This window comes from Bacillus sp. LH1 (genome assembly GCF_057924895.1).
In genome coordinates, this window is sequence record NZ_CM175007.1 from 1,782,718 (window position 1) to 1,840,388 (window position 57,671).

The window sequence follows — 57,671 nt, forward strand, 5'->3', positions numbered from 1 at the left end:
CATAATGAAGAAGCTGAGTATAACTTTTTATATCACGTCGTGCCAACATTAAAAGGTTTAGTTGATATTTATGCGACGACAGCAATCAAATTGCGAATTAGTAAAGGGGATGCAGTTCCTCTTATTAGAGTGAGAAGAAAAGAAAGAATTGATTGGTTGTCATTTCGTTTTGATATAAAAGGAATACCAGAAGCAGAAATTAAAGGTGTATTAGCGGCCCTTGAAGAGAAACGTAAATATTATCGATTGGCGAACGGTTCGTTTTTGTCGCTAGAGAGTAAAGAGTTTAATGAAATTAATCAGTTTATAAAAGAATCAGGTATTCGGAAAGAATTTTTACATGGAGAAGAGGTAAATGTTCCGCTTATTCGGAGTGTAAAATGGATGAACGGACTTCACGAAGGCAATGTTTTAAGTTTGGATGATTCTGTTCAAGAGTTAGTAGAAAACATTCAAAACCCGAAAAAATTAAAGTTTGCTGTGCCAAATACTTTAAATGCAGAAATGAGAAAGTATCAAGTATATGGGTTCGAATGGATGAAAACACTTGCTCATTACCGTTTTGGCGGTATTTTAGCAGATGATATGGGACTTGGAAAAACGTTGCAAAGCATTGCTTTTATAGATTCTGTTTTGACTGAGATTCGAGAAAAGAAACTGCCAATATTAGTCGTTTCACCATCATCTCTTGTTTATAATTGGTTTAGTGAATTGAAAAAATTCGCCCCGCATATTAGAGCAGTTATTGCAGATGGAATTCAAGCAGAGCGCCGGAAAATTTTGAAAGATATAACGGAATTTGATGTTGTAATTACGTCATATCCATTACTGAGAAGAGATATAAGATTGTATGCAAGACCATTTCATACACTATTCCTTGATGAAGCGCAGGCGTTTAAAAACCCTACAACGCAAACGGCAAGAGCTGTGAAAACAATTCAAGCTGAATACCGTTTTGGGCTAACGGGTACACCTGTAGAAAATTCATTAGAAGAGCTATGGTCTATCTTCCATGTCGTCTTCCCAGAATTGTTACCAGGAAGAAAAGAGTTCGGTGATTTAAGGCGTGAAGATATAGCGAAGCGAGTGAAACCATTCGTATTAAGACGATTAAAAGGGGACGTATTAAATGAGTTGCCAGAGAAAATAGAGCACTTACAATCATCGGAGTTATTACCCGATCAAAAGAGTCTTTATGCTGCTTATTTAGCGAAGCTAAGGGAAGAAACGTTAAAGCATTTAGACAAAGATACGTTACGTAAAAATAAAATTAGAATTTTAGCTGGTTTAACGAGATTGCGACAAATTTGTTGCCATCCTGCTTTATTTGTTGATGATTACAAAGGAAGTTCAGCTAAATTTGAACAACTGTTAGAGATTTTAGAGGAATGTAGAAGTACAGGGAAGAGAATATTAATTTTTTCTCAATTTACGAAGATGCTTTCCATTATTGGTCGTGAGTTAAATCGACAAGCAATTCCATACTTTTATTTAGACGGGAGTACACCAGCGCAGGATCGTGTAGAGCTGTGCGATCGGTTTAACGAAGGAGAAGGGGATCTATTTCTCATTTCTTTAAAAGCTGGTGGTACCGGACTTAATTTAACTGGTGCAGATACAGTAATATTATACGATTTATGGTGGAATCCAGCTGTTGAACAACAAGCGGCTGATAGAGCGTATCGAATGGGGCAAAAAAATACAGTACAAGTTATAAAGCTAGTAGCCCACGGAACAATTGAGGAGAAAATGCATGAACTGCAAGAAAGTAAGAAAAATTTAATTGCTGAAGTGATTGAGCCAGGAGAAGAAAAATTAGCATCCATTACGGAGGAAGAAATAAGAGATATTTTAATGATTTAATATGAAAAAGCTATGCTTTCACATGTGAAAGCATAGCTTTTTGTTGTAATAATTATATTTTGTTTTGTGCAAAGTAAAGAAATCAAATGTTATTTAAATTACTTCTTTGTACCTTTACTTTTGTAGGGTTTGGCAGCTGCCTTTTTCTTTGCACTTGATTGCCAACGGTTCCATCCTTTACTTCCTGTACCTTGTCCTACACCTTTTTTCGGTTTTGCTTTCGTTTTACTCATATGATCACTCCGTTATATAAAAATCTTATTTGATAATAGTCAATGATTTAGAAAATACTCTTTATAAATGACTATGATTGCTTTAAGTAAAAATAAACTGCTTGAATGCTATAGTATAACATGAATTTGCAAGTAAACTGAAAGGAATTATAAAGAAAATGAAAATAATAAGAAATACTGCAGATTCTATATTCCGAACGATCACATTAATTGTTGTGTATACGTTAGTTTCGGTCAGTGAAACATTTTTGGGATTGACGAGGCAGAAAAAGTAAAGATGTTAAATTAACAACAATCAATAAAGCCGTAAAATAAAGAATTGAAAAACATTTTAAAACTTTTTGTTGACTTTCTTTATTTTTTGTATAGAATAATCATTAATAAAATGTTTCAGAGATGTGACAACAAAACGACTATGAAAGGACGAGTAGTAGTAGGACGTAGTTTAAGCGAGTCAGGGGTGGTGTGAGCCTGATACGAAGCCTATTATGAAGAACCTCCTGGAGTTGCTAACCGAAATCCTTTATAGGAAAGTAGACTTAGCCGGGAACTTCGCCGTTACAAGAAGAACAGTATCGAGATATTTCATCTCCGTATTGTATAAGTGAGCAACCTCTGTTGCTAATTTGGGTGGTACCGCGGAACCAAAGCCTTTCGTCCCAGTTTTTTGGGAAAGAAGGGCTTTTTTTGTTGGCTTCTTTTCACAACATCCAAACATTTTAGGAGGAAACCACCATGTATCAATCATTAATGACAGTAAGAGAGACTCAAATCGCAATTAAGGAAGTTAAAACATTTTTCGAGGACCAATTAGCAAAACGCCTTGAACTATTCCGCGTATCTGCACCATTATTCGTAACGAAAAAATCAGGATTAAACGATCACCTAAACGGTGTAGAACGTCCAATTGAATTTGATATGTTACATTCAGGAGAAGAATTAGAAATTGTTCATTCACTAGCGAAATGGAAACGATTTGCATTACATGAATACGGATATGAAGCTGGTGAAGGTTTATATACAAACATGAACGCGATTCGTCGTGATGAAGAACTTGATGCAACGCATTCCATTTATGTTGACCAATGGGATTGGGAAAAAATCGTTCAAAAAGAATGGCGTACTGTTGAATACTTACAAAAAACAGTACAAACAATTTATGGAATATTCAAAGATTTAGAAGATCACTTATTTGAAAAATATCCGTTCCTTGGAAAGTATTTACCTGAAGAAATTGTTTTCGTTACTTCTCAAGAATTAGAAGATAAATATCCAGAATTAACACCGAAAGATCGTGAACATGCAATTGCAAAAGAACACGGTGCAGTCTTCATTATCGGAATTGGTGATGCACTTCGTTCAGGTGAAAAGCATGACGGACGCGCAGCTGATTATGACGATTGGAAATTAAACGGTGACATTTTATTCTGGCACCCAGTACTACAATCTTCATTTGAGTTATCATCAATGGGAATTCGTGTTGATAGTAAATCACTTGATGAGCAGTTAACGAAAACTGGTGAAGACTTCAAACGTGAGTATGATTTCCATAAAGGTATACTAGAAGACGTACTACCATTAACAATCGGCGGTGGCATTGGACAATCAAGAATGTGCATGTACTTCTTACGTAAAGCACATATCGGTGAAGTTCAATCTTCTGTATGGCCTGACGATTTACGTGAAGCTTGCAAGAAAGAAAACATTCATCTGTTTTAATAGAAGTAAGGGAATAGCTTAAATATATAGCTATTCCCTCTTTTTTATAAAACTTCACTTGCTTATTTATTACCGAGTTCTTCCGCCAAACCGATTAAAATTCCTTCGACTCCACGAATGTAGCAGAGACGATACGAGTTCTCGTACTGAACTACTTCGCCAACGAGCTCTGCACCATGCTTAGTGAGTTTGGATACCATTTCGTCAATATCCTCGACAGTGAACATGACGCGTAGATAACCGAGGGCGTTTACAGGAGCTGTTCGGTGATCTGCTATAGTAGGAGGGGTGAGAAATCGCGAAAGTTCAATTCGGCTGTGGCCATCTGGAGTGACCATCATAGCGATTTCTACGCACTGAGAACCGAGTCCAGTTACGCGACCAGCCCATTCACCTTCGACATTTGCTCGACCTTCGAGATTCAAGCCAATCTCCTCAAAGAAAGAGATTGCGTTATCAAGGGATTCTACAACGATGCTGACATTGTCCATTCGTAGTAATTTGTTTTTTGCCATAGTCTTATCTCCTTATGTATAAAAGTTTATTATTTAATTATCCTCATAATTATACTACTAAGTAGTTACAAATTCCTTTCAGTCAAAAACACCTTGTCACAGTATAGGAAAATGTGACAAGGTGTTTTTTAATATATCATATAGCATCTTGTTAACGAATAGCTTTTTATTTAATAGGAAGGAAGTAGATTAATATGTTTTTTTTATAAGCGTTACTAAACATATCAAATTAGCTCATTTGCACGAAAGGCTCAATTTTCGCCATAAATGATTGATGCAGCGCCTCAACGCCTGTTACTAAATGAAGGCGGTCAATAACGACAGACACTTTAATTTCTGATGTACTTACCATTTTAATATGAATATCTTCTTCTTTTAAAGTAGTGAACATATTTGCAGCGACACCTGGGTTAGATACCATGCCAGATCCTACGATTGATACTTTTGCTAAGTGATTTTCATGTTCTACAGATTCATAGTGAAGAGTTTCTTGATTTTGTTCCAAAACTTCTAAAGTTTCTCTTAAATCATTCGAGTGAATGGAGAAGGAGAGATGTACAGTTCCTTCATTTGTAATACTTTGAATGATGATATCTACATTAATGTGTGCTGCTGCTAATGTAGAGAAAACTGTTGAAAGCGAGCCTTGTTCTAGTCCTTTAATTGTGACACGTGTAATATTATCCTCAAATGCAATACCTTTAACGATTGATTGTTGTTCCATGTTACATTCTCCTTTTACAATTGTTCCGTTTTCTTGTTCCATACTTGAGCGAACTTCTAAAACTACGTTATGATTTTTAGCAAACTCAACGGCGCGCGGGTGTAATACGCCAGCACCGAGATTAGCAAGCTCTAACATTTCGTCATAAGAAATTTCGTCTAATTTGTAAGCATCTTTTACAACTCGTGGATCCGTCGTATATACGCCTGTAACATCCGTATAAATATCACATTTTTTTGCTTTAAGTGCAGCGGCTAATGCGACAGCAGTTGTATCAGAACCGCCTCGTCCAAGCGTTGTAATTTCAAAATCTTCACTGACTCCTTGGAAACCAGCTACAATAACAATCGTACCTTCAGCAAGATAAGATTGAATACGATCTGTATGAATGTCAGTAATCCGTGCACTACTATGTACAGATTCTGTCGTGATACCTGCTTGCCACCCTGTTAATGAAATTGCATGATAGCCTTTTGCTTGCAGTGCCATTGTTAATAATGAAATAGTTACTTGTTCTCCTGTAGATAGAAGCATATCCATTTCACGTTTACTTGGATTTTCTGTGATAGCGTTAGCGAGTGCGACAAGTTCATCTGTGCTTTTTCCCATTGCTGAAACGACAGAGACAATGCTATGACCTCGTTCATATTCTTCAATAATTAAATTTGCTACATGTTGAATGCGTTCGACGCTTCCGACAGAAGTGCCACCAAATTTTTGAACAATTGTTTCCATTACAAATTCCTTCTTTCGTCTATTTTTAAGAATAGATTAGGAAATATATCAATCCCAATACTCCTGTAGTTACCAGAAAGACAAACAAAAAACACCATCTCAAATAAGTGAGGATGGTGCTGTTACAGGAAAAGGGAAACAGAAAACGGAGCTAATAAAAAAACCGCCAAAAAAGGAATATCATAAAAAATGATATCTCTTTTTTGTAGATAGCTCTTCATACGTACACGTCTGTACATATGACAGTTCTGTTTCTATTCGAAAACAGCCCCAATTGATAAATGCAGAGAAATTTATCAATTTCGGCAATACTTCCTTTCATCTAAGTTCATAGACATCTCTGTGTCTCCATTAGAATACTCATAAGTATCGCAACCTCTATCTCACGTTTTAGGCGAGAGTGTTTGATTTATGAAGTTGTTGGTAACATTTGTTTTATAATAATTTAAATTTTTCGGGGAATCAAGTGTTTTATATATATTTTAAAAATTCTTTCTTTTTTCTGAGGAAGTTTGTGAAAAATGTAGCAAAATAAATTCATTGCATGTACATTAAACTTATAGTGCATAGGAGGTGGGGAGAATGAAAAGGAAACAGCCTATTTATGTTGCGACAAAAATGAACACGACGATGGAAAAATTATGGGAATATACGCAAGAACCACATATACATACAGTGTGGGATGCTCGCTTTACTGAAATTTCGTATTTAGAGAAAAAAGAAGGAGAACCACAGAAGTTTTTGTATAAAACAAAGATTGGATTTGGGCTTGAAATAGCTGGAGAAGGGGAATCAATAGGTGAAATAAGAAAAGAAACTGGTGAAAGAATTTCTTCTTTAAAATTTTGGACGGATAATACATTATCTCTTATTCAAATAGGACGTGGTTATTGGAAGTATACGCCAAATAAAGAATACATCCATTTTGAGACACAATATGATTATGATACAAGATTTGGTCGTGTAGGGAATGTAATAGATTGCTATATATTTCGGCCGTTATTAGGTTGGGCGGCTGCTTGGAGTTTTGATGCTTTAAAATTATGGTTAGAAAAGGGGCTTCATCCTAGGTTACTAATTAGAAGAACAATGACGTATTGGCTCGTATGTTTTTTATTTGCTTTTGTATGGATATATCAAGGGATAGTGCCAAAACTACTGTTTACTCATTTAGAAGAAGTAAAGATGCTTTCTGTATTAATCGGTTCAAATGAAAGTAGTATATGTATACTTAAAATAATTGGGATGTTAGAAATAATTTTCGGCGTCGTATGGCTGTTGCCAATAATAAAACGAAAATTATTTATACTGCATATTATTGTATTACTAGTTTTAACGTTAGCAGCAGGATTTACGAATATTGCAAGCTTTACAGGGCCGTTTAATCCGATTACATTAAATGTTCTTCTAATGGGGTTATCAATTGTCGGTTATATAAATAGTTTCGATTTACCAAGCGCGAAAAATTGCAAGAGGGCGAGAAAGGGATAAGTGTATGGCTAATATGTATGAACGATTATTAGGGGATACCTATAAAAATCTTCATCCTGAATTGCAGAAGCGTTATGCGATTACAGAAGAGAATAGTTTTACAGGGGAAGGAAAAATGGATGAAATTTACGGTGGCTCTTTTTTCGTGAAATTTATATTGAAAATTACATCGAAGTTTCGAATGTTTTTCTCGGAACGAGGAGAGGAAATTCCATTTACGATACAAAACATAGCTGAGCGAGATGAATATGGACAAGAATTAGTAAGGTGGAACCGTACTTTTTATTTCCATAATAAGAAAAGATATTTTAATGCAGTTATGCAGTTTGATGAAAACAAAAATGAAATTGTAGATTATTTTGGCGAACCACATTTACTCGTTTCTACACTGCATTTTCATATCGATGAGTTAGGGGCAATGCATATTTCTTCAAAGAAACAATGGTTTTATATGTTTGGAAGAAAAATGCAGTTACCAAAATTTTTGTATGGTGAAGCAAAAATTGTTGAAAGTTATGATGCAACACTACAGTGTTTTCGAATTCATGTACAAGTACGAAACCCGTTAATTGGCTCGCTTTTTTCATATAAGGGAACATTTGTGGAAAGGAAATAAACGATATGAAAAATATAATATTTGGGCTTGCTTGTTATGTTGTTTTTCTAATATATGAGTGGTCGAATATAAATCCTGTTGAAGCAATTATATTATTGTCTGTTTTATTATTTATACCAATGTCACTTTGTATTATTGATAAAAGAAAAAGAGATGGATCGTATTTATTATTTTATAAATTCGTATCGTTTTTATATCCAATCGCAGCAATTTGTGCAATGCTAGCTTTCGTCACAAATTACAATGTATTTGCGCTAGTTTGGTTTGTATATACAGGAATTGTTGCGTTATTTGGTGTAAGTAGATTGCTAGAAAGAGGATGGAAGCCGTTAGAAGAAATCGCCATAGATAGTGCGTTTATTTATTTGTTTTTAGGTGGTTTTTGGTTTTTTGCTTCAGTAGCAAAACTTTCAATTATGCATTTTAGCTCTGACATTGTTTTACTCACAGCAGCGCATTTTCATTATTCGGCGTTTCTATTGCCATTATCAGCTGGTTTAATAGGGAGAAAAAGAGAAAAGAGAAGTAAAGTATATGATGCTATTATGTTTATCATCATGATTTCACCTATGACAGTTGCAATAGGAATTACATACTCGAGAATATTTGAATTTTTTGCAGTGCTCCTATATTTATGTGCCATTTATGGATATGGATTTTACGTTTGGAGAGCAAAATTTAATGCTATCAGTGCAAAGATTCTTTTAATCGTTTCGTCTAGTACACTCATGGTTACAATTATGTTCTCACTTATATATTCATACGGAAATTTGAAGCATGTAATGACGATTACAATTGCTCAAATGGTTTGGATTCACGGTGTTGTCAACGGAATTGGAGTAGCGTTACCGGCATTTGTCGGCTGGATGATCGAAAAGAGTGTTCCGAATTATAAATACTATGGGAAACCAATGAGTAAATTAAGAGGAAGTGTGGCAATTGGTGAGGCTTTTTTATATAGTGGCAATTTAGTAGGCAGTAAGGAATACAACGGTTTAGTTGATCAAATAACTGATTTTCATAGTGAGTCATTTGACGTGACGAAGGTACCTTTAAGTATTATTCGTTTTTATGAAAATACAACAGAGTATGAGTTGCAATCAAATATTAAATGGGCTCGTTGGTTCCGCCTATTTGCATTTTGTTATGAGAAAATGAGCAAGCATGTAGGACAAATACATTTAGGGATGGGCGGCAATTGGGAAACGATGCATGGCTCTATCATTAGTGTAATAGATGAGAAAGATGGAAGAGAGAATGTAAGGGCTTGGATAAGGAAAAATGAAGCAGGTGAATCTATTTTTGTAGCTCTTTATTCAAAGCATACAAATAAGAATGAGACATATATGAATATCGCCTTACCTTTACCTTATTCGAATATGACTGGTATTTTGAAACTATATAATGATAATCATGATTTAATCATTACTAGTAAGTTAAGAGAAAATGGCCAGGGAGATGAGGGGATTTATTTACATACTCGGTTCTTAACAATCCGTTTACCGTTAGCAGAGACTTTCATCATTACAGAGGGTAAGGATAAAATGTTAACAGCTCATCATAGCATGTGGCTATTTGGACTTGAATTTTTACATATTCATTATAAGATTGAAAAAATTGCACAGAAGTAAGAAAGGCTTGGATGGGTTTCCAAGCTTTTTTATGTATGGGTAATTGTCATAGAAATTTGTTTATCTAGCTCATCATCCCAAACACGTTGAATTTCAAAAGTGCCTTTTTTAAAAAATAATGAGAATCTTTCTTTAAACCAAGTTTGCATAGGAAGCTTTAGTGCGGTATTGATTGCTATCCATAATAATTTGCCCTCAGGTGGGTTTAAAAGAAGTTCACCTTCAAATGAGTCTGTCCAGTAGTTGAATACCATGTACCGAACATTCCCTTTCGGATTTACATATTCATCTAATCCCTTAAAATTTAAATCCGAAACAAGTAATCCGGTTTCTTCTTTTACTTCCCTTATAGCGGCTTGAACGATACTTTCGGGGAAATCTACTTTGCCGCCAGGAGCGATGTAGCCGGGGAAACCTCGATGGTTGGGGCGTTTTATGAGTAAAATTTCATTGTTACGTTGGATCATACACATTGTATAGATCTGGTGTTCGATGTTATGTGGATTTGGAGGCATAATGATGTATTCTCCTTTATATTTTTTGATAATTTTACCATAACATAATTGTTTCTTATATAATTAGAAATATAATATTATAAATTTTCAGTCATATATTATGTATTCTATAGTCATTTGAAAAGAGGGGAGAGACATGCAAGGGGAAATACAAAAGGAGAAAAGTTTAGGTTATATTGGAAAATTATTATTACCAGTTAAAGTATCAACGCACTTTAAGTTTTTATGGATTGGACAATTACTCTCGACCTTAGGTAGTTCGATAACTATGGTCATACTTCCAGTTGTTGTGTATTCATTAACTGGTTCAACAGTTGTAATGGGGATGACGATGGCAATGTACATGCTACCTAATATTCTTGCTTTACCGTTTGCGGGTTTAATTGTAGACCGAATTGATCGGGTTAGGTTAATGTTATTTACGGATATAATCCGCTGTATATTAATGCTATTACTTGCATCGCTTATATTTATGGATTTATTAACAATTACGATTTTATATATTCTCGTTGCCATATACGGACTTATGGAAGGGATATTCCAACCAGCATATTCTGCTGTAAGGGCGAAAGTATTCGTCCCTGAAATTCGTAATGCAGCTAACGCACTCACTCAAATGAGTAATCAAGGTATACGATTAATTGGGCCAGCACTTGGTGGGTTAATCGTATCGGTTGCATCTGCAGGGATAGGTTTCGGACTAGATGCAGCAACGTACTTATTATCATTTTTATGTTTATTATTTTTAAAAGAAATTAAGTTTAAAAAAGTAAAACCCATTGAAAAGAGTAAGCTTAATTACAAACAAGAGTTTATGGAAGGTGTTTTCGTTTTAAAAAGTCATCCGTGGCTGTGGATTACAATTTTAGTTTTTTCTTTTATAAATATTTGTTATGCCGGTATTATCGTCGTATTAATTCCATGGTTATTTAATGTTCATCATCATTTTGAAGCTTACGTGTATGGACTTGGCATGGCCTTTTCTGGTGGTGGGGCTGTAATTGCCGCATTAATATTTGGTGGGAAAGAGCTGTGGCATAAGAGAGGATTACTGGCTTATGGAGGTGTTTTAATGAGTGGCATTGCTTTATTAATTATGCCATTCATTTCTTGGGCACCCGCTTTAATATTCTTAATGGCAATTGAAGGATTTGGCATGATGATATTTGGACTCATTTGGGAAACGAGTTTACAGGAGCTTGTACCAGAAGAAGCATTCGGAAGAGTGGCAAGCCTTGATATGTTGGGTTCTTTTGCTTTATTGCCATTAGGATACGTAGTTGTAGGCTGGTTAGCTACTGTCATAGGTGGCGAGATAACTATTATAACACTAGCTAGTTTAGTAATTTTAACAATTGGAATCGCATTGTCTGTACCGAGTATTCGTCGATTTAATTGATTATATGGGAAAAGAGGGCTAGACCTATATAGAAAATAACTTAGCATATAATCAACTAGTATTAATAAAACATCTTTGTAATGAAAAGCCTTCCATACACATTTGGCACAAAAAAATTAGTATGGAAGCAACAAAAATAGAAATCACAAAAGAAGTGACGGAAGCGATACAAGTAGGTTTCAAAAAAGAAGAATAAGCCCTAAAGAAATTAGGACTTATTCTTCATTAAATACAAATGTTTGTTTCATTTTTTTACCTTCATTTACCGGATGGCCGTTATAAGAGAAATTCTTTTCTTCCCAAGTGATCACAACTTTAAAATTATGACTATTAAAGTCTAATGGGAATACCATGTAGTCAAAGCTTGTATGACTTTTAGAAATGTTTTCATTAGGTGTAGAAGGTTTAAAGGTAGCTTTAGAGGTAGGATTGTTATCAAGTATTTCCACAGATACATTTGATACATCATGACCGATGTTTTTTACGAGTAAACTATACGTATCAAATACACCTTGTTTTGGCTGGATTGCTTGCTTGTTTGGATTATGGGATTTATCAATTTCGACATACCATTGTTTAGACTTTGACGCAATCGGCAGTGACTGAAATGTGTAAGCACTAGCTTGCATTGGTAGTGCTAAACATATAAGCGTAAAGAGAGTTAATATTTTTCGTTTCATTTTTTAAGAGCTCCCATTCTTTAATGGATTTACTTGTTATTATCTTCTTTTTACGAGTTAATATACCATATAATGTAAAGTGGTTATTGTGAGTAGTGAATTAATATATTATTCACTACTCTTATAGCTGGCATAATTACGTATGTAGTAAGAAAGAATAAATTTGTTTTTTCTATACTTAGATTACTGCCCCTTTTAAAAGGGCTATTTTTACGTTTTAATAAAAAAAATATACTAAGAATTCCGTATAAATTATTTATTTTAATGTAGTTAAATGTGCTTGTATATGTGAAATTAGAGAGGGAAGCTGTGTAGAGATGTTTCTACACAGCTATTTAGGATATGAAAAAATTACCAAAAATATGTTAAAATAACATTGTCATACAACAAGGGGGATTTGTTTTATGGAAAATGGACATCTTGCTAAAGTAGACTTAACGAAAAAAATTGAATCAAAATCTAAGTACAATAAGAAATTAGAAAAATATCAAAGGCGCTTATTAGCATTACAACAAATTTTGAAAGAAGAAAAAATCGCGGTTATGCTTGTTATGGAAGGATGGGATGCGGCTGGTAAAGGTGGGGCAATTAAGCGGGTGACGGAACATCTTGACCCACGTGGGTTCCAAGTAGATCCAATTGGAGCGCCTGCACCTCATGAAAAACGTTACCATTATTTGCAACGTTTCTGGCGCAAAATTCCACAGTACGGGCAAATTACCATTTTTGATCGCTCATGGTACGGTCGTGTGTTAGTTGAGCGTGTTGAAGGTTTTGCTACAAAGGAAGAGTGGATGAGAGCATATGATGAGATTAATGATTTTGAAAAACTACTAACAGATGACCATTACATAATGGGGAAGTTCTTCTACCATATAAGTAAAGAGGAACAGTTAAAGAGATTTAAAGATAGAGAGAAAAATCCTTTGAAAAGATGGAAAATTACAGACGAAGATTGGCGTAATCGTGAAAAATGGGATGAATATGTTGAAGCGATGGAAGACATGTTTGAAAAAACAAGTAAGCCAAATGCGAAGTGGCATATTATTGAAAGTAACGATAAATTGTATGCTCGTGTGAAAACGTTAAAAATTATTATTTCATTCATTGAGGATTATTTCTTAGAACATGGTATAGAATTGCCTTCTTATTATTATGAAATGAAAGAGGATATTGAAGTTTTGCAAGATGTAGGTGTGAAAGAGTAAAAAAGAAAATGGCCCTGTGAATTGGTGAAACCAAATTCTGGGGCTTTTTTATTTAGAAACATTTTACAATTAACAGAATAAGGTATATAATCAATAATCATATTAACATTGTTAATATGATTATTGATTATATAATGTGTGGGGGTTTTACTTTGAAGGGAAGAGATGTTGTTTTAGGTTTATTAATGGAAAAGGAATTGTCTGGTTACGATATTAAAATTGTGTTTGAAGACGTATTTACTCATTTTTTTGATGGAAGTTTTGGAATGATTTATCCAACGTTACGACAATTGGAGAATGAAGGGAAAATAAAAAAAGAGGTTGTCATGCAAGAGGGGAAACCGAATAAGAAAATGTACTTTATTACAGATGAAGGACGTGAAGAGTTTTATCAATACATGCAGACGCCTGTAGAGAAGGATGTTTTACGTTCGGATTTTTTAATGAGAATGTATTTTGGTAACTATAGTGATGATGTAACAATAAAAAAATGGATTAAAGATGAAATTGAAAGAAAAGAAGCGTACATTGCAGATCTTCGATTGAAATATGAAAAGTGGAGAGTAGGTATTACTTTCGTCGAAGAAATTTCACTAGATGTAGGTATTGCATCGTATAGTGCACAAGTGGAGACTTTGAAGAAAAAATTAGAAGAGTTAGAGGCGAAAGAAAACAATAAAACAGAAGAATGAAAAACGCGTTCACAATAAATAAAGGGGTATATAAAGATGGAGCAATCAAAGGGTATTAAGATTGTCTTTTTAATGTGTCTAGGTATCTTTCTTTGTATGATTGATACGACAATTATGAATATAGCTTTACCGGCAATACAATCGAGTGTAAATACTTCGTTAGAAAAGATGTCTTGGGTATTAAATGTTTATACAATGACGATTGCAGTACTTGCCATTCCGTTAGGGCGGATAGCTGATATCTTTGGAAAAGCAAAGATGTATATTCTGGGTCTGGTGATTTTTGGTGGTGGATCGGTACTTTGCGCTTTTGCTAATACAGGTGATTTTCTTATTTTTTCTCGTTTTATACAAAGTATTGGGGCAGCGATTTTATTTCCAACAAGTATGGTAATTGGTGTATCAGCTATGCCATTAGCTAAGAGGCATGTTGCGCTTGCGATTTTAGGAGTAACACAAGGATTGTCAGCTGCTATGGGACCAGTAATAGGTGGAATTATTACGCAAAATTTAGGATGGAGATGGGTGTTCTTCGTTAATGTTCCGGTTTGTATAATAGGAATCGTGTTATGTTGCATCATGCTACAAATAAAAAATGAAGAACGTATTATCTCAAAAATAGATTGGATAGGACTACTATTAAGTAGCACAGCAATTTTTTCATTTACTCTCATATTAGTAAAAGGTAATACATGGGGATGGCAAAGTAATATTGCTTTGTCTTGTTATGCAATTAGCACTATTTCTCTTATTCTATTTATTTTAGTAGAACGAAAGATTCATAACCCAATGGTGAATTTAAAGTTATTTCAAGATCGAATGTTTGTCGGAGCGTCGATCGTTGTTATATTGAGTAATTTATTTTTAATTGGAGTTACTGTATTGCTTCCAACATTCTTGACGAAACTACAGGGTCGAACGGAAATTGAAGCGGCTTTTTTAGTGACACCTATTTCAGCAATGATATTTTTTGTCTCACCAGTTGCAGCAACTTTAATTAAAAAACTCGGAAAAGTAACTATTATTTTGTCAGGATTTCTTGTTATGGGGCTTTCCTACTATTGGTTGCAAATGATTGATGTTCATTCAACAAATATAGAAATTATTATTCCATGTATGATATTAGGTGTTGGATATGGTTTAGTAGTGGGGCCAATTACAGTTTTAAGTGCGTCTTCGTTTGAAGGAGAATTGTTAACTGCTTCTCAAAGTGTTGTATCAATGTTACGACAAGTTGGAATTGTATTGGCAGTCGCAATATTTGTCTCTAACTTAACTCACAATTTAACTGTAAATAAAGAAAAAGTATATCGTTATGCAGAAGAAAAGGTGTGTACTATTCATGTGAATAGTACTGAGCAAACTGAAATTTTACAAATGACTAAAGAGAAAATAGAGAATCAAAGTTTAGAGTCGAATATAAATAAGAAACAAAATGCAATGACAATGGGATTAAGTAAAGAGAAAAAGGAAGAATTGATTCGCGACAAGACGGATGAAATATTAAGAAAAGTTCCAGTAGAATATAGAGATGTAAAAAGAGAAGAAGTTATGAGGAAAGTGACAAAAGAAGTTGAAAAACAAGAGGAAAGTATAAAGAAAGAGGTACTCACATTTTCAAATGATGTGAATCATTATGCCAAGAATCAGATGGCTATGAGTTTTACAGATTTATATAAAGCAAGTGTGCCAATTATTTTAATTTGTGCTTTCGTAAGTTTGTTGTTTTGGGAAGGGAAAGCTTTGAGTAAAAAGAGAAGGGGAAGATTAGTAGAAGAAGCGTAAAGAAAAACAGGCTATAGCAGCCTGTTTTTTTTCATTGTTTTCTCCTTGCATATTGTGAATGGTAGTATTTTTAATATAGCATGGGATAAGTCGAGTATGATTAGAAAGTTTTTTAGAATGAAAGGAAGGAATGGAAAATGCCATTGAATATGTAACGTTATACATAGTACATTAACAAGAGGGATTAATTTTAAAAGGAGGATGGGGAATTGCTAGATAAGGCAGGGGCTTTAATAGATAATCATGTGTACACAGAAGAAGAGCAACAAAAACTATACAAACGAACGTTAATAATCGTCAGCATTTCACAAATGTTTGGCGGTGCAGGACTAGCTGCTGGTATTACAGTGGGAGCACTTCTTGCGCAGCAAATGCTTGGAACAGATGCGTTTGCAGGATTACCAACTGCTATGTTTACATTAGGATCGGCATTAGCAGCTTTCATAGTAGGGAAGCTTTCGCAACGATATGGACGCCGGATAGGTCTTGCAACAGGGTTTATAGTGGGTGGATTTGGAGCGATTGGTGTTGTAATGGCAGCTTTAACGAACAGCATTATTCTTTTACTTATTTCTTTACTCATATATGGTGCCGGTACAGCCACGAATCTACAAGCTCGTTATGCAGGTACAGATTTAGCAGATAAGAAGCAGAGAGCAACGGCTGTTAGTATTACGATGGTAATGACGACTTTCGGTGCAGTTGCAGGACCAAATTTAGTAGGGGTAATGGGAAGTTTTGCTCATTCAATTGGAGTTCCTAAACTTGCAGGTCCGTTCATACTATCGGCAGCAGCATTTATACTGGCGGGTCTAGTTCTTTTTGTTATGCTTCGTCCAGATCCTTTGATTATTGCTAACATAATAGAAAGATATAAACAGGAACATACATATAAAGGACAACCAATAATAGAAGAAGCGAAAGAAAATAAACGAGGTATTACAGTTGGAGCAATCGTAATGATACTTACGCAAATCGTGATGGTTGCGATTATGACGATGACGCCAGTTCATATGGGACACCACGGTCACGGTTTAAGTGCAGTAGGACTTGTGATAGGTTTTCATGTAGGTGCAATGTATCTTCCATCTCTCGTTACAGGAATGTTAATTGATAAAATTGGCCGAACTACAATGAGCATAGCTGGTGGAGTGATTTTACTTGCAGCGGGTGTCATAGCTGCGATAGCGCCAAGTGATTCTTTATTATTATTAATCGTTGCTCTGTCTTTACTTGGGCTAGGATGGAACCTCGGATTGATAAGTGGTACAGCACAAATCGTTGATTCCACAACACCGTCTACACGTGCTAAAACACAAGGGAAAATAGATGTTTTTATTGCGCTAGCTGGAGCTTCTGGTGGGGCAATGTCAGGTATGGTAGTAGCGAATTCAAGTTATGCGGCATTGTCATTGGCTGGAGGCGTGTTAGCGTTATTACTTATTCCTGTTGTGATATGGTCTCGAAAAGGGGCAAGAAATTAAATGAAAAAGAGGTTCTAGTTACTGACTAGAGCCTCTTTTTATACACTTAAATTAAATTCCACTCTACAATAAGCCCTAAATGCGTAAGTCCGCCACCAAATCCGTATAGTAAAAGTGTGTCTCCGTTATTTAATTTCCCTTCTTTTATAGCTAAATTTAAAGCGAGTGGAATGGTGACTGAAGAGGTATTCCCCATATATTCCACGCTCGTTAATGTTTTTTGTATTGGAATTTGAGATTTTTCGCAAATAGATTCGATCATTCGTAAGTTAGCGCTGTGGGGTATGAACCAGTCTATATCATCTACTTGCATATTTACGGTATGTAATAAATTTTTTATGCCTTTTGGTACTGTGCGTGTTGCCCATTTATATACTTCTCTTCCATTTTGAACGATTTTTTCATTTGTTTGCAGTGGTGTGCCATTCATAGTAGTAGATAAGTTTGTTCTATATAGATGAATGCCGCCATCACCGTTTGTTCCCATGTGAGCAGCGATAAAGCTTGGGGTGTTTTCATCTCTTTCTAATAAAATAGCTCCAGCACCATCACCGAATAAAATACAGGTCGTTCTATCGGTATAATCAGTAACTTTAGATAATGTCTCTGTCGCTACGACAAGTACTTTTTCATGTGATCCAGAAGTGATTAAGCTATTACCGACGTGTAGTCCATATGTAAAACCAGCACAAGTTGCATTTAAATCAAAAGCTAGTGTATGAGGTATGTTGAAGTATTGTTGTATTTGGCAAGCAACACTAGGGAAAACGTAATCAGCAGTAGTAGTAGCGACAATGATACAGTCGATATCTTCTAAGTTTTTCTTATATGTTGTACATAAATTTTCAATTGCTTTAATGGCTAAGTTTGAAGAGTATTCTTCGCCGCTAGCGATTCTTCTTTCCTTCATTCCTGTTCTTTGTACAATCCATTCATCATTCGTATGGACCATCTTTTCTAAATCGTTATTAGACAATATTTGATCTGGAACATAAGTACCAATTGCAGTAATACGAGATTTAGAATGCATAGGAACATCTCCTAACTTTTATTTTTATAACCTGATACTAATATCAGGTTATAAAAATGTCAATAAAGATTTTTGTTGTATTAAAATGATAATACTTAACTTACTATGAAGGAATTTGGCGAGTGCTGTAAAAATAATATACGAGAAGTTTCTAAAATTGATAATGAAGGGAGTTGAGCTCCTTGAAAAGGATTTTACACATGTTTCCTGTCGTTATCATTTATAGCTTTATTCTTATTATTTTTCCAGAGAAATCTTATGCTTGTGATTGTATTAAAGTATCAACAGAAGATGCATTTCAAAAAAACGATGTAGTGTTTGAGGGAAAAGTAATTGAGGTTGGAAGGAAAGCAGGGGTTGGAACTGAAGTGTTATTTGAAGTGAAGAAAATTTGGAAAGGGACAACTTCTTCGCAAATTATCGTATATACAAAGGGTGGTGATTGTATGTTTCGCTTTGTAGAAGGAGGAGAGTACTGAGTATTTTCTACTCAAAGAGGATCAGAAAAACAATTACACACAAATAGTTGTAGTGGAACGAAGAGATTGGATGAGGCAGGGGCGGACAAAGCGGCTTTAAGTCAAATTGCAAAAGAGTCTGTTCCGACGAAGAAAGTGGATTTAAAAGGTGAGATGGTGAGCGGTTTAAATTGGCGGCAAGTTGCTATTATTTCCATTGGTTTGTTATTGATGATTGTTTTTGTTATTTTTATTGTGAGAAAAACTCGCAAAAAATGACGATTAAAGTAAAAATATAAAGATTTTCTTTCGTGTGATATAGGTTGTTAAACCTTGTGAAAGCGAATTACTTATGCTACACTTTATGTAACTTAAAATGAACGGAGGGGCTTCCTTTGATCTTAATCAGATTACGTCTCAATACTTTGTGCCAATAATTGAATAGCGCTCAAAGGCTCTGTCTGTGTACAGAGTGAACGGGATTGGTCTGCCTATTTTAAAGGAACCCTTTATTAAGCTTATATGTGAAAAAGAGGGAGGGACGAATACGCCCTCTTTTTGTTTTGCCTTTATAAATAGAATGGGGTTGTATAAGTGAACACTTACTGTGGATACGTATACAATCTTGGGACTTTTTGACTATAAAATAGGATGAAAGCATAGCTTTCTTCTATTTCTTTGGTGAACCCTTATCCGTTTACGAAAACACAGGCAGCGACCTGTGTTTTTTATTTTACGTAATCGAAATGGAGGAATAAATATATGGAAGAAGTATTACAAAGAGCAGTTTTAGTTGGAGTAAATGTAGGTAATGAAGATGATTTTGCATATTCGATGGAAGAGTTAACAAATCTTGCGGAAGCTTGTGATGTAGAGGTAATTGGGCAAGTAACGCAAAATTTACAACGAGTAAATCCATCGCATTATATCGGAAAAGGAAAGATTGAAGAAGTTGCAGCGTATGTACAAGAAATAGATGCGAATATGGTTATCTTTAATGATGAATTATCTCCTTCACAAATTCGAAATTTAGAAGAGGATTTAGATTGTAAGGTAATTGATCGTACCATTTTAATTTTAGATATTTTTGCGCAACGTGCGAAAACGAAAGAAGCACAGCTACAAGTAGAAGTAGCACACCTTCAGTATATGATGCCTCGTTTAATCGGTCTTCGTGAATCGTTAGGGAGACAGAGCGGCGGCGTTGGTACGAAAAATAAAGGTGTCGGTGAAAAGAAGTTAGAGTTAGACCGTCGTAAAATTGAAGAACAAATTTCAGTTTTGAATAAAGATTTAGAAGCGCTCGTTGCCCAGCGTCAAACGCAGCGAAAGCAGCGTAAGAAAAATGAAATACCTGTTGTAGCATTAGTAGGTTATACGAATGCAGGAAAGTCAACGACGATGAATGCAATGCTTGAAATTTATAATGGTACAGAAGAAAAACAAGTATTTGAAAAAGATATGTTATTCGCGACGTTAGAAACATCTGTACGAAATATTGATTTGCCAGATAATAAATCATTTTTATTAACAGATACAGTTGGATTTGTAAGTAAATTACCACATCATCTTGTGAAGGCGTTCCGTTCAACGTTAGAAGAAGTAGCGGAAGCAGACCTACTTATTCACGTTGTAGATTACGCAAATCCAAATTATGAACAATTAATTGATATTACAAATGAAACGTTAAAGAAAATTGGAGTAGAAAATATTCCAACGATCTATGCTTATAATAAATCAGATATGGTAGATGTTGAAATTCCGAAAGTGCAAGAAGATCGCGTTTATTTATCAGCGAAGAAACATGTTGGAATTGAAGAACTTGTAGAAATGATTCGCTCACACATCTATAAAGAATATACGAAGTGTGAAATGTTAATTCCATATGATCAAGGACAGGTAGTTTCGTATTTCAATAATCATGCACACGTTTTATCTACGAGTTACGAAAACGAAGGTACCAAATTACAAATAGAATGTAAGACGAGTGATTACGAGAAGTATAAGCATTTTGCAATTTAATGTAAGAGGCAACCCAGTATGTGATTGGGTTGTCTTTTTTTTTTGTACTGTTTTACCGCTGAAAGTTACAAGGATGCAAGCCAATGACGGGAGTTAAGTTATATTTCTGGAAAAAGAAATGAAAGCAGTATAGAATAGAAATGTTTCAAAAGTCAGAATTTATTACACCTACTGTAATAAATATATTTTTTGTACAGAAAGGAGCGATTCACATATGCAGGCAGTTTCGCAAAAAAACACAGTAGAAACACCGACAATATATCGAATATTATTTGCGATTAGCTTTGGACATTTTTTAAATGATTCGATGCAAGCAGTTGTGCCGGCGTTGTTTCCTATTTTGGAAAAAACGATGAATTTATCCTATATGCAAGTAGGGTGGATTGCGTTTGCGTTAAATATGACGTCATCGATTATGCAACCGGTGTTTGGTATGTATTCAGATAAGAAGCCGTCACCATTTTTATTACCACTCGGCATGTTTTCAAGTATGCTTGGAATGATTGGACTCGCGTTTGCACCAAACTTTATTATTGTTATTATTTCTGTTTTATTTATTGGTTTAGGTTCCGCAGTCTTTCATCCAGAAGGCGCTCGTGTTGCGTATATGGCGGCAGGTGCAAAACGAGGGTTAGCGCAAGCGATTTATCAAGTTGGGGGAAACACGGGGAATTCTTTAGCTCCTATTTTTACAGCGCTAATTTTCGTTCCACTCGGTCAAATTGGTTCATTAGGTTTTACAGCATTTGCAGCAGTAGGAATTGCATTATTAATTTTCGTATCGAATTGGTACAAAAATGAATTAGCAACCGGTGCTGTAAGAAGGAAGAAGAGGGCTGCACTTGAGGCGGAAAATGCAATTGTAAGTACACACATTAAATTCGTTATTATACTTCTTGTTTTTCTTACTTTTGTACGCTCTTGGTACGGTGCTGGTATCGGGAATTTCTATCAATTTTACTTAATAGAGCATTACGGTTTATCTATAAAAAATGCCCAGTATTTCGTATTCGCATTTATGATTGCTGGTGTGTTAGGCACTTTCTTCGGAGGACCGTTAGCAGATCGATTTGGTAAGAAAAATATCATCGTATTTTCAATGTTAGGTTCAGCGCCACTTGCACTGTTATTACCACATGTCTCACTTGTGTGGGTCGTACCGTTATTTTTATGTATCGGTTTTATTAGTTCAAGTAGTTTTAGTGTAATTGTTGTATATGCACAAGAGCTTGTGCCTGGAAAAGTGGGAATGGTGTCAGGATTAATCGTAGGTCTTGCATTTGGACTTGGAGCATTAGGTGCTGTAGTTCTTGGGAAATTAGCAGATATATATAGCCTGCAATTTATTATGCTATTATGTAGTTGTCTACCATTAATTGGACTCACTTCATGGTTACTGCCAAGTGATAAGAAAACGATAGAATAGGGGATGCGCTATGAAATTGTGTGAAAACGTTACGGAATTAATAGGAGATACACCTGTCGTCCGATTATCTAAATTTATTCCGGAAGACGCAGCAGATGTGTATGTGAAACTAGAAATGTTTAATCCATCGCGCAGTGTGAAAGACCGTGCTGCTTATAATTTACTTCACGTTGCAGAAGAAAATGGTCTCATCAAACCAGGAGATACAATTATTGAACCGACAAGCGGGAATACAGGGATTGGTTTAGCGATGAATGCAGCAGCTAAAGGGTATAAAGCGATTTTAATTATGCCAGATAATATGTCAAAAGAGCGTATTAATTTATTGAAAGCATACGGAGCAGAAGTAGTTTTAACACCAGCAGAACAAAGAATGCCAGGAGCAATTGCGAAGGCGTTAGAACTGCAAAAACAAATACCGAATAGTTTTATCCCGCAACAATTTGAAAATCCAGCTAATCCGAATATTCACCGTTATACGACTGCACTTGAAATTTACGAACAAATGGATGGAGAGCTTGATGCTTTTGTTGCAACGGCAGGAACAGGCGGAACGATTACAGGGACTGGTGAAACGTTAAAAGAGAAATTGCCAAACTTATATATTGCAGTAGTGGAACCGAAAGGATCTCCCGTTTTATCCGGTGGTGTACCAGGTCCTCATAAACTAGTAGGAACAAGCCCAGGATTTATTCCGAAAAACTTAAATACAGAAGTGTATAACGAAATTATTCAAATTGCAGATGAAGAGGCTTTAACGACAATGAGAAACTTAGCTAGACAAGAAGGATTATTAGTTGGGCCATCTTCTGGAGCATCTGTTTACGCTGCAATCATGATAGCGAAACGCCTAGGCGTTGGTAAAAAAGTTTTATGTATTGCGCCTGATACAGGTGAACGTTATTTAAGCATGGGGTTATTTGAATAAAAAGGATAGAAACACCTTAATAGTGAGTAGCTGCTATTAAGGTGTTTGTTTTATGGAATGAAGAGGGGGAGAAGAACAATGAAACTATTAAAACCAATCCATGAATATAGTGAGCATATTACGGCGTATAGACAAGCGTTTTTACACTCAGGGGAACAACCACATGGAAGTAGTTCTTTACAAAACTTTGATTCTCTTGATGAATGGTTTGAAAAAGTGAGTAAACAAGAACTAGGAGAAAATTTACTAGCTAATCGAGTGCCGTCTAGTCAGTTTTTAAGTTTTGAAAAAGGGGAACTTATAGGTTTTGTGAATATTAGACATAGATTAAATCCAGAATTATTACGGGAAAGCGGTCATATTGGATATAGTGTCCATCCGAATAAACGTCGCCACGGTTACGCTACGAAACAACTACAACTTGCATTAGCTGAAGCGCAAAAATTAGGATTGCAGAAAGTATTAATAACTTGCGATAAATCCAATATCGGTTCTGCTAAAACGATTCAAAAGGTTGGAGGTGTGTTAGAAAATGAAGTAGTTTCTTCTCGTACTGGTGAAGTTATTCAGCGCTATTGGATACAAATATGATTAAGTAGGAATTTGAAAAGGTAATGCAAGCTGTAATATCGAAATAGATAAATGAAATATAGGGGATTACTGCAATTTTAGGGGGAAATGAAATGGGATTAAAAGAGAAAGCGATAGAGATGTCAGAGATTTATAGGAAAAATCCGAAAGTAGAAGCTATTATTTTAGCGGGTTCAGTAGCTAGAAAGCTTGAAGATGAACATTCAGATATAGAATTACATATTTTATGGTCAACACCGCCAGAAGATGAGGATCGTAGGGCCCCTATTCATCATATTGATGGGACAATATTATCGTATCATCCGTATGAGGAAGAAGAATGGTCGGAAACGTATTTAACGAAAGAGGGAATTAAATTAGAGATTAGTAACTTTTTAACAGAGACAGTAGAGAAAGTGATTTCGGATGTGGTGGATCAATATGATATAAGTTATGAAAAACAATGTATTGTATCATCCATTCATGATGGTGTTAGTTTGTATGGAGAAGGGAAAGTGAATGAATTAAAAGAAAAAGTAGCGGCATATTCAGATGAACTAGCAAAACGGATGATTTCAGAAAATCTATGGTTAAGTAATCGTTGGCACAATCGAAAGGCGCTTTTAAAACGGAAAGATTGGCTTATGCTTTATGACGTTATTTGCGAAGTACAAAGGAACATATTCGGTGTTTTATTTGGTTTGAATAAAATGTACGTACATCATCCAGCGTTTAAATGGATGCCTAATAATGTGGAACGAATGACTATTAAACCTGAAAAATTATATGAACGTATGGCGGACACATTAATAGGGAATCCAGAAAAAAGTGTGCAGGAGTTAGAGTTGCTAATAGAAGAAGTGTTGCAACAAGTTCATACATACGCACCAGGAGTAAATGTGGATGAGCAAGAAAAATCTATTTTTTATTTTGTGAAATAGAAAATAGTAATAAGGGGGAAGTTATGGGGTTTTTTAATAGGTTTTTTAAAAAAGTTGAAAAAGTAAATGAGCAAGAAGCTACTCTTCATGAATTAAGTGAAGAATTGTATGTTGAATCACCGGTAGAGGAAGCGACTAGTTACTGGGTATCAATGGCACAAAATATAATTGTTAATGCTGTAAAAGCGGCTGACAATGATGTGGAACGTGCCTTCGTGTTATTGAATTTGAAGAAAGGTGAGGCTTCATTTGATATTTTTTATCAAATAAATGGGCAATTGTATTTCTGGGATCAGCTAGAAAATGAGACGATAAGAAATAGAATTCAGAACGAGTTGTTACCGCAAGCTCCAGAAGTTTCAAATGCAGTAAATGAGCAATTTCGTGGAGCTGATCACCCTATAATTTCGTTCGCACAATTGCAGTTTGAATGGGAAACGAAAGCCTGGTTCTCACATATAATTTGGGAAGATAGCCTTGCTGCTCAATTGCCCAAAAATCAAATTCTAAATGAATGGTTTCGTGTAATTAAAGAAGAAACGAAAAATAGACCACTGGATAGTGATGCGAAATTTTCTTGGTATCCATCAAACTCTTAAAAAATGAATACAGAGAGACAGGTTATGTTTCTAGATGATTTGTATTATTGAATAAGTATCAATAATACGTAATTCTTTTTCTATTGCCTGTTAGAATTCGTTATGTACTAAGCTACTTGTTTTCTAAACTAAAACTTATATTTCGAATTTTTAAATAGATTGTAATACATAAAAATTCGAAATATAAGTTGACACTATTTTTAATGTGTGATAAAAATGATAGTAATCAATTCGGAAAATAATATTTGGGCAATGAAAGGGTATAGTAGTGAATATCTCCCTATTTCAGAGAGCTGATGGTTGGTGTGAATCAGTATATAGATTATTCATGAAGTTCGTCCTGGAGCATCTTTCATAAATCTCATATTTTGAGGAAATGAAAGACGGTAGTTTATACCGTTATCAAATAAAGTGGTGAAGATTTTTTCACAACTAGGGTGGTACCGCGATATTTATCGTCCCTACGTATTTACGTAGGGACGTTTTTTATTTAGGTCCTAACTTTGGTGTGGCTTCATAACTAGGGTGGTACCGCGATATTTTATCGTCCCTACGTTTTTGCGTAGGGGCGTTTTTATTTAGGTGGTTTCTTAGTGTTCTTCACAACTAGGGTGGTACCGCGATAATTTTGTCGTCCCTACGTATTTACGTAGGGGCGTTTTTTTATTATTAGGGAGGAAGTGAACGTATTAGAAAAGAGTATTGATAGAACAATATAAATACCGAATTGTAACAAAGAAAAAGAGATAGAGAGGAGATTAACAAATGAATTCACAGCAATGGACATCGAAATTAGGTTTCGTATTAGCTGCAGCAGGTTCGGCAATTGGTCTTGGGGCGATTTGGAAATTCCCATATATGGCCGGCATTGGAGGAGGCGGAGCGTTCTTCCTAATTTTCATCGGTTTCACATTATTAATTGGTTTACCGCTATTATTAGCTGAATTTGTTATTGGAAGAAGTACACAAAAAGAGGCTGTCGATGCATATAGAGAGATTGCTCCTAAAACGTTATGGCCTTGGTTAGGTAAATTAGGAATTGTAACATGTTTCATATTACTTTCTTTCTACAGTGTTGTAGGAGGCTGGATTTTATTATATTTATGGAATGCAATTACAGGTAGACTATGGGAAGGAAATGGAGCATACGAAGCTACGTTTGGTGAAATCATTTCCAATCCATATTTAGCAGTTGGATCACAGCTATTATTCATCCTTATTACTATTTTCATCGTAAGTAAAGGTGTACAAAATGGTGTTGAAAAAGTAAATAAATATTTCATGCCAGCACTATTCGTTTTATTCTTTGTATTAATCGTTCGTGCACTTACGTTAGATGGTGCTGGAGAAGGCGTTCGTTTCTTCTTACAACCTGATTTCTCACATGTAACATCAGAAGTTATTTTATACGCAATGGGGCAATCGTTCTTCTCATTATCTGTTGGGGTAGCCGTTATGGTAACGTATAGCTCATACTTACCGAAAGAAGAAAGCTTACCACGTTCAGCATTTTCTATCGTAGCCTTAACTCTTGTTATTACATTACTTGCAGGACTTGCAATTTTCCCAGTTGTGTTCGCATTTGGGATGGAACCATCTCAAGGACCAGGACTATTATTTATCGTATTGCCAGCTATTTTCAGTAAAATGGCATTCGGAAAATTATTCTTCATCGTTTTCTTATTACTATTCTTCTTCGCTACGATTACATCAGCAATTTCGATGTTAGAAATTAGTGTTGCATCGTTAACATCAAAAGGTAAAGGGAAACGTGAAAAAATGGCCTTAATCGTAGGGTTATTAATCTTCGTTGTTGGGGTACCATCAGCATTATCATTCGGTATATTAAGTGATCTGAAGATTTTCGGGAAGACAGTCTTTGATTTAGCGGACTATGCAGTAAGTAACGTATTAATGCCACTTGGTGTATTATTAGTTTCTATCTTTGTTCCTTTAAAAATGAAGAAAGATGTATTAATGAAAGAGCTAGGTGTAAGTAAAAATAAAGGTTATAAACTATTCGTATTATGGTTATTCTTACTTCGTTATATCGCACCAATTGCGATTATTATCGTATTCTTAAATGTACTTGGCATTATATAAAAAGAAAGGTAGCGTATCATACAAAGATACGCTACCTTTTTATTTTGCTCTTTTTTGCAATTCATTTACTGTTACGAACTGATAGCCCTTCTTAGATAAAGAATCTAAAATAACTTCAATCGTTTGTAAATTTTCATTTGACTCATCATACATAGAGTGCAGTAAAATGATAGAACCTGGTTTTACATTTTTATTAACGTATTTAATTTTATCAGCCGCAGATTTATAAAAAGTATCGGGCTCAAGATCCCATGTGATTGTTTCGATATTGTTTTTATTTAAATAATATGGCAGCCCTATTAACTTCTTACCGTTAGGGGGCCTAAAATCAATTTCGTCTGTAAATCCTGTTTGGCGGATTAATGAATTCGTTTTTTCTATTTCATCTTTAATAAAAGAAGGTGTTTTGAAAACCATTCTATTATGAGAATATGTATGGTTTCCGAGTTGGTGCCCAGATTGCGCGATAGCTTCTCCTAACGATAAATTTTGCTCTAATTCATTTCCAATTAAAAAGAAAGTAGCTTTAGCGTTGTATTTATCTAGTAGCGGTAATATTTGTTTTACATTGTTAGTAGGGCCATCATCAAAAGTTAAAGCAATCACTTTTTCATTTGTTTCTACGCGTTGTGTTAAATCTCCAAATAATTGAAAGCTTCTTGCGTTCATAAATTTGTATGTTCCGAATAATGCCGTGATAATAAAGAATAGTGTAACGATTGTAATGATAATTTTTTTCTTCATAATGTAACCTCACAATGATTTTTAATTCAGTTAAAAAGTATTATATCAAACTAAGTAATTTCGTGCTTTAAGAAGGGTGTGGATGCAAGGAGAAGGAATTTATCATATAATAAAATGCAAAAGGTATATTAGGAGGTGTTTATATGGCGATTATAATTCAATTGCCAGACACTGCAACGTCTCATGCAAAGCCAAGTATGGAAATGGCGATACTTTGCGTGAGGTAGACAAGTAATATACAATCGCCTATATGAGCTCGTATCATTTTTTATATTTGGCTTTGCACCTTATTGAAATGAACCATAAAAAATAAGGGGCGAGCAGAAATGAAATACGTAAAAGCTAATGCTGTTTTACCAGAGAGTTTAATTACTGAAATTCAAAAGTATATACAAGGTGAAACAATTTACATTCCGAAACAAGAAACGAAACATTATAAATGGGGTACACGATCTGGCGGAAGAAAACAACTAGATGAAAGAAATAAAGCAATTAAAGAAGCGTTTAAAAGTGGGATTGCTATTCATCAACTTGCAGAAGAATATTTTCTTTCTGGGGAAACGATTAAAAAGATTGTGTATTCTAAATAAGAGGAAAAGAGTCTGATTCATATATTACTTTGAATCAGACTCTTTTTGTTTTATGTGTATTGGATATATGAGGTGTGAACGGGCATGATAATAGAAAAAATGTGCCGTTTTTTTATTAAATGGTATACAGAGCACTTGAAAAGTAGAAAGGTGAACATATATGAATCATATTGGACAAATAACGATAGAGCTTTTAGTTGGTTTTTTTGTTCTATTAATTGCTACAAAAATATTAGGGAAAACACAAATATCTCAGCTAACGCCATTTGATTTTATTTCTGCAATCGTCCTAGGTGAGCTCGTTGGAAATTCAATATATGATCCTAAAATTAAAGTATGGTCTATTTTATATTCAGTATTTGTTTGGGTAATTTTAATTTATACTATAGAAGTGATAACACAAAAAGTAAGAGGAACAAGAAGGTTTTTTGAAGGGTATCCTTCAATTATTATTCGTAACGGAAAGATTGATCGTGAACAATTAAGCGTAAATCATTTGGATATAAACCAATTACAACAAATGCTTAGGCAACAAAAAGATATATTTTCAATCCGAGAAGTTGAATATATGATATTGGAACCGAACGGAAACATAAGCGTTCTGAAAAAAAGTAAATACGAATCTCCTACTATAAATGATTTAAGTTTAAAACATAAGCCTGTATACTTACCAATTTCATTAATTAGTGATGGAAAAGTAGTTAAGGATAATTTGAGGGAAGCGGGATTTGATGAAGGATGGCTTTATAAACAAATAAAGCAAAAAGGAATTACTAAATTTGAAGACGTATTATATGCGGAATGGAAAACAGATGATGGCTTCTTTTGTCAGGAAATGCAGCGGTAGAGAATAAGTGATATATGTAATGTTTGTTTCTAAGTTATCTTTTACATATCAAAAAATGTAATCATTGTATACAATAAAACTAGATCAACAATTTGTATGGAGTGATAAAGATGGAAGCGTTTATTAGAAGTGATCAATATAATTTTATAAAATCACAAGCTTATATTTTAGCAAACGGGCATGCAACGGCAAATGATAGAGGTGTAATTCAAGCGTTAAAATCGCTTGCGATTGAAAAGATAATACATGTATTTGAGAATTTAACGGATGAACAGAAAGAGTTAATTGATACGGTATTAACAGTTCAAAATAGAGAAGATGCAGAATCATTTTTAATGAAAATAAATCCGTATGTAATTCCGTTTCAAGAAGTTACAGCACAAACATTAAAAAAATTATTTCCTAAAGCGAAAAAGTTAAAACTTCCTGATATGGAAGAAATGGATATGAAAGAAATATCTTATTTAAGCTGGATTGATAAGGGGTCAAGCAGGAAATTTATTATAGCGAAAAATGATAAAAATAAATTTGTTGGTCTGCAAGGAACGTTCCAAAGTTTAAATAAAAAAAGCATTTGTTCGTTATGTCATGGACATGAAGAAGTAGGAATGTTTTTAGTTGAAATTAAAGGCGATGTACCAGGAACTTTCGTTAAAAAGGGAAACTACATTTGCAAAGATGGTGTAGCTTGCAATCAGAATATGAAGTCACTTGATAAATTACATGATTTTATTGAGCGATTGAAGAAATAACGAGAAAACCTCTAGTATTTAAACTGGAGGTTTTTATTTTTTGAAGAAGTAAAATAAGCTTTCTTTGTAAATGTAGATTTATAATGAAATTTGATAAAAATATCTATTATGATACAGTTGCTTATATGCAAGGAGGTAAAACATGGATTACCTTTTATCGAAAGAAAAAGTGAAGCGATGGCCCAAAGATATGATAGCGGCGGGGCGTTGTCATACAGTTGGCCTGAAATCGGATGGCACGGTAGTAGCGGTGGGCCGGAATAAAGAAGGGGAATGTAATGTAAGTGGCTGGCGAGATATTGAAGCAGTCGCAGTGGGCAATGTTCATATGGCAACGAACACGGGTAATGCTCATACAATCGGTCTTACATGTGACAGTACTGCGGTAGCACTGGGTTGGAATAAGCATGAACAATGTGATGTAAACGATTGGCATAATATTGTAGCGGTTGCGGCAGGGTGGCGTCGTACTATTGGCCTGAAATCGGATGGCACGGTAGTAGCGGTGGGCCGAAATAAAGAAGGAGAATGCAATGTAAGCAGTTGGCAAGGTATTGTGGCAGTCACAGCGGGTGACTGGCATACAGTCGGTCTTAAATTGGACGGCACATTGACGACTGTGGGGAATAATCGATATGGTCAATGCAATGTAAGTAGCTGGCGAGGTATTGTAGCGGTCAAGGCTGGGTATCTTCATACTGTTGGTCTTAAACGAGACGGTACGATGACAGCAGTGGGGAATGATAAACATAACCAGTGTGATGTAAGTGGCTGGCGAGATATTGTAGCAATAGCGGCTGGTACGAATCATACAATCGGACTTAAATCAAACGGTACCGTGGTCGCAGTGGGTTGGAATGAGTATGGTCAATGTAACGTAAGTGATTGGAGAGATATTGTAGCGATAGCGGCTGGTTGTGCACATACAGTCGGACTAAAATCAGACGGTACGGTGATCGCGGTAGGTAATAATGAATTTGGCCAATGCGATGTAGGTAGCTGGCGCGACATTCGGTTACCTGGCAAATAGTCAATTTACAATAAATCATTAGTAATATTATTCTATTTTAGGAGTAATTATGGAATAGGATATGTAGAAAATAATTAAACTTAAATCTGCTGAATAAGAATCTCTTTTGAAAAGGGATTCTTATTATTTTTCATAAAATGAGGGTGTAAATGGAGTTTTTGAACAAATTTTATTTCAAAATTACAGTAGAAGATATAAATTAAAAAGTATAGAGGAGATAAAGGAATGCTTAAAAGGTTTTTACTTTCTTTACCGGATGTTTTACTTATATGTATCGTTCTCTACATAATGTACACAAATTCTTTTAGTTTTGGACAGATGCTAGTAATTTCCATTGCAATCGGAATTATTGGTGGTCTTGCTATTAGAATTTGTAAGGATGTATTCACGTATATAAGATGGACAATTAAACAAAGAAAAAATTGAATATGTTTAATAGTTATTAGGAGGGAATGAAATGACTAAGAAAAAGAATAGAGTGAAAAACGAGATAGTACTTTGGTCACTAACAGCAATTGTTCTGTTAATTGTATGGTACTTTTATCAAAAATAAAAACGCAACGTACTAAAAAGCACGATGCGTTTTTATTATTTTTTTTGCCAATTTTCTTTTATAAAGTCTTCACGCCCAGATTCTTTTTGCTCAGTAGCATATTTCTCTGGATTCTTTTTATAGAAATGTTGGTGGTATTCCTCTGCTTCGTAAAAAGGTGCAGCAGGACGAATTTCAGTCACGATTGGATCTTTAAACATACCGCTTTCTGCAAGAGCTTGTTTTGATTTTTCAGCAAGCCCTTTTTGTGTTTCGTTATGATAAAAAATAGCGGTACGATAAGATGGACCACGGTCAAAAAATTGTCCGCCATCATCAGTTGGATCGATTTGTGGCCAATATAAGTCTAGTAATTTCTGATAAGGAAAAATAGAAGGATCGAATGTAATTTGAACAACTTCTAAATGTCCAGATGTTCCAGCTTTTACTTGTTCATATGTTGGGTTTTCTACATGACCTCCTGCATAGCCAGAAAGTACTTTATGAATACCAGGAAGTTCATCAAATGGTTTTACCATGCACCAAAAGCAACCGCCTGCGAAGGTTGCGAGTTCGTATGTTTTTTCGGACATTGCTGTAATCCTCCTAAATGTATATGTTTTATATAGTATTATATAAATTGTTTTATTGCGCAATAAAAAAGATTTGAAAATATATGTTTTTTACAAACAAGATCCTCCGCTCACATCAATTAATTGTCCAGTAACCCAGCGGCTGTCTGGAGAAGCAAGGAATGCAGCAGTATCGGCAATGTCTTCTACTTCACCTAAGCGATTGAAAGCGGAAATAGTAGTAGCGTACTGCTTCATCATCGGGTCGCTCAAGAGTTCTGCATTCATATCTGTTTTAATAAATCCTGGAAGTATTGCATTCACCGTTATTCCTCGTGCTCCAAGCTGTTTTGCTAGCGTAAAAGTCATTGTATTAATAGCGCCTTTCGTCATACTATATGCAACAAAATCAGGTAAAGAAATGCGGGTGGCAGCGGATGAAATATTAATAATTCGGCTATTGTCACGTAAACGTGGTAGTGCTAGTTGAATGATAAAGAATGGAGCTTTTGCATTTACTGAAACCATTCTATCAAAAAACTGTTCAGTCGTTTCTTCAATAAAAGCACCAGGACCAATGCCAGCATTGTTTATTAAAATATCAAATTGTGTTTCACCAGTGCGCTTTTGTAATTCAGTATCTAAAGCGTTATAAAGGTTTTCTACACCGTGTAAGGATTCTAGATTTGCGCCGATAGAAAAAGCTTGGCCACCATCTGATCGAATTTCATGAACAGTTTCTTCAGCGTCATCTTTTCGACTACCGTAATGAACAGCAACCAATGCACCGTCATTTGCTAAACGTTTAGCGATCGCTCGTCCAATTCCTCGGCTTGCTCCTGTAACTAACGCTACTTTCCCTTTTAACATAGTTTCCTCATCTCCTCATAAACTTTATAAGTTTTTCTTTATGTAGTAATGCAAACATACTTAAGTAATATATGAGTGTATGTAAGTAATGCATTCCAATTTTGATTTGAGAAAAAATAAATAGAATGAATTTTGATTTTTTTGAAAAAAACATATTGACAACGAAAAGAACAACGTCCTATAATACGTGTAACAAATAAAAGTTAATTAAGAATTTTCTAACTTTATATGTTGTATATGCAAAGAAGAGGAAAGTAGATGATTATGATCGTTTCAGAGAGCTACTCCAAGGCTGTGAGGGTAGTAACAATCGAATCATTGAAGATCACCTCGGAGCATCGCTTGCGAAAGGGAAACTGAGTAGAGGGCGGCGGCATCGTCTCCGGTAAAAGGACGGAGGTCTGATTGGACCTACAAAGCTTATATTTCGTGAGAAGTATAAGGAAGCTGAGTGGTAACGCGAAACTCTCGCCTCAGCAATCAAAGCTACTAAATTGTAGTAGTTGATTGCTGAGGCGAGAGTTTTTATTTTTAAAAATAGAAGAAGAGAATGCGTAGAAGAGGAGAGTAAATGATAAAGATTGTTTCAGAGAGCTGCCCCGAGGCTGTGAGGGTGGTAACAATTCACTCATTGAAAATCACCTTGGAGCACTACTTTTGAAAACTAGTAAAAAGTAGCGGGGTTGTTCCCGATAGAAAAACAAAAGTCTAATTGGACTTGCAGAGCTTATATTTCGTGAGAAGTATAAGGAAGCTGAGTGGTACCACGATTCCCTCGTCTCAGCAATGGATTGCTACAAGTATGTAAGTAATCGATTGTTGAGACGAGTATATTTTTAAGGTTTATATACTGAATATTCTGTTAAAAATACTCATCTCAGCAATCGATGTAGAAATAGATTGCAAAAAATAGAGAAAAAAAGAGGAGCGATGTGAGATGGGAAACCAGTACATTTACATGAATGGGGAATTTGTAGAAAAAGAAAAGGCAGTTGTTTCAGTATATGATCACGGTTTTTTATACGGAGACGGTGTATTTGAAGGGATTCGTAGTTACGGAGGAAATGTATTTTGTTTAAAAGAACATGTGAAACGATTGTATGAATCAGCGAAATCTATTTTACTAACAATTCCAATGACGGTAGAAGAAATGGAAGAAGCAGTTTTACATACACTCCAAAAAAACGAATATACTGATGCTTACATTCGCTTAATTGTCTCAAGAGGAAAAGGTGACTTAGGGCTCGATCCGAGAAGTTGTGTGAAGCCGAGCGTAATTATCATTGCAGAACAATTAAAGTTATTCCCACAAGAATTTTATGATAATGGGCTAAGCGTTGTATCTGTTGCATCAAGACGTAATACGCCAGATGCGTTAGATCCACGTATTAAGTCAATGAATTATTTAAATAACGTACTTGTAAAAATTGAAGCAGCACAAGCAGGAGTGTTAGAGGCTCTTATGTTAAATCAACAAGGATATGTTTGTGAAGGTTCTGGTGATAATGTTTTCGTTGTGAAAGATGGAAAAGTATTAACCCCGCCATCCTATTTAGGAGCATTAGAAGGTATTACGAGAAATAGTGTTATCGAGCTATGTGAGCGACTGAGTATTCCGTGTGAGGAAAGACCGTTCACTCGCCATGATGTATATGTAGCGGATGAAGTATTTTTAACAGGAACAGCAGCGGAGTTAATTCCAGTTGTAAAAGTTGATTCCAGAGAAATTGGAGATGGGAAACCAGGAAGTGTAACGAAACAATTGACCGTGGAATTTAAAAAATTAACGAGAGAAAGAGGAGTACGTGTTCCCAGGCTGACGGAAAGCTTAGCATAAATAAGGAGAGGAGTTAATGGAAATGAAGCAGCAGTATACAGCGTATGAGAAGTTACAGTATGAAGAAATGACAGGCGCTGGGCACGTGATTCAATGTTTGAAGAAATTGGGTGTAACGACCGTTTTCGGCTATCCAGGCGGAGCGATTTTACCAGTATACGATGCGTTATACGAAAGTGGTTTGAAACATGTTTTAACTCGTCATGAGCAAGCTGCCATTCATGCGGCTGAAGGATATGCGAGGGCTTCTGGAAAGGTCGGGGTAGTCTTTGCTACCTCTGGCCCAGGGGCGACAAATTTAGTTACGGGCTTAGCAGACGCTTATATGGATTCGATTCCTTTAGTTGTCATTACCGGGCAAGTTGCAACGCCTTTAATTGGTAAAGATGGATTTCAAGAAGCGGATGTTGTCGGAATTACAGTACCTGTTACGAAGCATAATTACCAGGTTCGTGATGTGAATCATGTATCACGAATTGTGCAAGAAGCTTTTTACATCGCCAAAAGCGGGCGCCCGGGACCAGTATTAATTGATATTCCAAAAGATGTTCAAAATGCAAAAGTCACCAGTTTCTTTAATGAAGAAGTTGATATTCCGGGGTATAAACCAGAATTTGTACCAGACAGCATGAAACTTAGAGAGGTGGCTAAAGCAATTTCAAAATCTAAGCGTCCACTTCTTTATATTGGAGGAGGTGTCATTCATTCAGGTGGATCCGATGAACTCTTCGAATTCGCAAGGGAGAACCGTATTCCAGTCGTTTCAACTTTAATGGGAATTGGTGCATATCCACCGGATGATTCATTGTTTCTAGGGATGCTTGGTATGCATGGGACATACGCTGCTAATATGGCGGTAACAGAATGTGATTTACTACTTGCATTAGGTGTTCGCTTCGATGATCGTGTAACAGGAAAATTAGAACTTTTTTCTCCAAACTCGAAAAAAGTACATATTGATATTGATTCTTCTGAGTTTCATAAAAATGTAACTGTAGAACATCCGATTGTTGGTGATGTAAAAAAAGCGTTACACATGCTGTTACATATGTCTATTTATACACAAACAGACGAATGGCTTCAGAAAGTAAAGACATGGAAAGAAGAATATCCACTTTCTTATAAGCAAAAAGAATCTGAGTTAAAACCACAGCATGTGATCAACTTAGTAAGTGAATTAACGAATGGTGAAGCGATTGTCACAACAGAAGTAGGTCAGCATCAAATGTGGGCTGCTCACTTCTATAAAGCAAGAAAACCTCGGACGTTCCTTACCTCTGGAGGATTAGGAACGATGGGGTTTGGTTTTCCAGCAGCAATTGGTGCTCAGCTAGCTAAAAAAGAAGAACTTGTCATTTGTATTGCAGGTGACGCTTCTTTTCAAATGAACATTCAAGAACTACAAACAATTGCTGAAAATAACATCCCTGTAAAAGTATTTATCATAAATAACAAATTTTTAGGGATGGTAAGGCAATGGCAAGAAATGTTTTATGAAAATCGTTTATCAGAATCAAAAATTGGATCACCAGATTTTGTGAAAGTAGCAGAAGCTTATGGAGTAAAGGGATTAAGAGCAACAAATTCAACCGAGGCAAAACAAGTGATGTTAGAAGCATTTGCTTATGAAGGTCCTGTCGTAGTTGATTTTTGTGTAGAAGAAGGTGAAAACGTATTTCCGATGGTTCCGCCAAACAAAGGGAATAACGAAATGATTATGAAGAGGTGGGAAGAATGAGTCATACTTTTTCACTCGTTATTCATAACGAGCCAAGCGTCTTATTACGTATAAGTGGGATTTTTGCTCGGCGTGGTTATTATATTTCTTCTTTACATTTAAAAGAAAGAGATACTAGTGGTGTTTCTGAAATGAAACTCACAGCAGTTTGTACTGAAAATGAAGCGACATTACTTGTTAGTCAGTTGAAAAAATTAATTGATGTTCTGCAAGTAAATAAATTATAAGGAGTGTATGGAATATGAAAACATATTATGAAAAAGATGCAAATGTAGAGTTATTACAAGGAAAAACTGTTGCAGTAGTTGGTTATGGATCACAAGGTCATGCGCAAGCACAAAATTTACGTGATTCTGGTGTAGAGGTTGTAGTTGGTGTTCGTCCTGGTAAGTCGTATGAAGTAGCGAAAGCGGATGGATTTGAAGTAATGTCTGTTTCAGAAGCGGTTCGAACCGCACAAGTTGTACAAATGTTATTGCCAGATGAACAGCAAGCTCATGTGTATAAAGCAGAGGTAGAAGAGAATCTTCGTGAAGGACAAATGTTACTTTTCTCACATGGATTTAACATTCACTTCGGACAAATTAATCCGCCAAGTTACGTAGATGTAGCGATGGTCGCGCCAAAAAGTCCAGGTCATCTCGTTCGCCGTGTATTTCAAGAAGGAAATGGTGTTCCAGCATTAGTCGCAGTGCATCAAGATGCGACGGGAACAGCGCTACATGTAGCACTGGCGTATGCAAAAGGTGTAGGGTGTACACGTGCGGGGGTAATTGAAACGACATTCCAAGAAGAAACCGAAACGGATTTATTCGGTGAGCAAGCTGTACTTTGCGGCGGGGTAACTGCACTTGTGAAGGCCGGGTTCGAAACGTTAACGGAAGGTGGATATCGTCCTGAAATTGCATACTTTGAATGTTTGCATGAATTAAAGCTAATTGTTGACTTAATGTACGAAGGTGGATTAACGACTATGCGCCATTCTATTTCAGATACGGCAGAGTTTGGAGATTATGTAACAGGATCGAGAATTGTTACAGATGAAACGAAGAAGGAAATGAAGCGTGTTCTGACAGAAATTCAGCAAGGTGAATTTGCGAAGAAATGGATTTTAGAAAATCAAGCAGGGCGTCCGACGTATAACGCAATGAAAAAAGCAGAACAAAATCATCAATTAGAAAAAGTGGGAGCAGAGCTTCGTGAAATGATGAGCTGGATTCATGCACCGAAAGAATTAGTAAAGAAATAGAGTAAGAGAGTATAAATGAAAAATATGTAAGAGGGGATTTGACAAGATGAGAAGTGACATGATTAAAAAAGGTTTTGATAAAGCACCGCACCGTAGTTTATTAAAAGCAACTGGTTTGAAAGATGAAGATTTTGATAAACCTTTCATAGCGATTTGTAATTCTTTTATTGAAATTATTCCAGGGCATAAACACTTGAACGAGTTTGGGAAACTTGTAAAAGAGGCAGTTCGCGCGGCAGGTATGGTACCATTCGAATTCAATACAATTGGAGTTGACGATGGTATTGCGATGGGACATATCGGTATGCGTTATTCTCTTCCGAGTCGTGAAATTATTGCAGATTCAGTAGAAACGGTTGTAAATGCACACTGGTTTGACGGCATGATTTGTATCCCAAACTGTGACAAAATTACACCAGGTATGATGATGGCTGCACTACGTATTAATATTCCGACTGTGTTTGTTTCAGGCGGCCCGATGGCGGCTGGAAAAACGTCAAAAGGAGAAGTTGTTGATTTAAGCTCTGTTTTTGAAGGGGTAGGAGCTTATCAATCTGGGAAAATTTCAGAAGAAGAATTAAAAGATATTGAAGATCATGGCTGTCCATCTTGTGGCTCTTGTTCGGGTATGTTTACCGCGAACTCTATGAATTGTTTATGTGAAGTATTAGGTTTAGCTCTTCCTGGTAACGGGAGTATTTTAGCAATTGATCCAAGACGTGAAGAGTTAATTAAACAAGCAGCAGAGAAATTGAAAATTTTAATTGAAAGAGATATTAAGCCGCGTGATATTGTAACAGAAGAAGCAATTGACGATGCTTTTGCACTTGATATGGCGATGGGTGGATCAACGAATACAGTATTACATACGCTAGCACTCGCACAAGAGGCAGGACTAGATTATGATATGAACCGTATTGATGCAGTTTCAAGACGTGTACCTCATTTATGTAAAGTAAGTCCAGCCTCAAATTGGCATATGGAAGATATTGATCGTGCGGGTGGGATTAGTGCAATTTTGAAAGAGATGAGCCGGAAAGAAGGAGTACTTCATCTTGATCGAATAACTGCTACTGGGCAAACATTAAGAGAAAATATCGCTGAGGCAGAGATTAAAGATAAGGAGGTTATTCACTCTCTCGAAAACCCTCATAGTGAAGAGGGGGGCTTACGTATATTAAAAGGAAATCTTGCTAAAGATGGAGCGGTTATTAAAAGCGGTGCAACAGAGGTAAAGCGTTTTGAAGGGCCTTGCGTTATTTTTAATTCACAAGATGAGGCACTTGCGGGCATTATGCTTGGGAAAGTGAAAAAAGGAGATGTAGTTGTCATTCGTTATGAAGGACCAAGAGGTGGCCCTGGTATGCCAGAAATGTTAGCCCCAACATCAGCAATTGCTGGAATGGGATTAGGTGCTGAGGTTGCATTATTAACAGATGGACGTTTTTCTGGAGCTTCACGTGGAATTTCAGTAGGACATATTTCACCAGAAGCAGCAGCGGGCGGGATGATTGCACTTCTTGAACAAGGGGATATTGTATGTATTGATGTTGAAGAACGCTTGCTAGAAGTAAGGGTGAGTGATGAGGAATTAGAAAAGCGTAAAAAAGAATGGAAACGACCAGAACCAAAAGTGAAAACTGGCTGGCTTGGACGTTATGCACAAATGGTAACATCGGCGAATACAGGGGCTGTTCTGAAAATCCCACATTTTGATTGAGCCAATTTAAAAGAGATAAGGATGATATATAATGGTGCAAAAGGTAAAGGAGAGAGTGAAAATTGAAGATATCTTAATGGCCCATAATTGCATGAAAGATATCGTTATTAAAACACCGTTACAACGTGATACAGTTTTATCTGAGAAATATGATTGTGACGTTTATGTAAAACGAGAAGACTTACAATTAATTCGCTCTTTCAAAATTCGTGGTGCATACAATTTGATTCAAAGTTTACCGAAAGAAAAGTTACAAAACGGTGTTGTTTGTGCAAGTGCTGGTAATCATGCGCAAGGAGTTGCTTACACGTGTAATTTATTGAAGATTCCGTCAAAAATATTTATGCCCACAACAACACCGAAACAAAAAGTATCACAAGTACAATTTTTCGGTGGTGATTTCGCAGAGATTGTATTAGTTGGTGATACATTCGATAGCTCTTTCCAAGAAGCACAGTGTTATTGTGAAGAAAATAGAATGACATTTGTTCATCCGTTTGATGATCCGTATGTAGTTGCTGGTCAAGGGACAGTGGCAGTTGAAATTATGCATGATATGGAGAAACCGGTTGATTATATCTTTACAGCAATTGGCGGTGGTGGATTAGCATCAGGAGTTGGTACATATGTAAAAGGTGTTAGTCCTACTACAAAGGTTATTGGTGTAGAGCCAATGGGAGCTGCATCTATGAAAGAGGCTTTTCTTCAAAATGAAAATGTAGCATTGGAGAAAATAGATAGCTTTGTTGATGGGGCAGCTGTTAAAAAAGTAGGAAAGTTAACATTTGAAACTTGTAAAGATGTAATTGACGATATTATTTTAGTACCAGAGGGGAAAGTTTGTACGACGATTTTAGAACTGTATAAGAAAAATGCGATTGTAGCTGAACCGGCTGGTGCACTCTCTATTGCAGCGCTTGATTTATATAGAGATGAAATAAAAGGTAAAACAGTTGTATGTACGCTAAGTGGTGGAAATAATGATATTGATAGAATGCAAGAAATGAAAGAGCGTTCGCTCATTTATGAAGGACTGAAACATTACTTTATCATTGAATTTCCGCAGCGTTCAGGTGCGCTAAGAGAATTTCTTGATAAAGGATTAGGACCAGAAGATGACATTACGCGCTTTGAGTATATTAAGAAACATAATAAAGAAAATGGTCCAGCATTAGTCGGCGTAGAATTAAAACATAAAGAAGATTATGAGCAATTAATTACTCGCTTTAAAGAAAATAATATTCAATTTATGGAACTTAATAAAAACCCTGTTTTGTTTGATTTGCTTATTTAATAGAAGGAAAGAGTTAGAATGTAAATAAAAAAGATAGATACAAGCGAGGGAATATAGTGCTTGTTCTATCTTTTTTATAGTTAAACTAGGTACTCATTAAATTCAAGAAGAATAAAGCTAGCTAACCAAAAGAGTATCGCAATACGAATGATTACATACATTGTAAATTCAAAAGGAGTAAGATTTCTCTCTCGCTTTATTTTTTTAAATAGTCTCACAGAATAAAAGGAACATAAAAGCAGGATTGCTATAGACATTTTATAGATGTTTTCTAAGAGGTTTATATTTTCTAATAACTCTTTCAGCATGTTTATCACCTATTCTGTAAAGTATATTACAGAGAAATAGATCTTGAGCTGTCTAGTTTCGTTTGTTTTTTATTTTCCCTGTATCATCAATTTCTACATCAGTTGAAATTGTTTGTAAATATTGAAGAGCTTTTTTCTTTTCTCCTTCATTTACAGGGGAAACTTGGTTGTTGCGAATGATATAAGGATTGAATGACATTTGGACATCCTTTCCTTTAAAAGTTAAAGTTAATACGCCAGTTTCAGCGCTTTTCCCATTCACATAACTCGGGAATAAAAAGTTACCTAATGAGTAAGCGATAGGAACTTTATTATAATACTCAAACCCTTGTAACCAATGTGGATGGCTCCCGACAATTGCGTTAGCTCCTGCTTCAACCATTTTAGGTACATATTGCTTTTGGTATTCTACCGGACGATTTGATTTTTCAACGCCCCAATGCATATAGACGATTAAATAGTCTGCATCTTTCTTTTGTTCTTTAATTGTTTTTGTTACAAGATTTAAATCATAGCCATTCGCAACGCCAGGTTTATTCTCACCAGCTACCCAATTAGAATCAGGCATAAATCGAACGAAGGAAAGAAATTTAAACTTTTTCCCTTTTACGGTCATTTCTCGTGCTGTATATGCATCTTTCGCATTTTTTCCGGCTCCAATGTAAGGGAACTTTAATTTTTCTACGTGAGAAATCGTATCTAATAATCCATCTTGCCCATAATCAAGTGTGTGGTTATTCCCAATATTTACGATGTCATATCCAGTGTTTTTAATAGCTTGTAGTGTAGATGGATCACTTTTAATCCAAAACAGTTGCCCAGGTGCTTTCTTTTCTTTCGTTGTAAATGCCGACTCTAAATTCACAAAAGAAATATCAGCTTTTTTTATTTCTTCTTTTACATGTTGGAATGGGTAATCAGCCCCATTCTTTTCGATTATAGGACGTAATTGCCAATCAAACATTGTATCACCAGAGAAGGTGAGTGTGATTTCTTGGTCTTCTATTTTCTTTTCGCTTTTTGAAGCGGTTTTACTAGATTTGTTTTGCAAATCGGGTTTGTCTTTTGCTTTTGAAATAAAAGAGTAATTGATTAATAAAACAATCGGTGTAATGAAAAAGGCTATTAACAAAAATCGTTTTAGTAAAGTTTTCATATATACCTTCCCTTTTAATATTATCCCGCAATTAAATTAACACTGAATCTATTAAAGGTAATTAAAGTTACAAAAAATAGCGGGTTATGTAGTGGAAAACATTTGTTAATATTCTCAATATTAAGTTAACATATAGATAACCTGTAAATCAATGTATAAACCAAAATATAGAAATAAAGAATTCGAAGGGTGAAGAATGAGAAATGGTTATATTAGGAGCAGTTGTAAATGGAATTTGTATTATATTTGGTACTTTACTTGGTAAATTATTTAGTAGGATTCCAGAAAGTATGAAAGGGACGATAATGCACGCAATCGGTTTAGCGGTTACTGTGCTTGGGCTTCAAATGGCATTAAAAAGTGAAAACTTTCTTGTTGTCATACTGAGTTTAGTGATTGGTACGGTAATTGGAGAATGGTTACAATTAGAAGAAAAGTTAAAACATTTAGGGGATTGGCTAGAAAATAAAGTTGGATCGAAAGGGAAAGGTAGCATATCAGAAGGTTTTGTAACAGCTACTTTAATTTTTGCAATTGGCGCGATGGGGATACTTGGTGCACTTGACAGTGGGATTCGCGGAAATCATGATATTTTATTTACAAAGGCGATTATCGATGGATTTATTTCTATTATATTAACGACAACTCTAGGAATTGGCGTAGTATTTTCGGCAATTCCAGTTGTTTTATATGAAGGTGGTATTGCAGTTTTTGCAACACAAATTAATAGTTTTGTCCCGAAAGAATTAATGAACCAATTTATAGTGGAGATGACGGCTACGGGCGGTATTATGATATCTGCTATTGGATTGAACTTGCTTAGTATTATTAAAATCAAGGTGGCAAATTTACTTCCAGGTATATTGGTAGTGGGTGTAATTGTTTCAATTATTTATGGTTACGGTTTGTTAGTAAATTAGTAGAGGATGGAAACACATATGGAGGAATTTCAATTTACAAAACGTGTGCATAAAATATTGGAGATTGCAGCAAAAGAGAGTGAGTATAACATAATTCACCCAGTCCATCTGTTTATAGGTATGTGTAAAGAAGGTACAGGAGTTTGCGCTGAGTTATTTATGTATTTGTTTCACAAAGTCGGTCCAGATTTTTTAGAAAAACTTTCGTTACGAAAACAATTCGATTTACATAATCAAGAGTATAAAAAAATAGGGCAATATAAACTATCTTATAAGGCGATAGAAATTTTACAAATAGCGAAGAAACGTATGGAACGCTTTCAGCAAGTAGTAGTAAATGAAGGACATGTTATGTATGCATTATTTCATGTAGATACAAATATTGGTGGATTTATACATACACAAATGCAAGAAGATATATTACGTATTACAGCTGCACCGAGAGACTTAGCGGTTGATTTAAATAGTTTTAAATCTATTTATAATACATTATTTTGTCATGTAAGAAGAGTTAGTCCTTCTGATTTTGATAAGTTATCACGATTTGTAGTGGATGAATTTGGTGAACGGTGGTTACAGTCGGTTGATTATGGATTTCGGACATATAACGAAAAGTTACCTATCTATATTGCACAGCAGGAGGAAGTAATAGTTGGTTTCGCCTGTTACGATGTAGTGAGAGGAAAGAAAGGCTTGTTTGGTCCAATGGACATAGCGAAACAAAATCGTGTGAAAGGTGTAGGAAAAGAATTATTGCATCATTGTTTATATAATATGAAGCAAGATGGATATGAATATGCGATTATTGGACAAGCAGGTCCCATTGAGTTTTACGAGAGAAATTGTAATGCTCGTTTAATACCGATAGATAATAAGTAACCAACTTCATATAGAGGAGTTGGTTTTATTATGAAAATGATGTAGAGATGTAGTGTTTTTTACTAGAAAATAGCGGGTTTTGTAGTAAATCTTGCATATAAAGCAAATTACTAAACTTTTTACAAGAAAGGGTGTAGAATGGGTATCTAAAGAAAGAAGGTGTGAAAATGGCCAGCTGGAAACGGAATTTAATGATTTGTTGGCTAGGTTGTTTTACCACTGCAGCCGGTATGAGTTTAGTAATTCCTTTCTTATCTTTTTATATTGAGGAATTAGGAGTAACTGGCACTTCAAGCATTGCACAGTGGTCGGGACTTGCATTTGGTGTAACATTTTTAATGGGTGCGATCGTATCGCCAATATGGGGAAAGCTTGGTGATATACATGGACGGAAATTGATGCTTATTCGTGCTAGCCTCGGTATGGCGATTATTATGACGCTTATGGGGTTTGTAACGGATGTGTATCAACTAGTCGCACTAAGATTTTTAATGGGAGCAGTATCTGGTTTCCTTTCAACAGCGATGACATTTATTGCAGCAGAAACTCCGAAAGAACATTCAGGTTGGGCGATTTCCACAATTTCAACTGGTGGTGTGAGCGGTTCGTTACTTGGCCCGTTACTTGGCGGTTATTTGTCTGAGTTAATTGGAATGCGTCATGTCTTTCTTGTTACGGGAGCTTTTTTATTCCTTTCCTTTCTCATCGTTTTTTTCTTCCTGCATGAAGAAAATCACTCTGCTCAAGCAAAAAAAACACAGCCGAAAAAAGTATGGACGATGGTCCCAGCGAAGCATTTAATTATTAGTTTATTTGTAACAACATTTATTATTCAACTTGCTAATATGTCAGTTCAACCAATTGTTACATTGTACGTGAAAAATTTAGTAGGTCCTCATACTGCACATATTGAAACAATTGCGGGTGCAGTTATGTCAGCGACAGGATTAGCAGTTATTTTGGCAGCACCAAGACTAGGAAGATTATCAGATCATATCGGTCCTCAAAAAACGTTAGTTGTAGCGTTATTTGCTGCAGGAATTATTTTTATCCCGCAAGCATTTGTAACGTCAGCTTGGCAACTATTAATTCTTCGATTTTTATTAGGTATCGCACAAGCAGGATTATTACCTTCCGTACAAACTCTACTAAAACAACATACACCAACCCATGTTACGGGACGAATATTTGGATATAATCAATCATTTCAGTTTTTAGGAAATATGATTGGTCCAGTGCTCGGGGGACAAATTGCAGCGCATGCAGGTTTCCAATATGTTTTCCTCTCTACATCTTCACTATTATTTATTGCGTGTATTTGGGTTTATTTTCATAATAAGAACGAAGAGGTATCAGAGAACCGACATTTGGAAGTTAGTTAACTAAGTGAATGAAAAAGAAAAAGGATGAAGCAGCATGTGCTTCATCCTTTTCTTTAAAATCGAACACAAAGATAACTTAATGTACCAAGCTCGTAACTACGGTGAATGACTTCACCGCTATTTTCACCACTTCCCATAGCGATAAATAAAGGAACAAAATGTTCTGCTCTTGGTACTGCTAATTGTGCATGAGGAGCATTTTTCTCCCAATTAAACAATGCATCTTTATCGTTATTCTGCATATGTTTAATAATCCAATCATCAAATTCAATTGCCCATTTTTCAGGTGTAGTTTGATTCCATTTCAGTGCTCGTAAATTATGAACGGTAACGCCACTCCCGATTACTAAAATATCTTCTTGTCCGAGTCCTTTAAGTGCTTCTCCAATTTCAAATTGTTCTTTTGCAGAAAGGAATGGATTGACTGATATTTGCACGACAGGAATATTTGCTTCTGGATACATGCGGTGCAGGAGTGTCCATGAACCATGATCTAAACCTCTCGTCATATTATGATGGACTGAAATACCTTTGTTCTTAAATTTTGTTTCTAAAATAGATGCAATATGAGAAGAGCCTTTCGCACGATATTTGATTTCGTATAACTCAGGGGGAAAACCTCCAAAATCATAAATTGTTTCATACTCGTTATCTGATGAGGAAATCGTTAATACTTCACTTTCCCAATGAGCAGTGAAAATAACAATTGCTTTCGGTTTATATGTTTCTCCAAGTGTTTTTAAAAATCGTGTATAGTCTGTATCTTGAATAGCGAGCATAGGCGAACCATGTGCTAGAAATAATGATGGCATCATAATAGTAGGAACCTCCTAAAAATTATATAGTTACTTTATGTAAGTAACTATATAATTTTATTTTGAATTCGTCAAGAAATTAGTTTAAAAGCAAGTCTGAAAAATACATCATTTGTCATAATGAAAGCAATTACATATAATATAAAATAAGAAAAGTGAATGGATATTCATTTTCTTAAAGCTATACATAATAGAGTTGGGGGCTGACGAAATGAATGTACAGGAAAGTTTCGTTACGGCATTGGATGGATCGGAAATTTATTTGCGTAAGTGGTTACCAGAAGGAGATCCGAGAGGAATTATTCAAATTGCACATGGCATGACAGAGCATGCAGGGGTGTATACAGAATTTGTAGATGCTTTATTGGAAGCAGGGTATGGTGTTTATGCGCATGATCATAAAGGACATGGGAAAACAGTAAAAAAAGAAGAAGATTATGGTCATTTTGAACCAAATATAGGCTGGAATCAAGTTGTATCGGATGTTATCTTTGTTTCAGAAAAGATAAAAGAAGAGCAGTCAAGTCCTTTGTTTTTACTTGGACATAGTATGGGTTCTTTTTTATCAAGACGTGCTGTACAACTTAGAGGCGAATTATATGATGGATTTCTGATTTCAGGAACAGGTGGAAATCCAGGGCTTTTAGGAGCTATTGGTCATAAAGTAGCAACAATCGAAATGAAATTGCGTGGGGCAAAAACGAAAAGTCCAATGTTAAACTTTTTATCTTTCGGAAACTTCAATTCGAACTTTAAGCCAAATCGTACAAAATTTGATTGGTTATCTTCAGATAATAATCAAGTTGATAAATATATTGCGGATCCGTTATGTGGTTTCATTTGTACGACGAGTTTTTACCGAGAATTATTTTCTGGTGTATTAGAAGTAAATAAACTAGAAGAATACAAGAAGACGCCAAAGAATCTTCCAATACATATATTCTCTGGTGATCGTGATCCTGTTGGCGATATGGGGAAAGGTGTAAAAGAAGTATATGAAAACTATAAAAAATGTGGTGTGAAAGACGTGACACTACGTTTATATGAAAATGGTAGACATGAAATGTTTCATGAAGTAAATAAGGATGAAGTATTTAAAGATTTAATTTCGTGGTTAGATGCGCATAATAAATGAGAAAGATAATCCCAAACTGTTTGTAGTTTGGGATTATTTATTATACAGAAATAGGGGCAATAAATTCTTAAATTCACTTTACTTAATAAAAAATAAAAAAATATTGTATGAGAGGAAACCTCACTTTTCTGAAGTGAGGTTTTTTGTAGTAACGAAGTAATAGTGAATAAAACTAATTTTAAAAGTAATTTAAAATTAAACTTTTTATAAAGCAACAGATGCTCGTTCATAATAGTAGTATAATAGTGAATGAGGTGTTAATAGAATGGAAGATAGAACGTTAGGTTTATTACTAGATGTTGTTGGGGAACTATTTTCAGATGAAATTTCAATTGCTGTTTCGAATACGAAAGAATATATTTACTATCGGCCAAGTAAACGAATTGATTTAAAGATTAGTGTCGGGGATCCTATAAAGGAAGGAACGATTGCTCATAAAGCGATGGTGATGAATCAAAAAACATCTGAGTTTATGAATCGGGATGTTTTTGGTATTCCTTATCATGGAATGGCTGTACCATTTTCAAACAATGGAAAGCTTGAAGGGTGCGTGACGGCAATTTATCCAGCTTTAACGGATGGAAAGTCAGTTGTTACTTTAAAAACAACAGACGGCTGGATTCCGGTTCCTTTTTCAAAGGTTATGTATTTAGAGGCTAAAGATAAAAAGACGTATGTGAATTCAGAAGAGTTATCAGGAACACATAAATACTCTCTGCAAGAATTCGAATACTTGCTTCCGAAAGATTCATTTATTAGATGTCACCGTTCGTTTATTGTAAATGTTAATCATATTAAAGCGATTTATCCTGATACCCATTCTACTTTTGTACTTTCGATGGATAATGGTGAGAGAGTACCAGTTAGTCAATCATACGCTAGTTATTTCCGTAAACTTCTAGGATTCTAAATTTTTCTGCTTTAGAACCTAGATTTGCTGTTCTGTCTGAATTTTCGGCATTGTATACTAAAATCCCTATTTTGATAGTGTTAATGTGTAAAATAATTATGAATATTCAATGAGAGAGGGATTACATATGGAGAACAATTTAGATAGAATCAGAGATCAACGTCTAAAAGATCGGGTAGTTACACCTGAAGAAGCAGCTTCCTGGATTCAAAGTGGAATGACTTTAGGCTTAAGTGGGTTTACACGTGCAGGTGATGTAAAAGCAGTCCCATTTGCGCTTGTAAACCGAGTTAAGAATGATGAATCTTTTAAAGTAAATGTTTATACTGGGGCTTCTTTAGGATCGGATGTAGACAAATTATTTGCTGAGGCAGGAATTTTAGGGAAAAGATTACCTTTCCAAGCTGACGCTACTATGCGAAAAGGAATTAATAACGGAGACTTTTTATTTGTGGATCAACACTTGTCTCATACAGCAGAGTTACTCCGTGCTGACGTTCTGGATATAGATTTCGCTATTTTGGAAGCGGTTGCGATTACAGAGGACGGAATGATTATTCCAACCACTTCAATTGGAAATTCCTTAGCGTTTTCCTTAAATGCTAAGTCTATTATTATTGAAATGAATATGGCTCAATCCGCGCAATTAGAGGGGCTACATGATCTATATGAACCAGGTAAACAAGGGGAGAGGCTTCCAATTCCGCTTGTGAAAACAGATGACCGAATTGGAACAATCGGTATTCCAATTGATCCTGAAAAAGTAAAGGGAATTGTGTTTACGAATCAATTGGATTCGCCATCGACAATTGTTCCTCCGGATGAAGAAACTGTTATTATGGCACAGCATTTAATAGAATTCCTTCGAGAAGAAGTCAAAGTAGGCCGATTAACAAATCGTTTAGCGCCGTTACAATCAGGAATTGGTTCAGTGGCTAACGCCGTATTGCATGGAATGTTAGATTCAGAATTTGAAGATTTAGAAGTATATTCCGAGGTTTTACAAGATGCAGTTTTTGATCTTATGGATGCTGGAAAAGTCAATTTTGCTTCTTGTTGTTCTATCACGCTTTCTGAAGAGAAAATGCAACAAGTATTTTCTAACTTTGAAAAATATCGTGACAAATTAATGATGCGTCCACAAGAGATTTCCAATCATCCTGAAATTATTCGTCGCCTTGGATTAATCTCAATTAATACTGCATTAGAATTAGATATATACGGAAATGTTAACTCTACTCACGTTTTAGGTACAAAAATGATGAATGGTATTGGTGGGTCTGGTGATTTTGCAAGAAATGCTCGCCTAGCTATCTTTGTTACTAAATCGATTGCGAAAGGTGGTAACATTTCAAGTATCGTTCCTTTCGTTTCTCATGTAGACCATACTGAACATGATGTAGATGTTATCGTCACTGAACAGGGATATGCCGACTTAAGGGGACTTGCGCCAAGAGAAAGAGTGGAACTTATTATTGAGAATTGCGCACATCCAATGTATCGTGAACAGCTACGAGCTTATTACGAAGAAGCAAAAATAAGAGGTGGACAAACTCCTCATATTTTAGAAAAAGCTTTTTCTTGGCATACGAACTATGCTAAAAATGGAACAATGCTTGAAGCGGTAGTAGAAACTGTATAGGTTTGTATCGTACGAAATAGTAAAACGAATGAGTGAGCTTGAAGATTAAATTTTAGAAAAAGAGAACGCCAACTTTTAGGGATGGCGTTCTTTTTCTTTAAAAAAATTGTTGAAAATCGTACTGATTATAATAAAGATTTATAAAATCAATTTCTATTTTATGGAAATTAAAGGTTTTTTTGAAGTGCTTTCCGAATCAATTTAGTAGTGTACATATTGAAAGTGAGGAAAAAGAATCATGAAGATAAGAGAAGCATTATTAAGTGAAGCAAATGAATTAAGTGAACTCGCACTGCATTCAAAAGCAACGTGGAATTATAGTGAAGAATTCATACTTGCTTGTAAGGAAGATTTAACAATTACGGAAGAGTACATAAAAAATAATTTTGTATATGTTTTAGTAAACGATAATGCGAAGATTGGTTTTTTCTCATTTTTACGTAATGATAAAGCTCTCGATTTCTTGTACATTCATCCTCATTACAAAGGAAAAGGTTACGGGAAAATACTTTGGGAGTATGTAATAGAAAAAGCCAATGAACTAGGATTAAAAAGTTTTACAATTGATAGTGATCCGAATGCAAAAGGATATTACTTGAAAATGGGAGCACAGTTAATAGGAGAGACACCATCAACTGTCTTTAAGGGTCGTGTACTGCCTCTTTTGAAATATGATGTGTAAAACTATTAATAGTAGGGGAAGATTAGAATGGATGATGTAAAGGAAAAAAGAATATATGAAGCACTAATAAAATCGTGGTCGATTGAAACGAGTTCAAAGTGGACAATTGAAAACCCAGCAAAGGGACAATGTGGTGTTACAGCTCTTGTCGTTCAAGACATATACGGAGGAGAAATTAAAAAGACAAAAGTAAGAGAGGTATGGCACTTTTATAACTTTATAGATGGGCAGAGATTTGATTTTACAGAGACTCAATTCAATGGGAAATTGAATTATATGGATGAAAAGTCAAATCGGGAAGAAGCATTTGCAGATACAAATGAAAAGCAATATAACATTTTGAAGGGAAAAATAACGAAAGAATTAAAATTATCTTTTGACTCTTAATCTTTAATAAGTTACTATAATGGTGGTAACTTATTAAAGGGAACTTCATAGAGTTGAAAGGGGAAATACTTTTGAAAACAACTTATGTAAACGCTACAATTGTAACGATGAATGAACAAAACGAAGTGATAGAAAATGGATATATCATTGTAGAAAATGATCAAATTATAGATGTAAAGAGCGGAGAATTCGCTAATGATTTTGAAGTAGATGAAGTAATTGACATGAAAGGAAAGTGGGTTTTACCAGGGCTTATAAACACACATACACACGTTGTAATGAGTCTCTTAAGAGGTATTGGCGATGATATGTTATTACAACCATGGCTGGAGACGAGAATTTGGCCACTTGAAAGTCAGTTTACTCCCCAAATTGCGGTTGCTAGTACGGAATTAGGATTACTTGAAATGGTGAAAAGTGGTACAACATCATTTTCTGACATGTTTAATCCAATTGGAGTAGATCAAGATGCAATTATGGAAACGGTATCAAGGAGTGGAATGCGAGCTGCTGTTTCAAGAACTTTATTTAGCTTCGGAACGAAAGAGGATGAAAAGAAAGCAATTGAAGAAGCTGAGAAATATGTGAAGCGTTACTATAAAGAAAATGGCATGTTAACTACGATGGTTGCACCGCATAGTCCATATACATGTTCTACAGAACTGTTAGAAGAATGCGCACGTATTGCAGTAGAAAATCAAACGATGGTCCATATTCATCTTTCGGAAACAGAGCGTGAAGTACGTGATATTGAAGCACAATATGGAAAACGTCCAGTAGAATATGCAGCGAGCTGCGGATTGTTTAAACGCCCAACAGTTATTGCACACGGTGTAGTATTAAATGACGATGAGCGTGCATTTTTAGCAGAAAATGACGTTCGAGTAGCACATAACCCAAATAGTAATTTAAAACTAGGTTCTGGTATAGCGAATGTAAAAGCGATGCTAGAAGCAGGAATAAAAGTAGGAATTGCAACAGATAGTGTTGCGTCTAACAATAATTTAGACATGTTTGAAGAAATGCGCATAGCGACTTTATTACAAAAAGGTATTCACCAAGATGCAACAGCATTACCAGTTGAAACAGCTCTTTCTCTTGCGACAAAAGGAGCTGCGGAAGTAATCGGGATGAAACAAACAGGGTCACTAGAAGCTGGTAAGTGTGCTGATTTTATTACGATTGACCCGTCTAATAAGCCGCATCTACAACCAGCGGATGAAGTGTTATCACACCTTGTATATGCTGCTAGTGGAAAAGATATAAGCGATGTAATTATTAACGGAAAACATGTCGTTTGGAATGGCGAATGTAAAACGTTAGATGAAGAGCGTATTATATTTGAAGCAAGTCGTTATAAACGAGGTTTGCAAAGATAGATAATTATGTGGCAGTTGAAAAAGCTATCCTTTTAAAAGGATAGCTTTTTTCTTGAACGAATAAATATTCAAAAGAATGTCGCATCTTTCTGTTAGTATTTCTGCTATAATATATTACGCTTTATAATATTTTATATTTAAGGAGAACAACTCATGAAGCGAAAAAAGAGCCATTTAATGGTAATGGCACTTGTTACATCTTTATTATTAACAGCTTGTAATAATAAAGCGAATAAAAGTGATACAGAGGTTAAAAAACAAGTGTTAAATGTAACAGTATCAGAAGAAATTCCTTCTCTGGACACTGCGAAAACAATGGATGGTACATCAGCCCACGTTATGCAGAATATATTTGAGGGGTTATATGTATTAAATGATCAAGATCAGCCTATTCCAGCAGTAGCAAGATCGTTTAAAAGAAGTGAAGATGGTAAGAAATATACATTTGATTTGCGTAAAGATGCAAAATGGTCAAATGGAGACAGTGTGACAGCAAATGATTTTATATTTGCATGGAAACGTGCAATTAATCCTGAAACGGCATCTCAATATGCATACATGCTCTTTTATGTGAAAAATGCAAAAGAGATTAATAAGGGAACAATGCCTCTTGATGCACTTGGGGTTAAAGCAATAAATAATTATACGTTAGAAGTTGAACTCGAACAGCCAGTTCCGTATTTTTTACAGTTGTTAGCACTACCTATATACTTACCACAGCATGAATCATTTTTGAACGAACAAGGAAACAATTATGCATTGGAACCTAGTAATCTCATATATAACGGTCCATTTGTATTAGAAAAATGGAAGCATGAACAAGAGTTTCAATTAAAGAAGAATGCTACATATTGGGATCGAAAGAAAGTGAAATTAGACGAAATAAACTTTCATATCGTAAAGGATACAATGACAGCTGTAAATTTATATGAAGCCGGAGATTTAGATCGAGTACCTATTAATTCGCAAGTTGTAGACAAGTATAAAGGGAATAAGGAATTACATATGTCGAGTGATCCTGGAATTGCTATGCTTCGTTTTAATGAAAAAAATAACGCGTTAGCAAATAAAAAGGTGCGTCAATCTATTTCATTAGCGTTAAATAAAGATGATTTCGTTGCTCACTTTATTAATAACGGAGCAAAACCTGCAAGTGGACTTGTACCAGTTGGTCATGTAAATGAAGTGACTGGTAAAGATTTTAGAAAAGAAAATGGAGATATTTCCTCATATGATTTGCAAAATGCGAAAAAACTTTGGGAAGAAGCGAAAAAAGAGCTTGGGGTAGAACAAGTAAACCTAGAGTTCTTAACGTTCGAACAAGATAACGCAATACGTATGGCAGAATATATAAAAGGTGATTTAGAGAAGAATTTGCAAGGGTTAACGATACAAATTAAACAACAGCCATTTAAGCAAAAATTACAGTTAGAACAAATAGGTGATTACGATATAACTATGGCAAATTGGGGACCTGACTATAAAGACCCAATTAGTTATTTAGAGTTATTTACGACAGGGAATCCGAATAATAAAATGAATTATTCTAATGTTCGTTACGATGAATTAATAAAGAAAGCGAAAACGGATTTTGTACTAGATACGGAAAATCGATGGAAAGCGTTGCGAGAAGCCGAGCAGGTATTATTAGAAGATGCTGCGGTGGCGCCGCTTTATCATATTGGCTCAGCATATGTACAAAAGGATTATGTAAAAGGAATTGAAAAGCATCAATTTGGTGGTATTTATACTTATAAGAATGCTTATATTGCTAATGAATAAATACAAAAAACCTTACTTTTTAAAAGTAAGGTTTTTTTACAGAGGACCGGGAAATCCTTTGGTGGTGTTCCTAGCATATAAAGAAGAGAAGTGCAAAATTGTAGTTACACATTCATAAGAAGTTGCAACAAATAATATTGAGCAGTTTGTTTAAGTAAAGAGAAGCATAGAAATATAGCATACAAGGAATAAGGGAATGTAGTACAGATCAGCATACAAGCATTTTCTTTCTGTAACTATGTTTGTTTTTAATTATATAAAAAAATATTAGGTTATATATTTTGTCCTTGGTATACTTAAAAGGTAATTTGGGGTATTAAGATGAATTGATAGAGGTGTTTGTGTGGAATTATTTGAGTATTATAAAAAAAGGGGGCGGTTTAAGTGTTTAATTGGGACAGGGATTTTTCTCTTTGGATTATATTGTCTGTATAATAGTTGGGGTGATGTTAATTGGGGAGAAATAATATTTATGGTTATAGCTTCGTTTGTTTTTGGGGGGATTGGATTTTGGCAATTAAGAAAAGGGAACTTATTAGAAGAGAATATAGCTAAAAATGATTTGAAGTTTTGGGATATTGATACTTATGTTTTACTAGAATTACCTCAAAATAATAAACATTACGGTTTATATACTCCCGATGGGGCCTATATAGTAGGAACAACTATGGTTTCAACTGATATAATTTCTTCAAAATTACCTTTTTTAAAAAACAAGCAAGTTATTGGATTGGAAGCAAAGGATGGGGAAACTCTTGCATATTTTCATAGTGAAGTTGAAAACTATGATTGGGCTATTTATGACTCAAATTATAATTGTGTAGGTATGTTTAAAGAAAATATGATACAAGGATTTGGAATGGTACGTGGTTCTTTAATGAATGAAAAAGAGATAAGACTTTCTGAAGTAGAAGTTGAATTTGATTTTTTCGAAACTTCTTTTCGTACAATGGATAACCGGATATTAATAAACTGTAAAAGAGGATATATGCCTTTGGAATGGAGCGAAAGATTCGGATTAAATGTACCTATTATTAAATTAGGTAATAATATTTCTAATGCTGAAAAGATATTTGGTTTAGGGGTTCTTTTCTATATTTTAGAAACAATTAAAGTAAGAAAAAGTAGGGTTTTTAATGATTAGAGTTTCAAAAATTATTTAAAAAAGAAATTGAAGAAAAGCAGTGATTCTTTTTAGGTGTTGGTGTTTTTGAAATAGTTAAAGAATGAATCTTAATTCACATATACATAAAAAAGGGGAATTTCTATGAAATCATTACGTTTATTTATGATTCTCACTCTTGTTGTATTGTTAAGCGCGTGCAATACAGCGACACAAGTTACAAAGGTTCAAAAAAATGGCGAAACGACTTTAAAAATTGGTTCTCTGCAAGGGTATTACGATGTACAAACACTTAAAGCTGAAAAAGGAAATGTGGAAATCCCTTATGAAGCAGCTGTTGAAGAAGGTACGATTTTATTACAAGTTACAAAAGATGATAAGGTTATTTATGAAGAAGAAATCACTTCTCAAAAAGAAGGTTTGCTTTCTTTTGAAGCTTCAAAATCCGGATCATATGATTTAATTGTACGCGTGAAGGGTGAAAAAGAGAAAGCAAAAGAAATTCAAATACATACTAAGCTATGAAAAAACGGTAAGTGGAGTGCACCCGCTTGCCGTTTCCATTTTCAGTTGATTCTGTCACAACATATGTTTATCAATTTAAGAGGTGATCTTCCGAAATTCCTAATGAAGTTAAAATAAGAGATCAACAAAAAATATGTTACAACCTTGGCGTGGTAGTAACGGAATTTATAACTCTCTTTTACACGATAAAAAGACTGGGTTTGATACATTTTTATTCGAAAGAGATGTAGATGGTAAAAAGCAAGTAGTAGTATTTAGGAGAAGGGACATAAGGTGATGCTCTTTTTGGAGAAGGTGTACTAGATCTTACTACCGATATTGATTATATATGGGGGGAAATAAGTTGAAAAGCATTGAAGTTCTAAATACATATATTGAAGGGAGTTCTGTTTCAATCCCTACGTGGTTAAAGCATCTAATTGAGGCAGAGGAGATACATCAAAATTATGAGAATGTACAAGTACTTGGTGCATTAAAAACAGATGCGGTGTTGTACTATGTACACCGTACGCTGCAAGTGTTGGATGGACTGTCTTTAGATGAAGAAGCATATCGTATTATTGAAAAGGTACTAACGTATAGTGAGCTTGCAAAGGTAGGATCTTTAAAACAGCGGGAGCAATGGAAGAAAAAAGGGATTAATCTATTGGTACATAACGAGGGTTCTGCTGATATCTTTAGTGATATTCAGTTTATTGAACGTGTAGAGACAAACTTAAACTCTACTGAGTATTTGTTTATTCAAGATTTAATTAGAACACATGGATTAATCGGGCAGTATATACGCGGGGAGGCTCGTTTGGACTCTCATGTTGATTTAATTAACACATATAAAGAAGAATACGGAGACGTTAGGTTAAAGGAGATTCTATACTATCTTAACCAATGCATTATTGAGGGCGTATCAAAAGCTTTGTGGAGTGAAGTGAAGAACGATGTGAAGATTACAATTGATGGTCTGTTTGATGGTTATATGGAGCCATTTACTTCTCGTATACATAGACTCACGCCAAAACATAAGGAGTCAGCATTTGAAAAAGATATAATTATGGGGAGCGAGAAGAGTGACGTTCAAACATTCCTATCTAATAAGGATTTGTGGTATGTAGAACCTTCTATGCATGCTCTTAGCTTTGAGGATATTTGGACAGTTTTTGTTATGTTAAAGAATGAGATAGGCACTAGAAAAGTTCAGCATATACATTTCGAGAAATTGATGCAGCAGCTACATTATGATTTCAAAGGCGAAAAAAAGGACAACGTGTATCGTAAGCGAGTTATTGAGAAGTATCTACGGGAGTACCGTGAGAACGAGAAACCGAATACAACGCATGTTTCTTTTCAGGTTAAAGTCGATGAAGATATGAAGACTGCGTATGTGTCGTTTCGGTTTTCTGCTGTAGGTGAGGCGTTAATTACCTTCTGTGTAGAGGCAGAAAAGATAGATATGATGCATGCTCGGGCAAATGTGCTGCTGTTTGATTTCTTCGGGTTACGAAAGGAT

At 35.3% G+C, this 57,671-nt stretch carries 53 protein-coding genes, 1 pseudogene, 1 riboswitch and 3 other annotated features (2 of these 58 only partly in view); of the genes and pseudogenes, 42 read left to right on the top strand and 12 right to left on the bottom strand.

Going from position 1 to position 57,671, the window contains the following annotated elements; all coding sequences use genetic code 11:
- Window positions 1-1,863: the 3' portion of a DEAD/DEAH box helicase gene (locus tag ACX9TM_RS09470; RefSeq protein WP_065382356.1), read on the top strand. Its footprint begins 1,332 nt before the window's first position; 1,863 of the gene's 3,195 nt are visible here — the last part of the coding sequence; its start codon lies beyond the left edge, outside the window; it ends in the stop codon at window positions 1,861-1,863.
- A 98-nt stretch (window positions 1,864-1,961) separates the two neighbouring features.
- Here the strand turns inward: ACX9TM_RS09470 and ACX9TM_RS09475 are convergent, their stop codons facing one another.
- Window positions 1,962-2,096 carry a DUF3934 domain-containing protein gene (locus tag ACX9TM_RS09475; protein WP_000047588.1) on the bottom strand — a complete coding sequence of 45 codons (135 nt, stop codon included), beginning with the start codon at window positions 2,094-2,096 and terminating at the stop codon, window positions 1,962-1,964.
- Window positions 2,097-2,502: 406 nt separating this feature from the next.
- Window positions 2,503-2,761, top strand: a binding site (T-box leader).
- A 70-nt stretch (window positions 2,762-2,831) separates the two neighbouring features.
- Between ACX9TM_RS09475 and asnA the strand changes: the two genes are divergently transcribed.
- Window positions 2,832-3,815, top strand: a complete 984-nt coding sequence (asnA, locus tag ACX9TM_RS09480; RefSeq protein ID WP_000284917.1) for an aspartate--ammonia ligase — start codon at window positions 2,832-2,834, stop codon at window positions 3,813-3,815.
- A 62-nt stretch (window positions 3,816-3,877) separates the two neighbouring features.
- Here the strand turns inward: asnA and ACX9TM_RS09485 are convergent, their stop codons facing one another.
- Both ACX9TM_RS09485 and ACX9TM_RS09490 read right to left on the bottom strand, forming a co-directional pair.
- Entirely contained in the window at window positions 3,878-4,330 is a 453-nt protein-coding gene (locus ACX9TM_RS09485; protein ID WP_065382355.1) for a VOC family protein, read from the bottom strand.
- 229 nt (window positions 4,331-4,559) lie between these two features.
- Window positions 4,560-5,789, bottom strand: a complete 1,230-nt coding sequence (locus ACX9TM_RS09490; protein ID WP_072770229.1) for an aspartate kinase — start codon at window positions 5,787-5,789, stop codon at window positions 4,560-4,562.
- 202 nt (window positions 5,790-5,991) lie between these two features.
- A riboswitch (Lysine riboswitch) is annotated at window positions 5,992-6,178 on the bottom strand.
- A gap of 193 nt (window positions 6,179-6,371) precedes the next feature.
- On the opposite strand from ACX9TM_RS09490, the gene ACX9TM_RS09495 reads away from it, so the two are divergent.
- The 3 genes from ACX9TM_RS09495 to ACX9TM_RS09505 are packed head-to-tail and all read left to right on the top strand — an operon-like array spanning window position 6,372 to window position 9,527.
- A complete protein-coding gene (locus ACX9TM_RS09495) occupies window positions 6,372-7,280 on the top strand; it encodes a DoxX-like family protein (RefSeq protein ID WP_202837904.1) in 909 nt (302 codons plus the stop codon).
- A 4-nt stretch (window positions 7,281-7,284) separates the two neighbouring features.
- Window positions 7,285-7,896, top strand: a complete 612-nt coding sequence (locus ACX9TM_RS09500) for a DUF4166 domain-containing protein (protein WP_072770230.1) — start codon at window positions 7,285-7,287, stop codon at window positions 7,894-7,896.
- A gap of 5 nt (window positions 7,897-7,901) precedes the next feature.
- On the top strand, window positions 7,902-9,527 hold the full coding sequence (locus ACX9TM_RS09505; RefSeq protein ID WP_000789387.1) for a YndJ family protein: 1,626 nt from the start codon (window positions 7,902-7,904) through the stop codon (window positions 9,525-9,527).
- 29 nt (window positions 9,528-9,556) lie between these two features.
- Here ACX9TM_RS09505 and ACX9TM_RS09510 read toward each other — a convergent pair whose 3' ends face one another.
- Window positions 9,557-10,042: an 8-oxo-dGTP diphosphatase gene (locus ACX9TM_RS09510; protein ID WP_065382394.1), complete on the bottom strand. Its 486-nt coding sequence runs from the start codon at window positions 10,040-10,042 to the stop codon at window positions 9,557-9,559.
- Window positions 10,043-10,178: 136 nt separating this feature from the next.
- Between ACX9TM_RS09510 and ACX9TM_RS09515 the strand changes: the two genes are divergently transcribed.
- The gene (locus tag ACX9TM_RS09515) at window positions 10,179-11,441 is read left to right on the top strand and encodes an MFS transporter (protein WP_065382395.1); all 1,263 of its coding nucleotides are present in this window, start codon (window positions 10,179-10,181) and stop codon (window positions 11,439-11,441) included.
- Between the two features lie 215 nt (window positions 11,442-11,656).
- On the opposite strand, the gene ACX9TM_RS09520 is transcribed toward ACX9TM_RS09515, so the two are convergent.
- Window positions 11,657-12,121 carry a hypothetical protein gene (locus ACX9TM_RS09520; protein WP_000823331.1) on the bottom strand — a complete coding sequence of 155 codons (465 nt, stop codon included), beginning with the start codon at window positions 12,119-12,121 and terminating at the stop codon, window positions 11,657-11,659.
- Window positions 12,122-12,525: 404 nt separating this feature from the next.
- On the opposite strand from ACX9TM_RS09520, the gene ACX9TM_RS09525 reads away from it, so the two are divergent.
- The 4 genes from ACX9TM_RS09525 (at window position 12,526) to ACX9TM_RS09540 (ending at window position 17,290) form a co-directional block, all read left to right on the top strand.
- The gene (locus tag ACX9TM_RS09525; RefSeq protein WP_000427315.1) at window positions 12,526-13,329 is read left to right on the top strand and encodes a polyphosphate kinase 2 family protein; all 804 of its coding nucleotides are present in this window, start codon (window positions 12,526-12,528) and stop codon (window positions 13,327-13,329) included.
- 152 nt (window positions 13,330-13,481) lie between these two features.
- Window positions 13,482-14,021, top strand: a complete 540-nt coding sequence (locus ACX9TM_RS09530) for a PadR family transcriptional regulator (RefSeq protein ID WP_000678333.1) — start codon at window positions 13,482-13,484, stop codon at window positions 14,019-14,021.
- A 36-nt stretch (window positions 14,022-14,057) separates the two neighbouring features.
- Window positions 14,058-15,806, top strand: a complete 1,749-nt coding sequence (locus tag ACX9TM_RS09535) for an MFS transporter (RefSeq protein ID WP_065382542.1) — start codon at window positions 14,058-14,060, stop codon at window positions 15,804-15,806.
- A gap of 209 nt (window positions 15,807-16,015) precedes the next feature.
- The gene (locus tag ACX9TM_RS09540) at window positions 16,016-17,290 is read left to right on the top strand and encodes an MFS transporter (RefSeq protein WP_000884507.1); all 1,275 of its coding nucleotides are present in this window, start codon (window positions 16,016-16,018) and stop codon (window positions 17,288-17,290) included.
- A gap of 46 nt (window positions 17,291-17,336) precedes the next feature.
- Here the strand turns inward: ACX9TM_RS09540 and ACX9TM_RS09545 are convergent, their stop codons facing one another.
- Entirely contained in the window at window positions 17,337-18,320 is a 984-nt protein-coding gene (locus ACX9TM_RS09545) for a ketoacyl-ACP synthase III (protein ID WP_065382207.1), read from the bottom strand.
- A gap of 200 nt (window positions 18,321-18,520) precedes the next feature.
- Here ACX9TM_RS09545 and ACX9TM_RS09550 point away from each other — a divergent pair.
- The 8 genes and pseudogenes from ACX9TM_RS09550 (at window position 18,521) to ACX9TM_RS09585 (ending at window position 27,367) form a co-directional block, all read left to right on the top strand.
- Window positions 18,521-19,057, top strand: a pseudogene (locus ACX9TM_RS09550) (cobalamin biosynthesis protein CbiN).
- 483 nt (window positions 19,058-19,540) lie between these two features.
- Complete coding sequence (hflX, locus tag ACX9TM_RS09555; protein WP_000393283.1) at window positions 19,541-20,800, top strand: GTPase HflX; 1,260 nt, start codon at window positions 19,541-19,543, stop codon at window positions 20,798-20,800.
- Between the two features lie 214 nt (window positions 20,801-21,014).
- Entirely contained in the window at window positions 21,015-22,226 is a 1,212-nt protein-coding gene (locus ACX9TM_RS09560; protein WP_001149412.1) for an MFS transporter, read from the top strand.
- A gap of 10 nt (window positions 22,227-22,236) precedes the next feature.
- Window positions 22,237-23,154, top strand: coding sequence for a cysteine synthase A (gene cysK / locus ACX9TM_RS09565; RefSeq protein ID WP_000762273.1), 918 nt, complete (start codon window positions 22,237-22,239; stop codon window positions 23,152-23,154).
- 78 nt (window positions 23,155-23,232) lie between these two features.
- Window positions 23,233-23,745 carry a GNAT family N-acetyltransferase gene (locus ACX9TM_RS09570; RefSeq protein WP_000771271.1) on the top strand — a complete coding sequence of 171 codons (513 nt, stop codon included), beginning with the start codon at window positions 23,233-23,235 and terminating at the stop codon, window positions 23,743-23,745.
- Window positions 23,746-23,837: 92 nt separating this feature from the next.
- Window positions 23,838-24,665, top strand: a complete 828-nt coding sequence (locus ACX9TM_RS09575) for a DUF4037 domain-containing protein (protein WP_000523174.1) — start codon at window positions 23,838-23,840, stop codon at window positions 24,663-24,665.
- 23 nt (window positions 24,666-24,688) lie between these two features.
- Complete coding sequence (locus ACX9TM_RS09580; protein ID WP_000505543.1) at window positions 24,689-25,264, top strand: hypothetical protein; 576 nt, start codon at window positions 24,689-24,691, stop codon at window positions 25,262-25,264.
- Between the two features lie 243 nt (window positions 25,265-25,507).
- Window positions 25,508-25,730: a binding site (T-box leader), on the top strand.
- A 299-nt stretch (window positions 25,731-26,029) separates the two neighbouring features.
- A complete protein-coding gene (locus ACX9TM_RS09585; protein WP_001088187.1) occupies window positions 26,030-27,367 on the top strand; it encodes a sodium-dependent transporter in 1,338 nt (445 codons plus the stop codon).
- Window positions 27,368-27,406: 39 nt separating this feature from the next.
- On the opposite strand, the gene ACX9TM_RS09590 is transcribed toward ACX9TM_RS09585, so the two are convergent.
- Complete coding sequence (locus ACX9TM_RS09590; RefSeq protein ID WP_065211694.1) at window positions 27,407-28,111, bottom strand: polysaccharide deacetylase family protein; 705 nt, start codon at window positions 28,109-28,111, stop codon at window positions 27,407-27,409.
- A 326-nt stretch (window positions 28,112-28,437) separates the two neighbouring features.
- On the opposite strand from ACX9TM_RS09590, the gene ACX9TM_RS09595 reads away from it, so the two are divergent.
- The 5 genes from ACX9TM_RS09595 to ACX9TM_RS09615 all read left to right on the top strand — a co-directional run bounded on the left by ACX9TM_RS09595 (window position 28,438) and on the right by ACX9TM_RS09615 (window position 31,756).
- Window positions 28,438-28,701, top strand: a complete 264-nt coding sequence (locus tag ACX9TM_RS09595) for a CD3324 family protein (protein WP_000878325.1) — start codon at window positions 28,438-28,440, stop codon at window positions 28,699-28,701.
- Window positions 28,702-28,861: 160 nt separating this feature from the next.
- Window positions 28,862-29,548, top strand: a complete 687-nt coding sequence (locus tag ACX9TM_RS09600) for a DUF421 domain-containing protein (protein WP_001015543.1) — start codon at window positions 28,862-28,864, stop codon at window positions 29,546-29,548.
- 110 nt (window positions 29,549-29,658) lie between these two features.
- On the top strand, window positions 29,659-30,300 hold the full coding sequence (locus ACX9TM_RS09605; protein WP_000387072.1) for a FusB/FusC family EF-G-binding protein: 642 nt from the start codon (window positions 29,659-29,661) through the stop codon (window positions 30,298-30,300).
- Between the two features lie 142 nt (window positions 30,301-30,442).
- A complete protein-coding gene (locus tag ACX9TM_RS09610; RefSeq protein WP_063219839.1) occupies window positions 30,443-31,330 on the top strand; it encodes an RCC1 domain-containing protein in 888 nt (295 codons plus the stop codon).
- A 225-nt stretch (window positions 31,331-31,555) separates the two neighbouring features.
- Window positions 31,556-31,756 carry a hypothetical protein gene (locus ACX9TM_RS09615; RefSeq protein ID WP_000919314.1) on the top strand — a complete coding sequence of 67 codons (201 nt, stop codon included), beginning with the start codon at window positions 31,556-31,558 and terminating at the stop codon, window positions 31,754-31,756.
- Window positions 31,757-31,918: 162 nt separating this feature from the next.
- On the opposite strand, the gene msrA is transcribed toward ACX9TM_RS09615, so the two are convergent.
- Together msrA and ACX9TM_RS09625 are read right to left on the bottom strand one after the other, a co-directional pair.
- Entirely contained in the window at window positions 31,919-32,455 is a 537-nt protein-coding gene (gene msrA / locus ACX9TM_RS09620; protein WP_001291883.1) for a peptide-methionine (S)-S-oxide reductase MsrA, read from the bottom strand.
- A gap of 90 nt (window positions 32,456-32,545) precedes the next feature.
- Window positions 32,546-33,304 (bottom strand): SDR family oxidoreductase, encoded by a 759-nt coding sequence (locus tag ACX9TM_RS09625; protein WP_000911822.1) that lies wholly within the window; start codon window positions 33,302-33,304, stop codon window positions 32,546-32,548.
- 546 nt (window positions 33,305-33,850) lie between these two features.
- Window positions 33,851-34,090, top strand: a binding site (T-box leader).
- Between the two features lie 151 nt (window positions 34,091-34,241).
- On the opposite strand from ACX9TM_RS09625, the gene ilvE reads away from it, so the two are divergent.
- From ilvE to ilvA, 6 genes are read left to right on the top strand one after another with little or no spacing between them, the layout of a single operon-like run.
- On the top strand, window positions 34,242-35,141 hold the full coding sequence (gene ilvE / locus ACX9TM_RS09630) for a branched-chain-amino-acid transaminase (RefSeq protein ID WP_065382208.1): 900 nt from the start codon (window positions 34,242-34,244) through the stop codon (window positions 35,139-35,141).
- Window positions 35,142-35,163: 22 nt separating this feature from the next.
- Complete coding sequence (gene ilvB, locus ACX9TM_RS09635; RefSeq protein WP_139256947.1) at window positions 35,164-36,879, top strand: acetolactate synthase large subunit; 1,716 nt, start codon at window positions 35,164-35,166, stop codon at window positions 36,877-36,879.
- On the top strand, window positions 36,876-37,106 hold the full coding sequence (locus ACX9TM_RS09640) for an ACT domain-containing protein (RefSeq protein WP_000019909.1): 231 nt from the start codon (window positions 36,876-36,878) through the stop codon (window positions 37,104-37,106). The genes ilvB and ACX9TM_RS09640 overlap by 4 nt, the downstream gene beginning before the upstream one ends.
- Before the next feature lie 14 nt (window positions 37,107-37,120).
- Window positions 37,121-38,128 (top strand): ketol-acid reductoisomerase, encoded by a 1,008-nt coding sequence (gene ilvC, locus ACX9TM_RS09645; RefSeq protein ID WP_000861143.1) that lies wholly within the window; start codon window positions 37,121-37,123, stop codon window positions 38,126-38,128.
- Between the two features lie 46 nt (window positions 38,129-38,174).
- Window positions 38,175-39,848, top strand: coding sequence for a dihydroxy-acid dehydratase (gene ilvD, locus ACX9TM_RS09650; protein WP_001255814.1), 1,674 nt, complete (start codon window positions 38,175-38,177; stop codon window positions 39,846-39,848).
- 31 nt (window positions 39,849-39,879) lie between these two features.
- Entirely contained in the window at window positions 39,880-41,142 is a 1,263-nt protein-coding gene (gene ilvA, locus ACX9TM_RS09655; RefSeq protein WP_000250327.1) for a threonine ammonia-lyase IlvA, read from the top strand.
- Between the two features lie 80 nt (window positions 41,143-41,222).
- Here the strand turns inward: ilvA and ACX9TM_RS09660 are convergent, their stop codons facing one another.
- Together ACX9TM_RS09660 and ACX9TM_RS09665 are read right to left on the bottom strand one after the other, a co-directional pair.
- The gene (locus ACX9TM_RS09660) at window positions 41,223-41,450 is read right to left on the bottom strand and encodes a hypothetical protein (protein WP_000910604.1); all 228 of its coding nucleotides are present in this window, start codon (window positions 41,448-41,450) and stop codon (window positions 41,223-41,225) included.
- A gap of 52 nt (window positions 41,451-41,502) precedes the next feature.
- Window positions 41,503-42,606: a CapA family protein gene (locus ACX9TM_RS09665; protein ID WP_000854536.1), complete on the bottom strand. Its 1,104-nt coding sequence runs from the start codon at window positions 42,604-42,606 to the stop codon at window positions 41,503-41,505.
- 203 nt (window positions 42,607-42,809) lie between these two features.
- Here ACX9TM_RS09665 and ACX9TM_RS09670 point away from each other — a divergent pair, with 203 nt between their 5' ends.
- From ACX9TM_RS09670 to ACX9TM_RS09680, 3 genes are all read left to right on the top strand, one after another.
- Window positions 42,810-43,526 carry a DUF554 domain-containing protein gene (locus tag ACX9TM_RS09670; RefSeq protein WP_000236030.1) on the top strand — a complete coding sequence of 239 codons (717 nt, stop codon included), beginning with the start codon at window positions 42,810-42,812 and terminating at the stop codon, window positions 43,524-43,526.
- 18 nt (window positions 43,527-43,544) lie between these two features.
- Window positions 43,545-44,405 (top strand): GNAT family N-acetyltransferase, encoded by an 861-nt coding sequence (locus tag ACX9TM_RS09675; RefSeq protein ID WP_065382241.1) that lies wholly within the window; start codon window positions 43,545-43,547, stop codon window positions 44,403-44,405.
- Window positions 44,406-44,572: 167 nt separating this feature from the next.
- Complete coding sequence (locus ACX9TM_RS09680) at window positions 44,573-45,787, top strand: multidrug efflux MFS transporter (RefSeq protein WP_000179304.1); 1,215 nt, start codon at window positions 44,573-44,575, stop codon at window positions 45,785-45,787.
- A gap of 53 nt (window positions 45,788-45,840) precedes the next feature.
- On the opposite strand, the gene ACX9TM_RS09685 is transcribed toward ACX9TM_RS09680, so the two are convergent.
- On the bottom strand, window positions 45,841-46,602 hold the full coding sequence (locus ACX9TM_RS09685; RefSeq protein ID WP_000982900.1) for a DODA-type extradiol aromatic ring-opening family dioxygenase: 762 nt from the start codon (window positions 46,600-46,602) through the stop codon (window positions 45,841-45,843).
- 211 nt (window positions 46,603-46,813) lie between these two features.
- Between ACX9TM_RS09685 and ACX9TM_RS09690 the strand changes: the two genes are divergently transcribed.
- From ACX9TM_RS09690 to ACX9TM_RS09735, 10 genes are all read left to right on the top strand, one after another.
- Window positions 46,814-47,737 carry an alpha/beta hydrolase gene (locus ACX9TM_RS09690; protein WP_001102581.1) on the top strand — a complete coding sequence of 308 codons (924 nt, stop codon included), beginning with the start codon at window positions 46,814-46,816 and terminating at the stop codon, window positions 47,735-47,737.
- A gap of 265 nt (window positions 47,738-48,002) precedes the next feature.
- On the top strand, window positions 48,003-48,647 hold the full coding sequence (locus ACX9TM_RS09695; protein ID WP_000390211.1) for a LytTR family DNA-binding domain-containing protein: 645 nt from the start codon (window positions 48,003-48,005) through the stop codon (window positions 48,645-48,647).
- Between the two features lie 127 nt (window positions 48,648-48,774).
- Window positions 48,775-50,289 (top strand): succinyl-CoA:acetate CoA-transferase ScpC, encoded by a 1,515-nt coding sequence (scpC, locus tag ACX9TM_RS09700; protein ID WP_000429812.1) that lies wholly within the window; start codon window positions 48,775-48,777, stop codon window positions 50,287-50,289.
- A 238-nt stretch (window positions 50,290-50,527) separates the two neighbouring features.
- On the top strand, window positions 50,528-50,971 hold the full coding sequence (locus tag ACX9TM_RS09705) for a GNAT family N-acetyltransferase (protein WP_000701899.1): 444 nt from the start codon (window positions 50,528-50,530) through the stop codon (window positions 50,969-50,971).
- Window positions 50,972-50,998: 27 nt separating this feature from the next.
- Window positions 50,999-51,358 (top strand): YunG family protein, encoded by a 360-nt coding sequence (locus tag ACX9TM_RS09710; RefSeq protein ID WP_000342907.1) that lies wholly within the window; start codon window positions 50,999-51,001, stop codon window positions 51,356-51,358.
- A gap of 53 nt (window positions 51,359-51,411) precedes the next feature.
- Window positions 51,412-52,737, top strand: a complete 1,326-nt coding sequence (locus tag ACX9TM_RS09715) for a bifunctional S-methyl-5'-thioadenosine deaminase/S-adenosylhomocysteine deaminase (protein WP_139256948.1) — start codon at window positions 51,412-51,414, stop codon at window positions 52,735-52,737.
- 153 nt (window positions 52,738-52,890) lie between these two features.
- Window positions 52,891-54,519 carry a peptide ABC transporter substrate-binding protein gene (locus tag ACX9TM_RS09720; RefSeq protein ID WP_000823515.1) on the top strand — a complete coding sequence of 543 codons (1,629 nt, stop codon included), beginning with the start codon at window positions 52,891-52,893 and terminating at the stop codon, window positions 54,517-54,519.
- A gap of 343 nt (window positions 54,520-54,862) precedes the next feature.
- On the top strand, window positions 54,863-55,663 hold the full coding sequence (locus ACX9TM_RS09725) for a hypothetical protein (protein WP_002164570.1): 801 nt from the start codon (window positions 54,863-54,865) through the stop codon (window positions 55,661-55,663).
- A gap of 123 nt (window positions 55,664-55,786) precedes the next feature.
- The gene (locus ACX9TM_RS09730; protein ID WP_000838922.1) at window positions 55,787-56,167 is read left to right on the top strand and encodes a BA_1872 family lipoprotein; all 381 of its coding nucleotides are present in this window, start codon (window positions 55,787-55,789) and stop codon (window positions 56,165-56,167) included.
- 328 nt (window positions 56,168-56,495) lie between these two features.
- A protein-coding gene (locus ACX9TM_RS09735; protein WP_002025623.1) for a class I SAM-dependent methyltransferase crosses the window boundary here: on the top strand, window positions 56,496-57,671 show its 5' portion. 870 nt of this gene lie beyond the right edge of the window; 1,176 of the gene's 2,046 nt are visible here — the first part of the coding sequence; the start codon lies at window positions 56,496-56,498; the stop codon falls past the right edge of the window.

Bases quoted from the DNA above. Each gene is read 5' to 3' on its own strand.
- cysK (WP_000762273.1), top strand. From the start codon at position 22,237: ATGAAATTGTGTGAAAACGTTACGGAATTAATAGGAGATACACCTGTC.
- ACX9TM_RS09500 (WP_072770230.1), top strand. From the start codon at position 7,285: ATGGCTAATATGTATGAACGATTATTAGGGGATACCTATAAAAATCTT.
- ACX9TM_RS09520 (WP_000823331.1), bottom strand. From the start codon at position 12,121: ATGAAACGAAAAATATTAACTCTCTTTACGCTTATATGTTTAGCACTA.
- ACX9TM_RS09675 (WP_065382241.1), top strand. From the start codon at position 43,545: ATGGAGGAATTTCAATTTACAAAACGTGTGCATAAAATATTGGAGATT.
- ilvC (WP_000861143.1), top strand. From the start codon at position 37,121: ATGAAAACATATTATGAAAAAGATGCAAATGTAGAGTTATTACAAGGA.
- ilvA (WP_000250327.1), top strand. From the start codon at position 39,880: ATGGTGCAAAAGGTAAAGGAGAGAGTGAAAATTGAAGATATCTTAATG.
- ACX9TM_RS09585 (WP_001088187.1), top strand. From the start codon at position 26,030: ATGAATTCACAGCAATGGACATCGAAATTAGGTTTCGTATTAGCTGCA.
- ACX9TM_RS09670 (WP_000236030.1), top strand. From the start codon at position 42,810: ATGGTTATATTAGGAGCAGTTGTAAATGGAATTTGTATTATATTTGGT.
- ACX9TM_RS09580 (WP_000505543.1), top strand. From the start codon at position 24,689: ATGGGGTTTTTTAATAGGTTTTTTAAAAAAGTTGAAAAAGTAAATGAG.
- msrA (WP_001291883.1), bottom strand. From the start codon at position 32,455: ATGTCCGAAAAAACATACGAACTCGCAACCTTCGCAGGCGGTTGCTTT.
- ACX9TM_RS09605 (WP_000387072.1), top strand. From the start codon at position 29,659: ATGGAAGCGTTTATTAGAAGTGATCAATATAATTTTATAAAATCACAA.
- ACX9TM_RS09545 (WP_065382207.1), bottom strand. From the start codon at position 18,320: ATGCATTCTAAATCTCGTATTACTGCAATTGGTACTTATGTTCCAGAT.
- ACX9TM_RS09595 (WP_000878325.1), top strand. From the start codon at position 28,438: ATGAAATACGTAAAAGCTAATGCTGTTTTACCAGAGAGTTTAATTACT.
- ACX9TM_RS09490 (WP_072770229.1), bottom strand. From the start codon at position 5,789: ATGGAAACAATTGTTCAAAAATTTGGTGGCACTTCTGTCGGAAGCGTC.
- ACX9TM_RS09560 (WP_001149412.1), top strand. From the start codon at position 21,015: ATGCAGGCAGTTTCGCAAAAAAACACAGTAGAAACACCGACAATATAT.
- hflX (WP_000393283.1), top strand. From the start codon at position 19,541: ATGGAAGAAGTATTACAAAGAGCAGTTTTAGTTGGAGTAAATGTAGGT.
- ACX9TM_RS09535 (WP_065382542.1), top strand. From the start codon at position 14,058: ATGGAGCAATCAAAGGGTATTAAGATTGTCTTTTTAATGTGTCTAGGT.
- ilvE (WP_065382208.1), top strand. From the start codon at position 34,242: ATGGGAAACCAGTACATTTACATGAATGGGGAATTTGTAGAAAAAGAA.
- ACX9TM_RS09600 (WP_001015543.1), top strand. From the start codon at position 28,862: ATGAATCATATTGGACAAATAACGATAGAGCTTTTAGTTGGTTTTTTT.
- ACX9TM_RS09665 (WP_000854536.1), bottom strand. From the start codon at position 42,606: ATGAAAACTTTACTAAAACGATTTTTGTTAATAGCCTTTTTCATTACA.
- ilvD (WP_001255814.1), top strand. From the start codon at position 38,175: ATGAGAAGTGACATGATTAAAAAAGGTTTTGATAAAGCACCGCACCGT.
- ACX9TM_RS09640 (WP_000019909.1), top strand. From the start codon at position 36,876: ATGAGTCATACTTTTTCACTCGTTATTCATAACGAGCCAAGCGTCTTA.
- ACX9TM_RS09575 (WP_000523174.1), top strand. From the start codon at position 23,838: ATGGGATTAAAAGAGAAAGCGATAGAGATGTCAGAGATTTATAGGAAA.
- ACX9TM_RS09485 (WP_065382355.1), bottom strand. From the start codon at position 4,330: ATGGCAAAAAACAAATTACTACGAATGGACAATGTCAGCATCGTTGTA.
- ACX9TM_RS09690 (WP_001102581.1), top strand. From the start codon at position 46,814: ATGAATGTACAGGAAAGTTTCGTTACGGCATTGGATGGATCGGAAATT.
- ACX9TM_RS09710 (WP_000342907.1), top strand. From the start codon at position 50,999: ATGGATGATGTAAAGGAAAAAAGAATATATGAAGCACTAATAAAATCG.
- ACX9TM_RS09660 (WP_000910604.1), bottom strand. From the start codon at position 41,450: ATGCTGAAAGAGTTATTAGAAAATATAAACCTCTTAGAAAACATCTAT.
- ACX9TM_RS09685 (WP_000982900.1), bottom strand. From the start codon at position 46,602: ATGATGCCATCATTATTTCTAGCACATGGTTCGCCTATGCTCGCTATT.
- ACX9TM_RS09495 (WP_202837904.1), top strand. From the start codon at position 6,372: ATGAAAAGGAAACAGCCTATTTATGTTGCGACAAAAATGAACACGACG.
- ACX9TM_RS09525 (WP_000427315.1), top strand. From the start codon at position 12,526: ATGGAAAATGGACATCTTGCTAAAGTAGACTTAACGAAAAAAATTGAA.
- ACX9TM_RS09590 (WP_065211694.1), bottom strand. From the start codon at position 28,111: ATGAAGAAAAAAATTATCATTACAATCGTTACACTATTCTTTATTATC.
- ACX9TM_RS09705 (WP_000701899.1), top strand. From the start codon at position 50,528: ATGAAGATAAGAGAAGCATTATTAAGTGAAGCAAATGAATTAAGTGAA.
- ACX9TM_RS09730 (WP_000838922.1), top strand. From the start codon at position 55,787: ATGAAATCATTACGTTTATTTATGATTCTCACTCTTGTTGTATTGTTA.
- ilvB (WP_139256947.1), top strand. From the start codon at position 35,164: ATGAAGCAGCAGTATACAGCGTATGAGAAGTTACAGTATGAAGAAATG.
- ACX9TM_RS09505 (WP_000789387.1), top strand. From the start codon at position 7,902: ATGAAAAATATAATATTTGGGCTTGCTTGTTATGTTGTTTTTCTAATA.
- ACX9TM_RS09515 (WP_065382395.1), top strand. From the start codon at position 10,179: ATGCAAGGGGAAATACAAAAGGAGAAAAGTTTAGGTTATATTGGAAAA.
- ACX9TM_RS09720 (WP_000823515.1), top strand. From the start codon at position 52,891: ATGAAGCGAAAAAAGAGCCATTTAATGGTAATGGCACTTGTTACATCT.
- ACX9TM_RS09680 (WP_000179304.1), top strand. From the start codon at position 44,573: ATGGCCAGCTGGAAACGGAATTTAATGATTTGTTGGCTAGGTTGTTTT.
- ACX9TM_RS09610 (WP_063219839.1), top strand. From the start codon at position 30,443: ATGGATTACCTTTTATCGAAAGAAAAAGTGAAGCGATGGCCCAAAGAT.
- ACX9TM_RS09695 (WP_000390211.1), top strand. From the start codon at position 48,003: ATGGAAGATAGAACGTTAGGTTTATTACTAGATGTTGTTGGGGAACTA.
- ACX9TM_RS09510 (WP_065382394.1), bottom strand. From the start codon at position 10,042: ATGCCTCCAAATCCACATAACATCGAACACCAGATCTATACAATGTGT.
- ACX9TM_RS09625 (WP_000911822.1), bottom strand. From the start codon at position 33,304: ATGTTAAAAGGGAAAGTAGCGTTAGTTACAGGAGCAAGCCGAGGAATT.
- ACX9TM_RS09615 (WP_000919314.1), top strand. From the start codon at position 31,556: ATGCTTAAAAGGTTTTTACTTTCTTTACCGGATGTTTTACTTATATGT.
- ACX9TM_RS09570 (WP_000771271.1), top strand. From the start codon at position 23,233: ATGAAACTATTAAAACCAATCCATGAATATAGTGAGCATATTACGGCG.
- ACX9TM_RS09475 (WP_000047588.1), bottom strand. From the start codon at position 2,096: ATGAGTAAAACGAAAGCAAAACCGAAAAAAGGTGTAGGACAAGGTACA.
- scpC (WP_000429812.1), top strand. From the start codon at position 48,775: ATGGAGAACAATTTAGATAGAATCAGAGATCAACGTCTAAAAGATCGG.
- asnA (WP_000284917.1), top strand. From the start codon at position 2,832: ATGTATCAATCATTAATGACAGTAAGAGAGACTCAAATCGCAATTAAG.